Here is a 56,437-nt window from a genome sequence, read left to right as displayed (position 1 = left end):
GAGTCGTATGCGGAAGACGTCGCGCTGGCCAGGAAAAGCAGCCGTCCCGCCGCGGAGGTCTATCGCGATGTGCGCGCCGCCGCGGAGAGCGGATGGGACTTCAGCAGCCGCTGGTTCGCCGACGGCAAGACGCTGGCCACCATCGAGACCACCGCGGTCGTGCCCGTCGACCTGAACAGCCTGCTGTACGGCATGGAGAACGCGATCCGCCTGGGCTGCGAGCGCGTGCAGGACACCGCGTGCACCACCGATTTCACGCAACGCGCCGAACGCCGCCGTGCGGCCGTGCAGAAGTACCTGTGGAACGAAGCCGATGGTTATTACGAGGATTACCAGTGGATCAGGCAGCAGCCGACCGGCCGTCCGGGCGCCGCCACGCTGTACCCGCTGTTCGTCGGCCTTGCGGAGCCGGCGCAGGCAGCGCGCGTGGCCGATTGGACAAGCAAGCAACTGGTGAAGCCCTATGGGTTGGTGACGACGCCGATTCCTACCGACCAGCAATGGGATGCGCCCAATGGCTGGGCGCCTTTGCAATGGGTCGCGGTAGACGGTCTCCGGCGCTATGGGCAGCATGCGCTCGCGCGTGACATCGCGACGCGCTGGATGGGCAAGGTGCAACAGGTCTACGGCAGCAGCGGCAAGCTGGTCGAGAAATACAACGTGATCGACAACAGCGGCGAGGCCGGCGGCGGCGAATACGTGTTGCAGGACGGCTTTGGCTGGACCAACGGCGTGGCCATGCAGTTGATGGCGATCTATCCGGAATTGAAGCGGCCTTGACCGAACCCCGAAGACGCCCCTGGGGCCGGATTGCCGCTGCACTCGTGCTCGCGGCGCTGGCGGTGTGGGGTTTTGTCGTCGAGCCGCGCTGGGTCGCGGCGCGCGTCGAGCCGTTGGGCTCGGCCCAGTGGCAGCCGCCGGCCGGCCTCAAGGTTGCGATGGCGGGCGACTGGCACCTCACCACGCGCTCGGCATGGCGCGTCACCAGCGCGGAGCGCGCCGCGCGCATCGTCGACGAGATCAACGCGGCGCGGCCCGACGTGATCCTGCTGCCCGGCGACTTCCTCGCGGGCTCGGGCGACGACGAGGCGTTTTCCATCGAGAACATGGCCGCCGTGCTCGGCCGCTTGAAGGCGCCGCAGGGCGTGTACGCGGTGCTAGGCAACCACGACTGGTGGCACGACGGCGAACGCACGGCCAAGGCCCTGTCTGCGCAGGGCATCCGCGTGCTGGAGAACGCCTCGGTGCGCCTGCCGGGCCATGACATCTGGGTGGTCGGCATCGGCGACGACTCGACCGGCCATTCGGAGGCGGACAAGGCGCTGGCCGGCGTGCCCAAGGGTGCGGCCACGCTGGTCATGATGCACGACCCCTTCAGCTTCGCGACCATGCCGCGCACGCAGGGACTGGTGGTCGCTTCGCACACGCATGGCGGGCAGATCAGCGTGCCGGGCTACGGCGCGCTGGTGGTGCCGGGCCGCGCGCCACGCGAGTGGGCCTACGGCTGGGTCACGCACAAGGGCCATCGCATGTACGTGACGAGCGGGCTGGGCGTGAGCATCCTGCCGGTGCGGTTCAACATGCGGCCCGAGTGGGTGATGTTCCAGTAGCGCCTTCCGTCCGTGTCATCGGTTTCGATGACAGACAGGAACACGCCGGCGGCGCAGCATGGCGACCTCTTCGTCGGAGGTCTTCGCCATGTCCATTTCCAAACCCGTTTCCCTCGCCGTGGCCCTGACACGGGCGGCTCGGTGCGCATTCCGTGCGCGTTCAACGGCTGTGCGTCATTGCGTCCGAGCATGGGTCGCTATTCGCAGCAGGGCATCGCGCCGATCTCGCACACCCGCGACACCGCGGGCCCGATGGCGCAGTCGATGGCCGACGTCGCGCTGCTCGACCGCGTGATCGCGGGCGGCGCAGCGATCAAGCCTGCAGATCTCAAGCGCGTGCGGCTGGGCGTGGTGCCGGCCTTCCACGCGAACCTCGATGCCGACACACGCGCTGCCACCGATGCCGCGCGTGGCATTGGCCGCTGCACCCGAAGCCAGCAGCCCCGAGAACTTCGGCGCACTGATCCAGAACACCGACCCCGGCAGCAATGCCGGCATTCCGGGTGTGCAGTTGCCCTCGGGCCTCGGCGCGACCAGCGGGCTGCCCATCGGGTTGGAACTCGACGGACCTGCCGGCAGCGACCGCAAGCTGCTCGCCGTGGGCATGGCTGTAGAAGGCGTGCTGGGACGCCTGCCCGCACCCAAGGCTAAGTAGGACGAGGGCGGCCCGGCCTTTCAGCGCGTGGCGAGCCCGGCCAGCGCCGACCGGCGCTCGATGCCGAGCTTGTCGAAGATGCGCCGCAGGTAGGTGCGCACCGTCGGCAAGGGTGGATGTCCCGGTGCGGTCACGGGGAGCGCGCAGAATCGCGGGCTGCACGCCCATGTCTTCGAGTCCGCCTCCTTTCCCTTCGCCTTCGCCCGAGACGCCCCTGTCCGCCTCCCTTTGGCAGCGGCTGCGCGGCTACTGGGTCGAGGCACCCAATCCCAACCCGTTGGTCGACCAGAGCCTCGCGCGCGCCTACATCGTCGACACGCGCGACACGCCGCTTTCGGCGGCCATGACCGCCGCGGTGTTCTGGGGCCTGTTCCTCGTGCTGACCGGCGACCGCGGCACGCTGGTGTGGGCCGTGCTGGTGCATGCGATGCAATGGAACATGCACCGCCACCTGCACCGCGTGGACCCGCAGGCGATCGATGCCGCCTCGGCCGCCCGCACGCGCCGCCGGCTCGAGTTGCGCATGCTGTTCCCGGGGCTGGTGTGGGCGCTGGCGCCGTGGCTCTTCTTTCCGCACGGCGACCTTGCGTACATCCTCCTGATGTATTTCTTCGTGAGCGGCACCACCGGCGTGATCATCGCCGCGCTCGCGCAGTGGTGGCTCGCCGCGATGTGCTTCGGCGTGCCGGTGTTCCTGAGCCTGGCGCTGCGGCTGGTGCTGGAGCCGGGCAGCGTGCCGGTGATCATGGGGTGCCTGGCGGTGTCGCAGCTGCTGGCCTCGCTGCACTACGCGCGCAAGCAGAACCGGCTGATCGTGCGCTCCATCGAGAACGGCTTCGAGAACGCGCGCCTGGCCGAGGCCCTGTCGAGCCAGCTCGACCATGTGGCGCGGATGGCCGCGCAGCGCGCACGCATCTTCGCGGCCGCCAACCACGACCTGCGCCAGCCGATGCATGCGCTGGCGATTTTTGTAGATGCACTCGACACGCGCAGCGCGCCCAGTGCGGACAACCTGCGCTTCATGCGCGACAGCGTCGATGCGCTGCGCGGTTCCATCGACGCGCTGCTGGACATCGCGCAGCTCGATGGCGGCGTGGCGCCGGTGCGGCTGGAGCCCCTGCGTCTGGATGCATTGTTCCAGTCGCTCGACGGGCGTTTTGCGGCGCTGGCCGACGCCAAGGGCCTGGCGCTGCGCATCCGCCCGACCGAGGCGGTGGTGCGGGCCGATGCGCGCATGCTCGCACGCGTGCTGGGCAACCTGGTCGACAACGCCATCAAGTACACGCCCGAAGGCACGGTCTTCGTGCTCGCGCGGCGGGTTCAGCGCCCGGCGAACGGCGTGCCCGCCTGGCGCATCGAGGTGCGCGATTCGGGCGTGGGCATCGAGGCGCATCACCGGGAGCATGTGTTCGAGGAGTTCTTCCAGGTCGACAACCCGGGCCGCGATCGCAGCCGCGGCCTCGGGCTGGGCCTGTCGCTGGTGGCTGGCATGGCGCAGGTGATGGGCTCGCGCATCGAAGTGCGCTCCGCACCGGCGCGCGGCAGCACCTTTTCGCTGGTGCTGGAAGAGGCATCCGCGCCGCAGGCGGCGCCGGAGACCGAGGAGTTGGCCGGGCCCGCCGGGTCGGGTTCCGACCCGACGACCTCCGCGATCCGCATCCTGGTGCTCGACGACGAGCAGCCGGTGCGCGAGGCGATGCGATCGCTGCTCGCCGGCTGGGGCCACGAGGTGGCGCTGGCCGCCAATCCGCGCGAGGCACTGCAGCACGGCGGGGTGTTCGACCTGATGTTGAGCGACCTGCGGCTGGGCAGCGGCCTCTCGGGGCTGGCGGCCGCACAGGCGCTGCAGGCGGTCGGCAAGGCGCGCAACGTGGTCATCCTGACGGGTGAAACTGCGCATGCCAACCGGGTGGAAGTCGAGCGCGCGGGCTATGCGCTCATCTACAAGCCGGCCGATGCGCGGGCGCTGCAGGGCGCGATCGCTGCGAGCCGGTCTGGATAGCTCCGGGGTTGCCCCATCGGAGGGTTCGCCGCAAGGTGTTCCAATAGCGGTCTTCATGAGCGCCATCGATCCCACCACCGGACCTTGCCCCTGCGGCCGCACCGACCGCCGCGACAAGCCCATCGGCTACGCCCTGTGCTGTGGCCGCTATCTCGACGATTTCGAGAACACGCCCGCCCCCGACGCCGAATCGCTGATGCGCTCGCGCTATTCGGCCTTCGTGCTGCAGCGCGCCGAGTACCTGCTGGCCACCTGGCATGTGTCGAAGCGGCCCGCATCGATCGAGTTCGAGCCGGGCGTCAAATGGCTCGGGCTCGACATTCGCTCGCGCTCGGTGCTCGATGCGGACCATGCCGAGGTCGAGTTCGTCGCGCGCCAGCGCAGCAGCACGGGCACCGCGGCCCGCCTGCACGAGCGCAGCCGTTTCGTCCGCGAAGACGACCGCTGGTACTACCTCGACGGGGATCTGCAACAGCCCCTGGCTTGACAGGTGGGTTGACGCGCCGGGCCGGGGCTCGCACAATCGGCCCCGCTCCGGGGTGCACACACGTGGTGTGCTGAGATGGCAAAGCTGCCGACCCGCGAACTTGATCCGGGTCATACCGGCGTAAGAAGAGCTGCACTCCCTGACCGAGGTCCCGTCACCCACCTTCCGTGACGGCCCCAAGTCCACCGAGCGATTGCGGAGCACCCTTTCCCTCAACAAGGAGTGCCCCGCATGAATGCCCCCGACAAGTTCACCTCTTTGCTCTCGCTCACGCGCGAGCCCTTTCCCGCATCGCACAAGTGCCTGATCCCGGGCAGCCGGCCCGATCTGAACGTGCCGGTGCGCGACGTGCTGCTGACCAACGGCGAGACCGTCTCGCTCTACGACACCTCGGGTCCGTACACCGATGCCAAGGTCGACATCGACGTGCGCCGCGGCCTGCCCGGCGTGCGCGACGCGTGGATCGCCGAGCGCAACGACACCGAAAGCTATGAAGGCCGCTCGCACCAGGCGCTCGACGAGGGCCTGAAGCACGCGCACGACCACGACGCCCAGCGCCTGGCCGAACTGCGCGCCGGCGCCTCGGCGCTGCAACGCACGCCGCGCCGCGCGAAGTCGGGTGCCAACGTCACGCAGATGCACTACGCGCGCCGCGGCATCGTCACACCCGAGATGGAGTACGTGGCGCTGCGCGAGAACGGCAAGCGCGAATGGATGGCCGAATACCTCGCCAACGAGGAGCGCGCCAAGCGCGTGGCCGGCAACCCGATGGGCGCGAGCATTCCGCGCATCATCACGCCCGAGTTCGTGCGCGACGAAGTGGCGCGTGGTCGCGCGATCATCCCCGCCAACATCAATCATCCTGAAGTCGAGCCGATGGCCATCGGCCGCAACTTCAAGGTGAAGATCAACGCCAACATCGGCAACTCGGCCGTCACCTCCAGCATCGAGGAAGAGGTCGAGAAGCTGGTGTGGGCAATCCGCTGGGGCGCCGACAACGTGATGGACCTGTCCACCGGCAAGAACATCCACACCACGCGGGACTGGATCGTGCGCAACTCGCCGGTGCCGATCGGTACGGTGCCGATCTATCAGGCGCTGGAGAAGGTGGGTGGGGTGGCCGAGGACCTGACCTGGGAGATCTTCCGCGACACGCTGATCGAGCAGGCCGAGCAGGGCATCGACTACTTCACCATCCATGCGGGCGTGCGGCTGCCGTTCATCCACCTCACGGCGGACCGCATGACGGGCATCGTCTCGCGCGGCGGCTCGATCATGGCCAAGTGGTGCATCGCGCACCACAAGGAGAGCTTTCTGTACGAGCGCTTCGAGGACATCTGCGACATCATGAAGGCGTACGACGTGAGCTTCTCGCTGGGCGATGGCCTGCGTCCGGGCTCGGGCGCCGATGCCAACGACGAGGCGCAGTTCGCCGAGCTTCGCACGCTGGGCGAGCTCACGCAGATCGCGTGGAAACACGATGTGCAGACCATGATCGAGGGCCCGGGCCATGTGCCGATGCACATGATCCAGGCCAACATGGACGAGCAGCTCAAGCACTGCCACGAAGCGCCGTTCTATACGCTCGGGCCGCTGACCATCGACATCGCACCGGGCTACGACCACATCTCCAGCGCCATCGGCGCCGCGATGATCGGCTGGGCCGGCACCGCGATGCTGTGCTACGTGACGCCCAAGGAACACCTGGGCCTGCCCGACCGCGACGACGTGAAGCAGGGGATCATTGCTTACAAGATCGCCGCACATGCGGCCGACGTTGCCAAGGGCCACCCGGGCGCGCGCTCGCGGGACGATGCACTCAGCAAGGCGCGCTTCGAGTTTCGTTGGCAGGACCAGTTCAACCTCGGTCTCGATCCCGATACCGCGCGCGAATTCCATGACGAGACGCTGCCCAAGGACTCGAGCAAGGTGGCGCACTTCTGCTCGATGTGCGGGCCGAAGTTCTGCTCGATGAAGATCACGCAGGAAGTGCGGGAGTACGCGGCGAAGAAGGGGGTTGCTGAGGCCGAAGCCATGGCTGAAGGGATGGAGGAGAAGTCGAAGGAGTTCATGGCGGGTGGCGGGGAGATCTACATACCTATTCGGGCTGTGTCTTAAGGTTTGTTTTCCGAGGCCGGGTCTCGCCCCGGCGGGCGACTCACTTTCTTTTGCTTCGCCAAAAGAAAGTAAGCAAAGAAAAGGCGACCCCGCTGTCTGCGACCCCTTCGCGTTGCTACGGGGCAACCTGCGGTGCTCGCGTTTCGCGGGGTCTCGCAGAACTCGCTTCGCTCAAACAGCTGCGAGCCCTGATCCGCGAAACGCTGCGCTCCTCGGCGCAGCCAGAGGGGAGGGGAAACCAAACGGGCCTTTGCTTCGCTCGGCCCGAAGGGCGGACACGCGGGGCGTGTCCGCCTTGAATTGGCTGTGGTGACCCGCCGGATGCAATTGGGTGTGCTGTTCCGGGCCGAGCAAAGCGACGGCCCGTGATGTCTTGAACGCCGAGCGCAGCGATGGCGCGTCGGTCTCCAAGCCCTTCTGTATGCGCCGAGGAGCGGAGCGTTTCGCGGATCAGGGCTCGCCCTTGTTTGAGCGAAGCGAGTTTGGGCGAGACCCCGCGGAACGTGAGCACCGCAGGTTGCCCGCAGCGAAGCGGAGGGACGCAGACAGCAGGGTCGCCTTTTCTTTGCTTACGTTCTTTTGGCGAAGCAAAAGAAAGTAAGTCGGCCGCCGGGCCGAGACCCGGCCTCGGGAAAAAGAACCCCCCAATTGCTACCATCGTCCCAAGCCATCAGACGAAGAACCCCTCAATGACCCCATTCCCCTTCGCCGCAGTCCTCTTCGACTGCGACGGCGTCCTAGTCGACTCCGAACCCATCACCAACCGCGTGCTCGCCGAAATGCTTGGCGAGCTCGGCTGGCACATCACCACCGAGGAATCGATGAACACCTTCACCGGCAAGGCAGTGAAGGACGAAGCCGCGTTGATCGAATCGAAGACCGGTTTCGCCATCACCCCCGAGTGGCTGAAGACCTTCAGGGCCCGCCGCAACGAAGCACTCGAACGCGACCTCACCGCGATCCCCGGCGCCCCCGCGGCCATCCGCCAGATCCACGCAATGCTCAAGGGGCGCATCGCCTGCGCTTCGGGCGCGGACCGCCACAAGGTCGAGCTGCAACTGGCCAAGGTCGGCCTGCTCGACTGCTTCGAAGGGCGCATCTTCAGCGGCCACGAAATGCCGCGCTCCAAGCCTCACCCCGATGTCTACCTCGCCGCGGCAGAAGCGCTGGGCGTCGACCCCAAACGCTGCGCCGTCGTCGAGGACACGGTCACCGGCGCGATGGCCGGCGTGGCCGCGGGCGCGACGGTGTTCGGCTACAGCACGGGCGAATCGGGCCACAGCGGCCCGGGGCCGTTGCTGAGCGTGGGTGCGGTGCGGGTGTTCAGCGACATGGCCGAATTGCCGGCGCTGTTATCGGGCTTTGGCCTGCAGGCGGCCTGAGTTTCTGGTGGAATGGTCGCCGCCGTTTCCTCTCCCGTTTTCCCTCCATTCGCAGGAACGAAGGAACCCCAGCCCATGACCTCCGAATACAAGACAGAACAACCCGACCGTGCCGAGATCGACGCACGTTCGGGTCCCGCCGTGGTCGAGTTCGGCACCAACTGGTGCGGCATCTGCAAGGCCGCGCAACCGAACATCGCCGAGGCCTTCGCGCAATACCCCGACATCCCGCGCATCAAGGTCGAGGACGGCAGTGGCCGACCGCTCGGCCGCTCGTTCAACGTGCGGCTCTGGCCCACGCTGGTGTTCATGCGCGATGGCAAGGAAGTCGCAAAGCTGGTGCGTCCGGAAGACAGCCAGTCGATTGCGGACGCGCTTGCGAAGATCGCCGTGGCCCCCGCCGCCTGACGAAAGAAGGGAATGAACGCCGAACTCCGGCGTCTTGCCAAGGCTGCCGATCTCGAGGCCGAAGCCCATTCGCTGCTGCGGCTGCGCTTTGGCTTCGCATGCGTGCAGCGCGTGCGGCACCTGCTCGAATCTCCGGAGGCCATCGATTGCCTGGACACCCTCGGCGCCTTCCTCGAAGGCCGGTGCGATGCCGAGGCATTGGCGTCGGCGCGGCAACGCGCGGCAGCAACGGCCGGCAGCCATCCGGGGTCGGCCTCCATCGACGGGGCGGCGCATGCAGCGGTGTCTGCCACCTACGCGGTGGCCAGGGCATTGGCCGGACAGGCGCTCGAAGCCGCCGACTACGCCGCGTATGCCACGGTCTATGCCTATGGCGCTTATGCGCTCAAGGACCCCGACGCCTTCGCGGAGGAGTACGCATGGCAGGCCGCGCAGTTCCAGTCAATGGTCGCAGCATCCGCCTGACGGCTCGCCGCGAGCACGGACCTCGGCCGTTCACGAAGAAGGCCCCTGCTGACGGAAATCCCTCGGTGCGTACCCCGTCCACTGCAGGAACGCGCGCGAAAAACTCTTCTCGTTGCGAAAGCCCACCGCCAGCGCCACCTGCTTGATCGGGCGGTTGGTGCGGCGCAACTGCTCCACCGCCAGTTCGTGGCGCACCTCGTTTTTCAGTGTCTGCAGCGAGGTGCCTTCCTCGTGCAGTTGTCGGTGCAGCGTGCGGCTCGACACGTTCAGCAGACCGGCCAGCGCGTCCGCGGTGGTGGCTTCGGCGGCGCGCGAGCGCAATAACTCGCGCACGCGCTGACCCAGCAGCCGATCGCGGCGGTATTGCAGGATGGTGAGCGGCAGCGCGCGCTTGAGCATGGTGCGCAGCGCCCGCTCGTCGCGCTGCAGCGGCAGGGCGAGGTAGCGCTCGTCGAAGCTAATGGTGGCCTGCGGCGCGTCGAAGCGCACCTCGGGCGTGAACATCGGCGCATAGGCGTCGCGGTGCGGTGGCGCCGCGAACGGAAAGGTGGCGCTGCGCAGCGAGATGCGCGAGTCGATGGCCCAGCACATGTAGCCGTGCATGAAGCGCAGGCTGGTCACCAGGCAGAACTCGCGGAAGGCCTCGTCCAGCGGGCGGTTCTCGGTGATGCGCAGCGTGGCCACGCCACCCGCTACTTCGAGCGCGAGACCGATGTCTTCGGTCAGCAGGCGGTGATGGCGGCACCAGCGCTTGATGGCCACGCCCAGGTCGGGCGAGGTCAGCGAGGCGCGGCACAGCATGCCGTAGCTGCCCCAGGGCAGGCGCCGCGAGAACCAGCCGAGGGCTTCGTCATCCAGTTCCTGCATGGCATGTTCCGAGAGCGCCTCGAACTGCGCCGCCGTGACCCGTGCGCCGGGTCGGGCCAATTCGCGCGGCGTGATCTGTGCCGACTTCAGGGCCTCGGCGGGGTCCATGCCGTAGCGCTCGTAGCCCTTCACGATGGCTCTCACGAAGGCCATGGGGGTGACGGCGCGGGCGGGCTTCAGGAAGGCGGGCGAGGTCATGGTCGTCGGGGAAAGGCGTGGCGCAATTTGCAACCATTGTGGCGCCAATTGCGGCGCGGCGAGGCGTAAGCTGCGATTCTTCCAAGCGCCAATCCGCGTGGGCAGCCCTGCGCGCCGACCCCTCAGAGGAGACAAGACACATGCACGATCCCGGCCTGAACTTCGACCTGGGCGACACCATCGACTCGCTGCGCAGCGCGATCCAGGACTTCGCCGCGAATGAAATCGCCCCGCGCGCCGCCGACATCGACCGCGACAACCTGTTCCCGCACGATCTCTGGCAGAAGCTGGGCGAGCTCGGCCTGCACGGCATGACGGTGAAGGAAGAGTTCGGCGGCACCGAGCTGGGCTACCTGGCGCACATCGTGGCCATGGAAGAAGTCTCGCGCGCCTCGGCCTCGGTGGGGCTGTCGTACGGCGCGCACTCCAACCTGTGCGTGAACCAGATCCATCGCAACGGCAGCGACGCACAGAAGAAGAAATACCTGCCCAAGCTGGTGAGCGGCGAGCATGTCGGCGCGCTGGCCATGAGCGAGCCCAACGCCGGCTCCGATGTGGTGAGCATGAAGCTCAAGGCCGAGAAGAAGAACGGCTACTACGTGCTCAACGGCGGCAAGATGTGGATCACCAACGGCGGCGACGCCGACACGCTGGTCATCTACGCCAAGACCGAGCCCGAGATGGGCGCGCGCGGCATGACGGCCTTCATCGTGGAAAAGAATTTCAAAGGTTTTTCGGCTGGCACCAAGCTCGACAAGCTCGGCATGCGCGGCTCCAACACCTTCCCGCTGTTCTTCGACAACTGCGAAGTGCCCGAAGAAAACGTGCTCGGCGGCGAAGGCCAGGGCGCCAAGGTGCTGATGAGCGGCCTCGACTACGAACGCGCAGTGCTCTCGGGCGGCCCGCTGGGCATCATGGCCGCGTGCATGGACGCGGTGCTGCCTTTCATTCACGAGCGCAAGCAGTTCGGCCAGAGCATCGGCGAGTTCCAGCTCATGCAGGGCAAGCTCGCGGACATGTACTCGACATGGCAGGCCACGCGCGCCTACGTGTACGCCGTGGGCAAGGCCTGCGACCGCAACGACCATGCGCGCACCTTCCGCAAGGACGCGGCCGGCGCGATTCTCTATTCGGCCGAGAAGGCGACGTGGATGGCCGGCGAGGCGATCCAGGCGCTGGGCGGCGTGGGCTACACCAAGGACTTTCCGGTCGAGCGGCTGTGGCGCGATGCCAAGCTGTACGAGATCGGCGCCGGCACGAGCGAAATCCGCCGCATGCTGATCGGCCGGGAACTCTTCTCCGAAACCGCCTGAGAGGACGCATCGCCATGGCGCTCTTGACCCAAAGCGTGGCGCAAGGCGCCACCGATGTCCCGCTGATCGAGCAGACGATCGGCGACTTCTTCGACGAGATGGTCGCGAGGCAACCCGACCGCGAAGCACTCGTCAGCCGCCACGAAGGCCAGCGCTTCACCTACCGCGAGCTGCAGGCCGAATCCAACCGCCTCGCGAGCGCGCTGCTGAACCTGGGCCTCGTGGCCGGCGACCGCGTCGGTATCTGGTCGCACAACAACGCACCCTGGGTGCTGATGCAGATCGCCACCGCCAAGGTGGGCCTGATCCTCGTCAACATCAACCCGGCCTACCGCACCTCGGAGCTCGAATACGCGCTCAACAAGGTCGGCTGCAAGGTGCTGGTGACGATGGCGCAGTTCAAGACCAGCGACTACCTCGGCATGCTGCGCGAGCTGGGCCCCAAGCGCCTGCCGCAGCTGCAGCACACCTTCTGGATCGACGGCAAGACCGCAGCCGATGTGGAAGAGCCCGGCATGCGGCGCTTCAGCCAGCTGCTCGCGAGCGGCGACGCCGCCGACCCGCGCGTGGCACGGGTCCAGAAGACGCTGAAGGCCTCCGACCCGATCAACATCCAGTTCACCAGCGGCACCACGGGCTTCCCCAAGGGCGCGACGCTCACGCATCGCAACATCCTGAACAACGGCTTCTTCATCGGCGAGTGCATGAAGCTCTCGCCGGTCGACAAGCTCTGCATTCCGGTGCCGCTGTACCACTGCTTCGGCATGGTGCTGGGCAACCTCGCGTGCCTCACGCACGGCTCGGCCATCGTGTACCCGAACGACGGCTTCGATCCGCTCACTGTGCTGGAGACGGTGCAGGCCGAAAAATGCACCGGCCTGCATGGCGTGCCCACGATGTTCATCGCCGAGCTCGACCATCCGCGCTTCAAGGAGTTCGACCTTTCGACGCTGCGCACCGGCATCATGGCCGGCTCGCCATGCCCTATCGAGGTGATGAAGCGCGTGGTGAGCGAGATGCACCTGGGCGAGATCACCATCGCCTACGGCATGACCGAGACCAGCCCGGTGAGCTGCCAGAGCAGCACCGACACGCCGCTGGACAAGCGCGTGTCCACCGTCGGCACGGTGCAGCCGCACCTGGAGGTGAAGATCGTCGATCCCGAGACCGGCGCGATCGTGCCGACGGGCAAGTCGGGCGAGCTTTGCACGCGCGGCTATTCGGTGATGCACGGCTACTGGGAAGACGAGCCGAAGACCCGCGAAGCCATCGACGTCGAGCACTGGATGCACACCGGCGATCTCGCCACCATGGACGCCGAGGGCTACGTCAACATCGTCGGCCGTATCAAGGACCTGGTGATTCGCGGCGGCGAGAACATCTACCCGCGCGAGATCGAGGAGTTCCTGTACCGCCATCCGAAGGTGCAGGACGTGCAGGTGGTGGGCCTGCCCGACAGGAAGTACGGCGAGGAGCTGTGCGCCTGGATCATCGTCAAGCCGGGCCAGACCGCGACCGACACCGAGATCCGCGACTTCTGCAAGGGCCAGATCGCGCACTACAAGGTGCCCAAGTACATCCAGTTCGTTACCGAGTTCCCGATGACGGTGACCGGGAAGATCCAGAAATTCAAGATTCGCGATGCCATGACCGAGCAGCTCGGCCTCACGCAAGAAAAGACAGCATGAGCAAACTCGAAACCAAACTGAATGCGCGCTCGGCCGATTTTCAGGCCAACGCCGCTGCGATGCGTGCATTGGTCGACGACCTGCACGCGCAGTTCGCGAAAGTGGAGCAGGGCGGCGGCGAGGCCGCGCGTGCCAAGCACACCGCGCGCGGCAAGCTGTTGCCGCGCGACCGCGTGGCCGAGCTGCTCGACCCGGGCACGCCGTTCCTCGAGATTGCGCCGCTGGCCGCGCATGCGATGTACCTCGATGCCAAGGGTGCCGAGTCGGCGCCCGGCGCCGGCATCATCGCGGGCATTGGCCGCGTGAACGGCGTGGACTGCATGATCGTCTGCAACGACGCGACGGTGAAGGGCGGCACCTACTACCCGATGACGGTGAAGAAGCACCTGCGCGCGCAGGAGATCGCCGAGCAGAACCGCCTGCCCTGCATCTACCTCGTCGATTCGGGCGGCGCCAACCTGCCGAACCAGGACGAGGTGTTCCCCGACCGCGACCACTTCGGCCGCATCTTCTACAACCAGGCCAACATGAGCGCCCAGGGCATTCCGCAGATCGCGGTGGTCATGGGCTCGTGCACGGCGGGCGGCGCGTATGTGCCGGCGATGAGCGACGAATCGATCATCGTGAAGAACCAGGGCACGATTTTCCTGGGCGGCCCGCCGCTCGTGAAGGCGGCCACCGGCGAAGTCGTCACCGCCGAAGACCTCGGCGGCGGCGACGTGCACACGCGGCTGTCTGGCGTGGTCGATCACCTCGCGCAGAACGACCTGCATGCGCTGGCGCTTGCGCGTTCGGCGGTGGCGAACCTCAATGCGAAGACCGCGGCGCAGCCAGCGACAGAAACAAGCGCGGCACGCCCGCCTGAGTTCCCGCGCGAAGAGCTCTACGGCGTGATCCCCACCGACACCCGCAAGCCTTTCGACGTGCGCGAGATCATCGCGCGCATCGTCGACGGCAGCGAGTTCCACGAGTTCAAGGCGCGCTTCGGCGCCACGCTGGTGTGCGGCTTCGCCGAGATCGAGGGCATGCCCGTGGGCATCATTGCCAACAACGGCATCCTGTTCAGCGAGTCGGCCCAGAAGGGCGCGCACTTCATCGAGCTGTGCTGCCACCGCAAGATCCCGCTGGTGTTCCTGCAGAACATCACCGGCTTCATGGTGGGCCGCAAGTACGAGAACGAAGGCATCGCGCGCCACGGCGCCAAGATGGTGACGGCCGTGGCCACCGCCAACGTGCCCAAGTTCACCATCATCATCGGCGGCAGCTTCGGCGCCGGCAACTACGGCATGTGCGGCCGCGCATACAGCCCGCGCTTCCTCTGGATGTGGCCCAACGCGCGCATCAGCGTGATGGGCGGCGAGCAGGCCGCGAGTGTGCTGGCCACGGTGAAGCGCGACGGTATCGAACTCAAGGGCGGCAGCTGGAGCAAGGACGAGGAAGAAGCCTTCAAGGCCCCGATCCGCCAGCAGTACGAAGACCAGGGCCACCCCTACTACGCGACCGCGCGCCTGTGGGACGACGGCATCATCGACCCGGCCGATACACGCCGCGTGCTCGCGCTGGGCCTTGCGGCCTCGCGCAATGCGCCGATTCCCGAGCCGAAGTTCGGCATCTTCCGCATGTAAGAAGGAGCACCGCATGAGCCGCACCTTCACCAAGCTGAACCTCGCCATCGACGGCGCCGTCGCCCGCATCTGGCTCGACCAGCCCGATGCGCGCAACGCCTTCGACGACATCGTCATCGCCGAGCTGACGCAGGCCTTCACCGAGGCCGGTGCCGCGCCGCAGGTGAAAGCCATCGTGCTCGGCGCGAGGGGCCCGGCCTTCTGCGCGGGCGCGAACCTCAACTGGATGCGCCGCATGGCCGACTACACGCGGGGCGAGAACATCGCCGACGCGGGCAAGCTCGCAGAAATGCTGCGCACCATCGCCGAGTGCCCCAAGCCCACCATCGCGCGCGTGCAGGGCGATGTGTATGCGGGCGGCATGGGGCTGGTCGCGGCCTGCGACATGGCCGTGAGCGTGGACACGGCCTGGTATTGCCTCAGCGAAGTCAAGATCGGCCTCGTGCCCGCGACCATCAGCCCCTACGTGCTGCGCGCGATGGGCACGCGCGCCTCGCAGCGCTACTTCCTCACGGCTGAGCGCTTCACCGCCGCCGAGGCGCACCGCATCGGCTTCGTGCATGAAGTGGTGGCCGCCGATGCGCTCGATGCCAAAGTCGATGAACTCTTGAAGGCGCTGACCGGCGCGAGCCCGGCCGCCGTGCGCGCCTGCAAGCAACTGATCGCCGACGTGGACGGCCGCGAGGTTGACGACGCGCTCATCGCCAGGACCGTCGAAGGCATCGCGGACATCCGCGCGAGCGACGAAGGCCGCGAGGGCGTGCAGGCATTCCTGCAGAAGCGCAAGCCGTCGTGGCTCGAAGTCAAGGCCGACAAAAAAGCCTGATGCACATGCCGCACCGCGCCCTCATCGAACGCATGGCCGCCTGGCTGGCCGCGAACCGCGCGGACTACCACGCGGTGCTCCAGCCCGGCGTGAGCGATGCAGCGCTCGATGCGTTCGAGGCAAGGTTCTCACTGAAGCTGCCCGAGGCCTTTCGCGCGCTCTACCGCTGGCGCAACGGCCAGCCGAACAGCAGCTTCGACAGCCTGCAGGACAACCGCATGTTCAGCGCGCTCGAGGACATCGCCGATACGAAGGAGATGCTGGACGACATGATCGGCACCGACTTCGAAGACCCCACCACCTGGCGGCGCGGCTGGGTGCCGTTCCTGTCGAACGGCGGCGGGAGCTACCTGTGCGTGGACATCGACGCGGAAGGCGGCGGACAGCCCGGGCAGCTCATCGCCTTCTGGAAGGCGGACGAAGACCGTCCGGTCGAACACGCCAGCGTCGAAGCATGGCTCGGCGACCTCGTGGCTTCCATGGAAGCCGGCACGATCGAATTCGACTGAAGAGGGCCGCACCATGAACACCAGCCTCGACATGCCCCAGCTGCTCGCACTGGCCGCCGCCATCGGCTGGGCCAGCGGCGTGCGCCTGTACCTCGTCGTGCTGTTGACCGGCGTGGTCGGCTACTTCGGCTGGGTGCCGCTGCCGGGCGGGCTGCAACTGCTGGCGCACCCGGTGGTCATCGCGGCCAGCGGCTTCATGGTGTTCATCGAGTTCTTCGCCGACAAGATTCCGGGGCTCGATTCGCTCTGGGACGTGGTGCACACCGCCATTCGCATTCCCGCCGGTGCGGCGCTCGCGGCCAGCGTCTTCGGTGCGGACCACGGCGTGATGGCCATCGCTGCCGCGCTGGTCGGCGGCGGCTTCGCGGCCACGGCGCATGCGGCCAAGGCCACGACGCGCGCGGCCATCAACACCTCGCCCGAGCCGTTCTCCAACGTGGGCGCCTCGCTGGTCGAAGACACGATGGTGCCGGCCGGACTGTGGCTCGCCGTCGCACATCCCTTCGTCTTTCTTGCGCTGTTCGTCGTCGTGCTGGTGCTCAGCGTGTGGCTCATCCGCAAGAGCTGGCGCTTCCTGCGCGCGCTGTTCAGCCGCGTGGCCCGCATCTTCAGCGGCCGATCCGATCCGGGCGTCGTGCCTGCGTTTCAACTGAAAAAGAATCCTCCGGGAGACACTCCGAATGTTTAAGAAGATCCTGATCGCCAATCGCGGTGAAATCGCCTGCCGTGTGGCGGCAACTGCACGCCGCATGGCCATCCGCACGGTCGCCGTGTATTCCGATGCCGACGCGCATGCCAACCACGTGCGCGCCTGCGACGAGTCGGTGCACATCGGCGGCAGCGCACCCAAGGAAAGCTACCTGCGTTGGGAGCGGATCCTCGAAGCCGCCAAGGCCACGGGCGCCGAAGCGGTGCACCCTGGCTACGGCTTCCTGAGCGAGAACGAGGAGTTCGCGCAGGCCTGCGCCGACGCAGGGCTGGTCTTCATCGGCCCGCCGCCCTCGGCGATCAAGGCGATGGGCCTGAAGGCCGAGTCGAAGCAGCTGATGGAAAAGGCCGGCGTACCGCTGGTGCCCGGCTACCACGGCCACGACCAGGACCCGGCGCTGCTGCAGCGCGAAGCCGACCGCATCGGTTACCCGGTGCTCATCAAGGCGAGCGCGGGCGGCGGCGGCAAGGGCATGCGCGCGGTCGACAAGGCCGCGGACTTCGAGGCGGCGTTGGCTTCGTGCAAGCGCGAGGCCATCAACAGCTTCGGCGACGACGCAGTGCTGATCGAGAAGTACGTGCAGCGCCCGCGCCACATCGAGATCCAGGTGTTCGGCGACACGCACGGCAACTATGTCTACCTGTTCGAGCGTGACTGCTCGGTGCAGCGCCGCCACCAGAAGGTGCTGGAAGAAGCGCCCGCGCCCGGCATGACCGAGGCGATGCGAAAGCAGATGGGCGATGCCGCAGTGGCTGCCGCGCGTGCAGTGAACTACGTGGGTGCGGGCACGGTCGAGTTCATCGTCGAGCAGCGCGAAGGCGGTGAGATGAACTTCTTCTTCATGGAGATGAACACCCGCCTGCAGGTGGAGCACCCGGTGACCGAAGCCATCACCGGCCTCGACCTGGTGGAGTGGCAACTGCGCGTGGCCTCGGGCGAGACGCTGCCGGCGAAGCAGGCGGACCTGCAGATCCACGGCCACGCGATCGAGGCGCGCATCTGCGCCGAGAACCCCGACAACAACTTCCTCCCCGCCACCGGCACGCTGCGCTTGTACCGCAAGCCCCAGGCGACTGCGTTTCAGCGCAGCCGCGTGCGCATCGACGACGGTGTGCGCGAGGGCGGCGAGATCTCGCCGTTCTACGACTCGATGATCGCTAAGCTGATCGTGCACGGCAGCACGCGCGCCGAGGCGCTGGCCCGGCTCGACGCGGCGCTCGCGCAGGTGCAGATCGTGGGCGTGGCGACGAACGTGCAGTTCCTGCGCGGCATTTTGGCGACCGACTCGTTCTCGAAGGCCAACCTGGACACCGCGCTGATCGAGCGCGAGCGCGCGGTGCTGTTCGACCGCGAGGCGCTGGGCCTTCCGCTGGCCGCCGCAGCCGCGATCACGCGCACGTTGATCACCGAGTGGCCCGCGAAGATGCCCGATCCCTTTGCCCGCCGTGACGGCTGGCGCGCATTGGGCGAATACCGCCGCCACTTCGACTTCGAGTTCCGCGGTGCGGAGCAGACCGCCGTGCTGACCTACAAGCGCGACGGCGGCCTCTGGCTCGAAGCCGGCGGCACGGCCGGGCCGCTGGTCATCGGCCAGTTCCCGACGGGCGAGTTCGAGGTCGAGTTCGGCGGATCGCGCCAGACGCTCGATGTGCACCTGGACGGCGCCACGGCGCACGTGTTCGCCTCCAAGGGCGCCACGAAGATCACCGCCATCGACCGCCTGGCCCACGCGGGCGACACGCAGTCCGAAGGCGGCCGGCTCACCGCGCCGATGCCCGGGAAGGTCGTGTCCTTTGCGGTCAAGGCCGGCGACAAGGTCAGCCGCGGCCAACCGCTGGCGGTGATGGAGGCGATGAAAATGGAACACACCATCGCAGCGCCCGCCGATGGCACGGTCGAAGAACTGATGTTCTCGCCCGGCGAGCAGGTGGCCGAGGGCGACGAATTGTTGCGAATGGCCACGGCAACGGTTTAACCCCGTTGCGGGGTCTCGCCCGTATCAGCTGCGGTAGTCATCACTTCAAGGGATCTTTCATGACGCATCGCACGCTCTTCGTTTCGCCCCGTCTCGCCCGTCGCCGTACGGGCGTTGCCATGCTGGCCCTGGCGGCCGCGCTCGCGCTGGCCGGTTGCCAGCGCGCTGAGGTTGCTTCGCTCGACGCCGCTCCGCCACCTGCCCCCATGTCGGCGCCTTCGGGCTTTGCGGGTGGCATGGCGATGAAGAGGGAGCAGTCGCGCGCCGCGCCGCAAGTCGAACAGGCCGCCGCCGATGCGGGCCAGTCCGAGCAGTCGCCGCTGCAGCGTTATCTCGCGGTACGGCAAGACCTGAACGTCGAGGTACCGCCCGAGCAGCTCGCCGATGCCTGGGGCAAGGTGCGCGACCTCTGCGGCACGCTGCAGTGCGAGCTGTTGTCGTCCTCGCTGCTGCGCGAGACACCGCAGCAACCCGGCAACGCGATGCTCGAGATGCGCGTGGTGCCGGCCGATGTCGACAAGCTGCTCAGCGGCCTCGCGGGCGTGGCCAAGGTGGTGTCGCAAAACACCACGAGCGAAGACAAGACCGCCGAGGTGATCGACGTCGAGGCGCGCATCAAGAACCGCGTCGAGTTCCGCGACAGCCTGCGGCTGATGCTGCGCGACACGGTCACCAAGCGCACCATGGCCGACCTGCTGGCCATTCAGCGCACGCTGTCGGACACGCAGGCCGAACTCGACGCCATCGCCACCCAGCGCAAGGTGCTGGAGCAGCAGACGAGCAAGCAGCACATCCAGATCCAGTTCACGCCGACGCGCACGCTGTCGCAGGGCGGCCAGAGCTACAACCCGATGATGCGTGCGCTGCGCGAAGCCGGTTCGGTGCTGGCGGAGAGCGTGGGCGTGCTCATCACTTTCGTGGCGGCGGTGTTGCCGTGGCTGTTGCTGGTGGGCTTGCCGCTGGGGTGGCTGGTGCGGGTGCTGTGGCGCCGTCGGCGCGGGGCCAGGACGGCGTGAAGCGTGGGCGTGAAGAGAGCGGGGCGGGCGTTCAGCCCACCACCACCTCGCTGAACTGCATCACGGGCGCGATGTCGGTGTAGTTCTTCACGTCGTCCCTGACCTCCTTCGCATGCGGGCCGAAAGCCTTCTGGAAGGATTCGAGCGACTCGGCGAAGACGTGGCACATGGCGACGTAGACGGGCGGCGAATCGGGGGCGCCGCCGCCCAGGCCCTTGTCGATGGTGTACGAGATGCAGGCATCGCCCATGCGCGCCTTCAGCAGCGGCATGTGCTTCTCGCGGTAGTAGGTGTGGTCGAAGCGGGCGTCGGGCGCATAGGGGTACATCACGCTGAACTTGATCATGGGGGTCTCCGGATGGATTGAGGTGCGAGTGGGATCGAGCATAGCCATCCGTGCGCGCCCCGTCAGCGGCCTCTAGGGTCCGTTAACGCTATTTCCGGCGTCGCGAAGGTATGCCAAGGCGGGCCAATCAAGGCGCGCGACGCCGCGTGTGCATGCGCACACGCAAGGAGCGCAACGCCGAGTGGCCCGCCTTGGCATACCTTCCCGAAGGGTTGGCAGTCCAAGGGGCCGTCTGCGGCGTTGCCCGCGCTTGCAAGGCCAATGCCTTGCTGCGCTTGGGCGCCTTGCAGCCAGCCCCTTGGACTGCCAACGCGACGCCGGAAATAGCGCTAACAGACCCTAAGATTCGTCCCCATGCGAATCACCGTCTACCTCACCGACAACCGCCCAGACCCCTGGATCGAAGGCCTGCAGGCCGAACTCCCCGATGCCGTCATCGAAGCCTGGAAGCCCGGCGCGCCGCAGGCCGACCATGCCGTGGTGTGGGCGCCGCCGCAGGAATTCATCGACCAGCAGCCGCAACTGCGCGGCATCTTCAACATCGGCGCGGGCGTCGACGCCCTGCTCAAGCTCAAGGTGCCCGCGCACACGCGCATCGTGCGGCTCGACGACGCGGGCATGTCGGTGCAGATGGCCGAATACGTGTGCCACACGCTCATCCGCCATTTCCGCGAATTCGACATCTACGAAGCGGATGCGCGCGAAGGCAAGTGGAGCTACCGCAAGCCGAAGCTCAGGCGCGATTTTCCGGTCGGGATCATGGGGCTCGGCGTGCTGGGCGAACGCGTGGCCAAGGCCGTCGCGCAGTTCGAGTTCCCGGTGCTGGGCTGGAGCCGCTCGCCCAAGGCCATCGACGGCGTGCAGGTGTTCAGCGGCGAGGCGCAGTTCGACGAGTTCCTTTCGTCCACGCGCGTGCTGGTCAACCTCTTGCCGCTGACCGAAGCCACGCGCGGCATCCTGAACCGCAAGACGCTGGGCAAGCTGAAGCCCGAGGGCTATCTCATCAGCATCGCGCGCGGCGGGCATCTGGTCGAAGACGACCTGATCCCGATGCTGGATGCCGGTGAACTCGCGGGCGCGACGCTCGATGTGTTCCAGGTCGAGCCGCTGCCGGCCGACCACGCGTTCTGGCGCCACCCGAAGATCACCGTGACGCCGCACGGCTCGGCGCGCACGCTGCGCGAGGAATCCATTACCCAGATCGCCGCGAAGATCCGCGCGATGGAAGAGGGGCTGCCGATCAACGGCATCGTCGATCCCGTCCGCGGCTACTGACCGATGCACACGCACGATCTCGCTGAAAGGAGGCGATCAAAGGGGAAACCCTGACACGTTTGTTTTTCACATACGCGAAAATTTATTCATGGTTGTGAAAACAGCGTTTCGCGTGATCGAGATCGTCGAGCTCTTCGCCCGGGAGAAGCAGCCGCTGGCGCTGTCCGAGATGGCGCGCCTCCTCGACATGCCGGTGTCCAGCTGCCTTGGGCTCATCCGCACGCTCGAAGAGCAGGGCTACATGTACGAGACCGGCCGTCGCCAGGGCTACTACCCGACGGGCCGGCTGCTCGCGATGGCGCAGGTCATCGCCGCGCACGATCCGGTGCTCGACCGGGTGAAGGCCACGCTCGAGGAACTGCGCGACGCCGCCCGCGAGACCGTGGTGTTCGGCAAGTTCCGCGATGCGGGGCACGTCGTCTACCTCGACGTGCTGAGCGCGCCGCAGCGCATCCGCTACACGGCCGAGTCGGGCGAAACGCGCCCGGCGTATGCCAATTCGCTGGGCCGCGCGCTGCTCTCCACGCTCGCGCCCGAGGCGCGCCGCAAGCTCCTGGACAGCACCGCGCTCCTGCCGCTCACCGACGCCACCCTCACCACCGCCGACGCCATCGAAGCCGAGCTCCAGCGCTCCGCCGCGCGCGGCTGGTACGGCAACCTCGGTGAAAGCATTCCCGACCTGATCGGCCTGGCCTGGCCGCTGCGCATCGGCGGCGAGGCCTACGCGATCTCGGTGGCCGGCCCGCGCTACCGCGTGGAGCCGCGCATCGAGGACATCGCCGCGATGCTGCGTTCGGCCTGCCTCGCGATCGAACCCAAGACAGAAAACCCCCGATGACCACGACCAACGCCCCTCGCTACTTCATCCGCGAAGCCGACATCGCCGGCTACCACCCTGCCAACCACACCGGCACGCTGAACAAGCGGCTGATCGGCCCCGAGACTGTGGGCGCGAAGCAGCTCGAGGTGCTGGTGGGTCACATCCAGAAGGGCAAGGGGGCGCTCCCGCATGCGCATCCGGGCATCGAGCAGGTCTGCTACATGCTCGAGGGCCGCGCGGTCGCCGAGGTGGGCGGCCAGCGGCAGGAGCTGCACCCCGGCGACAGCTGCTTTTTTCCGGCCGACGCGATGCACACCTTCACGGTGGTGAGCGACGAGCCGGTGCGCGTGCTGGTGATCTACAGCCCGCCGTACGAGGAACTGCCGGAGCGCGTGATCCGGCCCTGAACGACAACCACCCGGAGACAAAAACCATGCAGACGAAGAACGCGACAGAAACAGTCGCGGTGGAAAGCCGCCGCCGTTTCATTTCCATCGGCGCCGCGGCGGGCCTCGCGGGCGCCGCGCCCTGGGCCTTCGCGCAGGACGGCGGCTACCCGAAGCAGCCGATCCGCCTGGTCGTGCCTTTCGCGGCCGGCAGCGGCACCGACGCGGTGGCGCGCATCACCGGGCAGATGCTGGGCGAGGCGCTGAAGGGCTCGGTCATCGTCGACAACAAGGCGGGCGCCAACGGCGTGATCGGCGCGGAGGCGGTGGCCAAGGCGGCGCCCGACGGCTACACGCTCTTCATGACCACCAACACCACGCACTCGGCCAACCCGAGCTTGATGAAGCACCTGCCCTACGACCCGGTGAAGGACTTCGCGCCGGTGAGCCGCATGGGCAATCTGCCGTTCATGCTGGTGGTCAACAACGACCTGCCGGTGAAGACCGTGGCCGAACTGCTGGCCTGGGGCCGCGCCAACCCCGGCAAGCTGACCTATGCGAGCGGCAACAGCACCGGCATCGTGAGCGGCGCCACGCTCTCGCGCATGAGCGGCGTGCCGATGCTGCACGTGCCCTACAAGAGCACGCCGCCTGCCATTGCCGACCTGATCGGCGGGCAGGTGTCGATGATGGTGGTCGACCTCGCCGCGGGGCTCGCTACGGTGAAAGCCGGCAAGATGCGCGCGATCGCGGTCACCACGCAGGAGCGTACCAAGCTCTTTCCCGAACTGCCGCCGCTGGCCGACACGCCCGAGCTCAAGGGCTTCGACATCACGTCATGGAACGGCGTGTTCGCGCCCGCCGGCACGCCGCGCGACATCGTGCTGAAGCTCAACAAGGCGCTGTCGGACATGGCGAACGGCGCGGTGTTCCGCGAGCGGGTGAGCAAGCTGGGCTTCGATGCCTTCGGCAGCACGCCGGAAGAGCTGGGTGCGTTCACCGTGTCCGAACTTGCGAAGTGGAAGAAGCTGATCCAGGCCGCGGGCATTCAACCCGAATGAGTTCGCACGACACCTCCGCCGCCGGCCCGCTGCAGGGCATCCGCATCCTCGACCTCACGGCCGTGGTGATGGGGCCCTATGCCACGCAGACGCTCGGCGACCTCGGTGCCGACGTCATCAAGGTCGAGCCGCCTTCGGGCGACAACCTGCGCGCGGTCGGGCCGATGCGCCACGCGGGCATGGGCGCGATGGCGATGCACCTGAACCGCAACAAGCGCTCGATCGTGCTCGACCTGAAGCAACCCGAGGGCCGCGAAGCGTGCCTCCGGCTCGCGGCGGGTTGCGATGCGCTCATCTACAACACGCGGCCGCAGGCGATGGCGCGGCTCGGGCTCGGCTACGAAGCCGTGGCGGCGGTCAACCCGAAGATCGTCTACCTCGGCGCGTTCGGCTACGGCGAAGAAGGCCCGTACGCCGGCAAGCCCGCGTACGACGACCTGATCCAGGGCGCGGCCGGCGTCGCCTCGCTCTTCGCGCAGCAGAGCGGCGATGCGCCGCGCTACGCGCCCGTCACGCTCGCCGATCGCGCCGTGGGGCTGCAGGCCGCGATCGCGCTGCTCGCCGCGGTGCTGAGCGCACAGCGCACCGGCAAGGGCCAGGCGGTGGAAGTGCCGATGTTCGAGGCGCTCTCGCAGTTCGTGATGGGCGACCACCTCGGCGGCCACAGCTTCGAGCCGCCGCTCGGCCCCACCGGCTACGCGCGCCTGCTCGCGCCGCACCGCAAGCCCTACGCCACGGCGGACGGCCACCTCAGCGTGCTCATCTACAACGACAAGCACTGGCAGGCCTTCTTCGAGGTGATCGGCCGGCCCGAACTGCGTACCTCGCCGATGTTCGGCACGCACACGGCGCGCGCCGCGAACATCGGTGCGGTCTACGCGTTCGTTGCCGAGGTGATGGCCACGCGCCGCAGCGACGAATGGATGGCGGTGCTGGAGGCGGCCGACATCCCGGTCGCGCGCCTGCACACAACCGACAGCCTGCTCGACGACCCGCACCTGCGTGCGGTCGATTTCTTCCCCGAGTTCGATCACCCGAGCGAAGGCCGCATGCGCACGCTCGCGCCGGTCGGGCGCTACAGCGCCACGCCCGCATCGATCCGCCGGCCCGCACCGCGCATCGGTGAGCAGAGCGTGGAGCTGCTGCGCGAAGCGGGCTATGCGGACGAAGACATCGACCGCATGCTCGCGCGCGGCGTCACGCTGCAGCCGGAAATCACGAAAGACAACAGCGAATGAATTTCTCCCTGAACGAAGACCAGCGCTCGCTGGTCGCGGCCATCGAGCGCCTCTGCGAAGACTTCCCCATCGACTACTGGCGCGACCACGACGAACGCGCCGCGTTCCCGCACCAGTTCCACCGCGCCGTGGCTGAAAGCGGCTGGCTCGGCATCGCGATGCCCGAGGCGCAGGGCGGTGCGGGGCTGGGCATCACCGAGGCGGCGCTGATGATGCGCGCCATCAGCGCATCGGGCGCGGGCATGTCGGGTGCATCGTCTGTGCACATGAACATCTTCGGGCTCAATCCTGTGGTGGTGTTCGGCAGCGAGGCGCAGCGCCAGCGTTTTTTGCCGCCGCTGATCGCGGGCACCGAGAAGGCCTGCTTCGCCGTGACCGAACCCGACGCGGGGCTCGACACCACCAGCCTCAAGACGCAGGCGGTTCGCCAGCCGAATGGCAGCTACCTGCTGCACGGCCGCAAGATCTGGATATCGACCGCGCAGGTGGCCGACCGCATGCTGATCCTCACGCGCACCACGCCCATCGACCAGGTGAAGAAGCCCACGCAGGGCCTCACGCTGTTCTACACGGCGCTGGACCGCAGCAAGGTCGAGGTGCGCGAGATCCACAAGCTCGGGCGCGCGGCGGTCGACTCGAACATGCTCTTCATTGACGGCCTCGAAGTGCCCGAGGAAGACCGCATCGGCGAGGAAGGGCGCGGGTTCGAATACATCCTGCACGGCCTCAATCCCGAGCGCATATTGATCGCGGCCGAAGCCATCGGCATCGGCCGCGCCGCGCTGCGCATCGCCTCGCAGTACGCGCAGGAGCGCGTGGTGTTCGGCCGGCCCATCGGCCAGAACCAGGGCGTGGCGCATCCGCTCGCGCGCGCCTGGGCCAACCTGGAGGCGGCCGATCTCATGATGCTCAAGGCCGCGACGCTGTACGACGCGAACGAGCCTTGCGGTATCGAGGCCAACGCCGCCAAGTACCTCGCGGCCGAAGCGGCGCACGACGCCTGCCAGAACGCGATCCTCACGCTTGGCGGCATGGGCTATGCAAAGGAATACCACGTCGAGCGGCTGCTGCGTGAGAGCTACATTCCGCGTATTGCACCGGTGAGCCCGCAGATGATCCTGAACTTCATCGCCGAGAAGGCGCTCGGGTTGCCCAAGTCGTACTGACCACCGCGAAACCATCTAGCGCATCGCTTCAATCCACCCGGATGTTCTTCGCCTTCACGATGCGGCTGTAGATCTCCGCATCGCGCCGCAACGCCGCGGCCATCTCGGCCTGCGTGAGTCCCAGCGGCTCGCTGTTCAGGTCGCGGATGCGCTTGGCGAGCTCCGGGTCCTTGCTGGCCTCGATCATCACGGCGTTGAAGCGCTGCTGTATCGCGACCGGCGTGGCGGCCGGCGCCCAGAGGCCATGCCACGAAGTCATCACGAGGCCGGGCACCACTTCGGAGAGCGTGGGCACGTCGGGCATCGCAGGGTGGCGGCTCGGGCCCGAATAGGCGAGCGCCTGCACGCGGCCGCTGCTGATCAACTGGTAGCCCGTGGCGATCGGCTCCATCACCGTGTCGACCTGTCCGCCCACCACGTCGGCCACGGGGCTCGCGCGGTAGGGCACGTGCAGCATGTCGGTGCCGGTCTCGTCCTTGAACCATTCCACGATCAGGTGCGAGGGGCTGCCGGCGCCGTAGGAAGCATGCGAGATCGTGCCCGGCTTCGCCTTCGCGGCGGCCACCAGTTCCTTGACCGACTTCGCCGGGAATTTCGGGCTCGCGATCAGCACCAGCCCCTGCCGCATCGTGGTGGCGACCGGCACCAGGTCCTTCTGCGGATCGAAGGGCAGCTTGGCGTAGATGTAGGGATTGATCGTGAACGCCGTCGACAGGTTGTAGAGGTAGGTGTAGCCGTCGGGCGGCGCCTTCGCCACCGCATCGGAGGCCAGGTTGCCGGCGGTGCCGGGCTTGTTGTCGATCACCACCGGCACGCCGAGCTGGCGCGCCATGTACTCGCCGTACAGCCGCGCGAAGATGTCCGGCGGCGTGCCGGGCGCGAAGCCCACCACGATGCGGATCGGCTTGCTGGGCCAGGCCGCGCCCTGCGCGAAGGCGAAGCTGCTCGCAAGGCCGAGGAACAGGCCGAGGAAGGTGCCGGCCAGCCATTTGAATGTCGAACGCATGAATGTCTCCTGTCGCGGGTCGTGCCCGCTCCTGTTTGCTTGAATCGGCTCTGCGGCCTTGCTCTTCTTCTCCGCCCTGCTGGTCTGTCGAGGGCCTGGACTCCTTTGCGCTTGCGGGCTCGCGCCGTGCGTGCCCGTCAGTCGATCTGCGCGCCCGAGCGCCGCACGGCCTCGCCCCACTTGGCGATCTCCGTGCGTGCGAAGGCGTCGAGTTGGTCGGTGTTCATCTCGGCGTGCTCGATGCCCTGCTGCGCGAGCTTCTCGCGCACCTCGGGCTGGGCCAGCACCTGGCGCGTGGCCTCGCGCAGACGGTCGCGCTGCGCGGCGGGCATGCTGCTCGGCGCATACAACATGAACCACGCGACGAGGTCGAAGTCCTTCACGCCTTGCTCCATCAGCGTGGGCACATCGGGCGCAGCGGCGCTGCGCTTCGCGCCCGACGCGCCGAGCGCGCGCAGCTTGCCCGCGCGCACCTGCGGCAGCACCGCGGCCGGGTGATAGAACATGAACTGCACGTTGCCGGCCATGAGTTCGGTCATGGCCTGCGCGCCGTCGCGGTAGGGCACGTGCATGAAGCTTTTCGCCAGGCGCACGTTGAGCAGCTCGCCCGCGAGGTGGCCCGAGGTGCCGTTGCCGGCCGAAGCGAAGTTCACGTTGCCGGTTGCCGCGCCCAGGTCGGCCACGCGCTTCCACGGCGAGCTGGCGGGCACCACCAGCAGCGTGGGCGTGGCGCCCACGAAGCCCAGCGGCACGAAGTCGCGCAGCGGCTGGTAGGACAGGCGCTTGTAGAGCGACGGGTTGATCGCATGCGTGCCGACGGTGCCCATCAAGAGCGTCTGGCCATCGTTGGCGCGTGCGACCTGCTCGCTGCCGATCGAGCCGCCCGCGCCGGGTTTGTTCTCCACGATCGCGGCCACGCCGAGCTGGCGGCCCAGCGCATCGGCCAGGATGCGGCCGACGATGTCGGTGGAGGTGCCGGCGCCGAAGGGCACCACGATCTTCAGCGGACGCGGCGAACCTTGCGCCAGCGCGGCGCTCGCGGCCAGCAGCGTGCTGGCGAGCAGCAGGCGGCGCTTCATGCCGCGCTCCCGAAGCCCGCGGGCACCTGGCCGTCGTACTGCAGTTCGCGCGTGGCCTGGTAGGAGAGGGCGAAGCCGCTCGGCGTCTCGGCCTCCTCGGCCAGGTGCGCGATCAGCCCGGCGGTGCGCGCAAGGATCGGCACGCCGCGCAGCGATGCCACCGGAAAGCCCACGCCCAGCAGCACGGCCGGGATGGCGGCCGAGACGTTCATGCGCAGCTCGCGGCCGACGATGTCCGGGATCACGCGTTCCAGCGCCTGCGCGATGCGCACGTAGCGCAGGTCGGCGCCGGCTTCGGCGGCCACTTCGATGAGGCGGTCCACGCGCGGGTCGTTGGCCTTGTGCAGCGGATGGCCGTAGCCGGGGATGGCCTGGCGGCTTTCTTTCAACGAGCGGATCGTGGCGGCGGCCACCTCGTCGAGCGCTGCCCCTGCATCCACGCGCGCCGCCACGTCGGCGAAGAGGCGCCCTGCGGTTTCCGACGCGCCGAGGATCACCGAGCCGCAGCCCAGGATGCCCGCGGCGACAGCGCCCTGCAACGCGTCGGGCGCGGCGGCGAAGGTCATGCGGCTGGCCTGCACGCTGGGCACGAGGCCGTGCTCGGCGATGGCCACCAGCGTGGCGTTGAGCACCGTGCTGCAGGCCGCGTCGGGCTGCTTGCCGGTGAGCAGCAGGAAGAAGTAGTCCGCGAAGGAGAGCTTGCCGATGAGGTCGCGGCACAGGTCCTGGCCGCGAACGACGATGGTGTGTTCGTCCGACGTGCAGATGGCGGTGCGCGGGACAGTGGATTTGCCGATTTTCATGAGGGCGTACGAAGTGGATCGGGGTGGATTTCGGCTCAAGCGGCCTCGGGTTGGAGATGGAAGTCGTAGTGCGCGGACCAGTACGGCCGCTCGACCGCGCGGCCGTCGGGCGCCTTGCCGGGCGGGTGCGATTCGAAGTCGACGACGAGGCTGGGCCGCACGCCGAACACCGCATCCGAATCGATGTAGGGGCTGCCCGCCACGAAGAGATGCGTGGTCACCGGCACGTGCCCCTCGGCCGCCACCTTCATGTGGATGTGGCCGGGCCGGTTGGGATGGCGGCCCATGCCCGCGAGCATGCGGCCCACCGGGCCATCGACCGGCACCGGGTAGTACGAGGGCTTGATCGACCAGAACCAGTAGCGGCCCTCGGCGTCGGTGCGGATGCGCGCACGCGCCGCCATGCCCGCGCCTTCGACCTGCATGTCGTACACGCCCTCGCCGTCGCCCGACCAGATGTCGAGCAGTGCATTCGCGAGCGGCTGGCCGCGGGTGTCGGTGACGCGGCCGCTGTAGAACGCGGGCTCGCCGCGCACGCCGGGCGCGATGTCGGCGCCCAGCGGCAGGTCGGGCGCGCCGTCCCAGTAGTAGGGGCCCTGCACCGTCGCCTCGGTGGTTTCCGTCGCGTGCAGCGTCTTGCCGGCCTGGCCTGCGCGCGCGGCCGCTCGCAACTGGTCGAGCATCACCACCATCATCGAGGCGCCGAGCGTGTCCGACAGCAGGATGAACTCCTGGCGCTTGTCGTCGCACGCCTGGCCCACGGCGGTGAGGAACTCGATGCCGGCCATCCATTCGCCGGGCTGCAGGTCGACCTCGCGGATGAAGGCGTGCAGGTGCGTGATGAGCGAGCGCATCACCTGCGCGAAGCGCGGGTCGGCGGCGCCTTCCAGGCGCTGCAGCGCGGCCTGGGTGAGCTCGTCTGCGTTCGATGGGGTCATGGGCTTGTCTCCTTTTCTTGTGGCGATGGGATGGCGTCAGGCGGCAGCTTGCAGGCGCCGCCGTATCGGCCCGACGATGGCGTCGTTGTCCGCGCCCAATAGCGGCGGCGCAGTCACCGCGAGCGGCCGCTCGCCGTCGAAGCTCACGGGCGAACGGATGGTCCGCCACTCGCCGCCTTCGGGGTGCGGCGCGCTCACCTCCAGCTGCAGGTGACGGGCCTGCGGGTCCTGCATCGCTTCGCGGGTGTCGTACATGGGGGCGTGGGGCACGTCTTCGGCTTCCAGCCGCGCGCACCAGTCGGCGCGGGTGCGTGCGCGAAAGAGGCCATCGAGCAAGGCGATCAGGTCGTTCTGGTGCGCGATGCGGCCTTCGCGCGTGGCGAAGCGCGGGTCCTGGAACAGGTCGGGCCGCTCGATCGCGTTGGCCAGGCCCTGCCAGAACTTCTCGGGCGAGGACATGTGCAGCGCGATCCACAGGCCGTCCGCGCACTCCAGCACGTACGACTGCGAGACGCTCGGCCGGCTGAACGGACCCATGATCTCGTTCTCGGAAAAATAGTGCGTGAAGGCATCGAGGTTGAAGTGGCACATGGCCTCGAGCATCGACACCTCCACCTTGCGGCCATGGCCGGTGCGCCCGCGTTCCACCAGCGCGCCCATCACGCCGTAGGCCGCGTAGAAGCCGGTCATGGCGTCGGCCACGGCCGGGCCCACCACGCGCGGGTTGGCCGGGTTCACCAGCAACTTGAGGAAGGCGCTGGCCGCCTGCGCCACCGTGTCGTAGGCGGGGCGGTTGGCGGCCGGGCCGGTCTGGCCGAAGCCGCTGATGGCGCAATACACCAGCCGCGGGTTGAGCGCGCGCAGCCGCGCCTCGCCCGCGCCCAGCCGCTCGGCCGCGCCGGGGCGGAAGTTCTGGATGTAGACGTCCGATTCCTTCACCAGCTCGTCGAACACCGCCGCGTCTTCCGCGAGCTTGGGGTTGAGCGTGATGCTGCGCTTGTTGCGGTTGTAGGTCTGGAAGTGCGGGCTGTAGAGGCCGCCGCGGAACGAGCGGAACGGATCGCCGCTGCCGGGCTGCTCGAGCTTCACCACCTCGGCGCCCAGGTCGGCCAGGAACATGCCCGCCGCCGGCCCGGTGATGAACGTGCCTTGCTCCAGCACCTTGATGCCGCTGAGGACTTTGTGCACCGCGTTGTCTCCTGTGTGTTCGTGACTGGGTGCGAACTCTATGCAGGCGCGACGATTTTTAACAATGATGGATTCGCATGGATACCATCGATGGCATCGATCGTTCGAAGGACCGGGGATCTCCATGGAATTGCGTCACCTGCGCTACTTCAGCGCGCTGGCCGGCTCGCTCAACTTCACCCGCGCGGCCGAGCGCCTGCATGTGACGCAGTCGACGCTGTCGCACCAGATCAAGCAGCTGGAAGAGGAGCTGGGCACGCTGCTCTTCGACCGAATCGGCAAGCGCGTGGCGCTGACGGAGGCCGGCGAGGCCTTCCTGCACCACGCGACCCGCGCGCTCCAGGAGATCGACCGCGGCCTCGGCGCGCTGCGCGAAGACCCCGAAGCGGCGGCCGGCGAGCTGCGCATCGGCTCGACCCACACCTTCAACCTCGGCTTCATTCCGGACTGCATCGCGGGTTTCCAGCAGCGCTATCCGCGGGTGCGCGTGAGGGTCGAAGAGCTTGCGGCCGACCTGATCGCCGAGCGGCTGCAGGAGGGCACGCTCGACCTGGGCATCGCCTACCGGCCGGGCGTGCCCGGGACGCTGCAGTTCGAGCCGCTCTACAACGAGGAGATGGTGCTGGTGGTGGCCGAAAACCATCCGCTCGCGCGCCGCAAGCGGGTGCGCATGGTGGAGCTGCATCGCCTGCCGATGGTGCTGCTGCCCGCGAGCTTCGCGACGCGGCAGATGCTCGACGAGTGCTTCCGCTCCTGCGGTGCCGAGCCGCAGGTGGTGGCCGAGATCAACACGCTTGCGCCGATCATGGGGCTGGTCGCCAAGACGCAGCTGGCGGCCATCGTCTCGGCCAATGCGGTGCAGCCGAACTCGGGCCTGGCCACGGTGCGGCTGGAGAGCCCGACGCCGGTGCGAACGCCCGGCATGCTGTGGTCGCAGAAGGCGCGCGAGTCGGCGCCCACGCGCGCCTTCGCCGCGATCGTGCGCAAGGTGGCGTTTCGCACCAGCATGCTGGAGCGGGCGGACGGCTGAGCCGGGCTGGCACCATTTGCAACCGCTCTGGCGCGCATTGCTACCTTCCGCGAGGTCTGTACCAGGCAGGGCCTTCCCAGGTGTCCGACAATCGACGACGGCTTTTTCATCCTCCCGCGACACAAGAGACATCCCATGAAACTCCCCACCCGCGTCAAGCTCGTCGACGTCGGCCCGCGCGACGGCCTGCAGAACGAAAAGCAGCCCGTCTCGGCCGAGATCAAGATCGGCCTCGTGCACCGTCTGCAGGATGCGGGGCTCAAGGAAATCGAGGTCACCAGCTTCGTCTCGCCCAAGTGGGTGCCGCAGATGGCCGACAACGCCGAGGTGATGCACGGCATCAAGCGAAAGCCCGGTGTCCTCTACTCGGTGCTCACGCCCAACATGAAGGGCTTCGAGGCGGCCATCGCCGCGCCGCGCGAAGAGTGGCCCGACGAGATCGTGGTGTTCGGCGCCGCGAGCGAGGCCTTCAGCCAGAAGAACATCAACTGCTCGATCGCCGAGAGCATCGAGCGCTTCGCGCCCGTGGTGGCGGCGGCGCTGGAGAAGGGCATCCATGTGCGCGGCGCGATGTCGTGCACGGTCGGCTGCCCCTACGAAGGCGAGATCGCACCGGCCAAGGTCGGCTACCTCGCGCAACTGATGAAGGGCATCGGCGTGCAGCGCGTGGACGTGGCCGACACCATCGGCGTGGGCACGCCGCGCAAGGTGCAGGCGGCCATGGAGGCCACGCTGGCGCACTTCGGTGTCGATGCCATCTCCGGCCACTTCCACGACACCTACGGGCAGGCGCTGGTCAACACGCTGGCTGCGCTCGAATTGGGCGTGTGGAACTTCCAGTCGTCCTCGGCGGGCCTCGGCGGTTGCCCATATGCCAAGGGCGCGACGGGCAATGTCGCGACCGAGGACGTGGTCTACATGCTGCACGGCATGGGCATCGAGACCGGCATCGACCTGGACAAGCTGATCGACGCGGGCGTCTACATCAGCGAAGCGCTGGGGCGCGAGCCGAACTCGCGCGCATCGAAGGCCATCCGCACCAAGCGGGCCGGCTGAGATCGCAACACAACACACACGCACAGGAGTTTTCGTGGACCTGCATGTCTGGCTTGCATTTCTGGTGGCCAGTTGCGTCATCGCGGTGTCGCCCGGTTCGGGCGCGGTGCTCAGCATGAGCCATGGCCTCAGCTACGGCGTGCGGCGCACCACGGCGACCATCGTCGGCCTGCAGCTTGGGCTGGCGGTGATCCTGCTGGTGGCGGGGCTCGGCGTGGGCGCGGTGCTCACCGCCTCGGCCACCGCGTTCACGGTGATCAAGGTGGTCGGCGCTTGCTACCTGCTGTGGCTGGGCTGGCGCCAGTGGCGCGCGCCGGTCGCGAAGGTCGGCGGCGACGCTGCGGAATCCGCCGGCGAGCCCGACCTCACGGCGCGGCAACGCGTGCTGCGCGGCTTCCTCACCAACGTGACGAACCCCAAGGGCATCGTCTTCATGGCGGCGGTGCTGCCGCAGTTCATCCAGCCGACGCGTCCGCTGTGGCTGCAGCTGCTGGTGCTGCTGGCCACGACGGTGATGGTCGACGTGACCGTGATGCACGGCTACGCCTGGCTCGCCGCGCGGCTGCAGGGCGTGCTGCGCTCGGTGCGCGCGCGCCGTGCGCAGAACCGCGTCTTCGGCGGCGTGCTGATGGCGATGGGCGCGTTCCTGTTCATGTTCAAGCGCAGCGCCTGATAGATTCGAATCCATGTGCGGCTCTGAACTCCACTCCCTCCCCGAAGGCGTGCAGCGCGTCTCCCGCGTGCTGCAGGACGCCGGCCATCCCCATTCCCCACGCATGCTGGACGACGCCTGCCGCACCGCGCAGCAGGCGGCCGATGCGCTCGGCATCTCGGTCGGGCAGATCGCCAAGAGCATCATCTTCCGCCGCAAGAGCGACGACGTGGCGGTGCTGGTCATCACCTCGGGCGACAAGCGCGTGGACGAGAAAAAAGTCGATGCGCTCATCGGCAAGACCGGCCGCGCCGACGCCGAGTTCGTGAAGGCGCGCACCGGCTTCACCATCGGCGGTGTCTCGCCCGTGGGACACGCGACGAAGCCCGTGGTGCTGATCGACCGCGAGCTCTTCCGCTTCGAGGAGATCTGGGCCGCGGCAGGCCATCCGCATGCGGTGTTCCAGCTGCGGCCGCAGGACCTCGAAACCCTCACCGGCGCGCCGGTGGCGGACGTGGTTTGAACTTCGCCGAGGCCGAGACCCTGGCCGCGCGCGCGGCCGCCGTGCGCGACCTGCCCGAAGACGTTCCCTCGCCCTGCACCTCGGTCTGCCGCATGGACCGCCTGAGCGGCTTCTGCGAAGGGTGCCTGCGCACCATCCCCGAGATCGCGGGCTGGAGCAAGATGGAAGACGACGCACGCCGCGGCGTGTGGCGCGCGATAGAGTTGCGGGCCCGGGCGGGCATCTGGCGCGTCCCGGAAACCTCCGGAGACCACGACGCATGAAGCACATCGACTTCTATCTCGACTTCATCTCGCCCTACGCGCACCTCGCGTTCGAGCACCTGCCAGAGGCGCTCGAAGGGCTGAGCTACAGCGTGGCCTACAAGCCGGTGCTGCTCGGCGCGCTGCTGAAGGAACACGGCCAGCTCGGGCCGGCCGAGATTCCGTCGAAACGCAGCTGGACCTACCGCCATGTGCTGTGGCTCGGACATGCGAACGGCATCCAGATCGAGATGCCGGCCTCGCATCCCTACAACCCGCTCGCGCACCTGCGGCTTGCGGTTTCCACATCGGACGACGGCAGCATCAGCCGCTTCGTGGCCGAAACCATCTTCCGCCACGTGTGGCGCGGCGGCGAAGAAGCCGGCGATGCCGCACGGCTCGCCGCGCTCACTGCGCAGCTGCAACCGAAGCGCGAAGCAGGCAGCGACGAGAGCAAGGCGCTCCTGAAGCGCAACACCGACGAGGCGCTCGCGCTCGGCGTGTTCGGAACGCCCGCCTATGTGGTCGACGGCCGCCTCTTCTGGGGCTTCGACGGCCTCGCGATGCTGCGTTCGTACCTCGCCGGCGATGCGTGGTTCGACGGCCCCGCATGGACCGGCGCCGACCAGCGCCCCTCTTTGCTGCGCAGCAGCAAGGCCTGAAAGGCCCCTGAGGACAAACCCGAGCAGGGTTGCGATTTCTTACAGGCTGAAACGCGCCCCGCGGGTTTCACCTTAATCCGTAAGCATCGGTTCAGTTTCGCGCAAGTCTCGGGTCAGTCACGGCTCCAAGAATGCCTCACGGCCCCGGATACCGGGTGCCGCATGAACGCAAACACACAGGAGACGACGCAATGGCCGCCACACTAGATTCACGGGGAGTGCCGCATCCGGCCCCCCGGCCCATGTCCTCGGAGGAGAAGAAAGTCATCTTCGCCTCCTCGCTCGGCACCGTGTTCGAGTGGTACGACTTCTATCTCTACGGTTCGCTCGCGGCGATCATCGCCAAGCAGTTCTTCAGCGGGCTGGATGCGGGCGCTGCCTTCATCTTCGCGTTGCTGGCGTTTGCGGCCGGCTTCCTGGTGCGTCCGTTCGGCGCCATCGTGTTCGGCCGCCTGGGCGACATGATCGGGCGCAAGTACACCTTCCTGGTGACGATCCTGATCATGGGCCTGTCGACGTTCATCGTCGGCCTGTTGCCCAGCTACGCGACCATCGGCGTCGCGGCGCCGGTGATCCTGATCGCGCTGCGCATGCTGCAGGGCCTCGCGCTCGGCGGCGAGTACGGCGGAGCCGCGACCTACGTGGCCGAGCACTCCCCGCACGGCAAGCGCGGTGCGTACACCTCGTGGATCCAGACCACGGCCACGCTGGGCCTGTTTCTGAGCCTGATCGTGATCCTGGGCGTGCGCGAGTTCCTGGGCGAAGCGGTCTTCAACGACTGGGGCTGGCGCATTCCGTTCCTGGTGTCGATCCTGCTCCTGGCCATCTCGGTGTGGATCCGCCTGACGCTGTCGGAGTCGCCCGCCTTCCAGAAGATGAAGGCCGAGGGCAAGACCTCCAAGGCACCGCTGGCCGAATCCTTCGGCCAATGGAAGAACCTCAAGATCGTGATCCTGGCGCTGGTCGGCCTCACGGCTGGCCAGGCGGTGGTCTGGTACTCGGGCCAGTTCTATGCGCTCTTCTTCCTCACGGCACAGCTGAAGGTCGATGCGACCACGGCCAACCTGATGATCGCCGCCGCGCTGCTGCTGGGCACGCCGTTCTTCGTGGTGTTCGGCACGCTGTCGGACAAGATCGGCCGCAAGCCGATCATCATGGCCGGCTGCCTCCTGGCCGTGGTCACCTACTTCCCGGTCTTCAAGATGCTGACCGAAGCCGCCAACCCCGACCTGGCCCGCGCACAGGCCACGGCCGGCGTGACCGTCACGGCCGACCCCGCGACCTGCTCGTTCCAGGGCAACCCGGTGGCCCGCGAGATCGACTTCAGAAGCTCGTGCGACATCGCCAAGCGCTACCTCGTGCAGAACTCGGTGAGCTATGAGAACGTGGCCGGCGCGCCGGGCTCCCCGGCGATCGTGAAGATCGGCAACAAGGCCATCGAGGCGCCCACCGGCGTGGTCGTGAACTCCAAGTTCGACGAGAACACCGCCAAGGCCATCGCCGCCTTCAAGAAGGGCGTGGCCGAAGACCTGAAGGTCGCGGGCTACCCGGCCAAGGCCGATCCGGCCAAGATCAACAAGGTGCTGACGATCGTGCTCCTGTTCTGGCTGGTGCTGCTGGTGACGATGGTCTACGGCCCGATCGCCGCGATGCTGGTCGAGCTGTTCCCCACGCGCATCCGCTACACCTCGATGAGCCTGCCGTATCACATCGGCAACGGCTGGTTCGGCGGCTTGCTGCCGACCACCGCCTTCGCCATCGTGGCATCGACCGGCAACATGTACAACGGCCTCTGGTACCCGATCATCATCGCGGGCATCACGCTGGTGATCGGCACGCTCTTCATCCGCGAGACGAAGGACGTGGACATCTACGCGAACGACTGACCGATCGCGAACGCGCATCGCACACGCGAAAGGAGGGCTGCGGGAGCGGCCCTCCGTTCAACAAAAGGGCTTCATGCCATCCCACGGCATGAGGCCCTTTTCTTGAACCCTCCTCACCATCCAACCCTCTTCAGGAGACAGCACCCATGTGGAAAATCGTCGTCGGCTTCGTCATCTTTGCCGCCATTTCCCTGTACGTGATTTCGAAGGCCGGCGACAAGGTCGACATGTCGGGCGAAAAGCACGGCGGGGACACCACGCACGCGCCTGCGCCCGCGGCACCGGCTGCGCAAAAGTAGACACAGCCTGGGGACGAGCCACCGATCGAGCTACCTCTTGAAGCGCCCCTCGCTGATGATGGACAGATCGACATAGTCGATGCCCGAGTGGTCCGTCGGCGAGTAGTTCACATCGAGCCCGCCGCCCACGTCGTACTGGAAGCTGTTGAGCGTGGCGAGCAGTCGGGCGCGCGTGGGCTTGGGGCCTGTGCGGCGCAGCGCCTCCACCAGCACCTTGGTGGCGACGAAGCCTTCGAGCAGTGCGGGCGACAACTCGTTCTGCCCCTTGGCCTTTGCGAGCGCCATCGCTTCCTTGATGAGCGGATGACCGAAGGAGCGCTCGTAGGGCAGCACCTGCGTGACGATCACGCCACCGCTGGACGAACCCAGCTCCTTGATGAAGCCCGATGCGGCGTTGTTCGACAGCGTGATCACCTGCGCCGCCGAGCCCGCCGCGCGCAGCGCCTTCACGCCTTCGGTGACGGCCGTGCCCGAGCCGATCCACAGCACGGCCTGCACGTTCGCCTGCGTCAACGGCGGAACGATGGTGCCGTAGTCGGGCTTGCGGCGGTCTGCCGGCACCAGCACCGCAGGCTTGATCTTCGCGCTCTCGAAGCCCTTGTTCGCGCCCACCATCGCGTCGGTCGCGAAAGCGGAGTCCTGCTCCTGCACCACGCCGATGCGCTGTATGCCGATGGTGTGCAGGTGCTGCACGGCCTTCTCGGCCTCGCGCTGGTAGGTCGAGCGCACGTTGAAGATGTACTTCTGCAGCGGCGTGTGCAGCACCATCGCGCCGGAAGAAGGGCCCACCAGCGGCACGCCGTGCTTCTCGAGCAGCGGAATCACGGCCGTCGCGTTGGGTGTCCCGCGGTTGAGCAGCAGCGCAAGCACCTTCTTGTCCTCGATCAGCGCGCGCGAGTTCTCCACGGTGCGCTTGGGGTCGAAGCCGTCGTCCATGCGGATCACCTCGATCCGCTCGCCGTTGATGCCGCCCTGGGTATTGACCTGGTCGATGAGCAGCTGCGAGCCCAGGATCGCCTCCTTGACGCTGGCGGAGACAAGTCCGGAAAGATCGGCCGACTGGCCGATCACGATCTGGGCCGACGCGCCTTGGGTGATCGTCGCCAGCAGCAATGCGGCAGTGCAGGACTTCAACATCTTCTTCATCGGGCGAGGTCTTTCACGAATTGTTCGTTAATGTCAAAAGATGTGTAGTTTGTTTCTGCAAGTGACATTTCTGTGTTTGTGGAAACCCTGCGGACCGTTGTTTTCAACCGCCCAAAAGAAACGGCCCGCCGGGTGCGCCGGCGGGCCGTGTGACGGAGGACGCGCGGCTGCGGTCAGCGCTTGAAGCGGCCTTCGCTCACGATCGACAGGTCGACGTAGTCGATGCCCGTGTGATCCGTCGGCGAGTAGTTCACCTCGATGCCGCCGCCCACGTCGTACTGGAAGCTGTTGAGCGTGGCGATGAGCTTCGCGCGCGTGGGCTTGGGGCCTGTGCGGCGCAGCGCCTCCACCAGCACCTTGGTGGCGACGAAGCCTTCGAGCAGCGCCGGCGACAGCTCGTTCTGCCCCTTGGCTTTCGCGAGCGCCATCGCTTCCTTGATCATCGGATGGCCGAACGAGCGCTCGTAGGGCAGCACCTGCGTGATGATCACGCCCGCGCTCGCCGAGCCCAGTTCCTTGATGAAGCCCGATGCAGCGTTGTTCGACAGCGTGATGATCTGCGCCGCCGAGCCCGCGGCCCGCAGCGCCTTCACGCCTTCGGTCACCGCGGTGCCCGAGCCGATCCACAGCACGGCCTGCGCATTGGCCTTGGTGATCTGCGGCACGATCGCCGAGTAGTCGGGCTTGGCGCGGTCGGCCAGCGCCACCACCGCCGGCTTCAGGTTCGCCTTCTCGAAACCCTTGCTCGCACCTTCCATCGCGTCCTTGCCGAAGGAATCGTCGGCCTGGACCACGGCGATGCGCTGGATGCCGGTGGTCTGCAAGTGCTGCACCGCCTTCTCGGCTTCGCGCTGGTAGGTCGAGCGCACGTTGAAGATGTTCTTCTGCAGGGGCTTGTGCAACACCATCGCCCCCGTCGAGGGGCCGACCAGCGCCACGCCGTATTTGTCGAGCAGCGGGATCACGGCGATCGTGTTGGGCGTGCCGCGGTTCAAGAGCAGCGCAACGACCTTCTTGTCCTCGATCAAGATGCGGGTGTTTTCCAGCGAGCGCTTGGCGTCGAGGCCGTCGTCCAGCCGGATCACCTCGACCTGTTCGCCGTTGATGCCGCCCTGGGCGTTGACCTGATCGATCACCAGCTGCGAACCGAGGATCGTCTCCTTCACGCTGGCCGACACCGGGCCCGAGAGGTCGGCCGACTGGCCGATCAGGATCTGGGCCGCCGCCCCAGGAGCCAACACTGCCATGCACAGTGCAACCGCGCAGGACGCAAACATCGTCTTCATTGAACAAAGCCTTTCCACGAGGCGAGCTTGCCCCTGTCAGAAGATGTGTAATGTGTTGCTACTAGTGACATTAGTTTGCTCGTGGAAACCCTGTCAAACCATTGTTTGCAGACCCAAAAAACAGCGGCCCGCCGGGAGCCGGCGGGCCGCAACAGATGAATGAAGAGGTCGGAGGAACTCGGAGCGTCAGCGCTTGAACCGCCCCTCGCTGATGATCGCCAGGTCTGCGAAGTCGATGCCGCTGTGGTCCTGCGGCGTGTAGCTCACCTCCAGCCCGCCGCCCAGGTCGTAGCTGCGGATGCTTTCCAGCGCGGCCAGCACCTTGGCGCGCGTGGGTTTCGGGCCCGCGCGGCGCAGCGCCTCGACCAGCACCTTGGCCGATGCAAAGCCTTCGAGCGCAGCGGGCGAAAGCTCCGCCTGCCCCTTCGCCTTGGCCAGCGTGAGCGCCTCCTTCACCATCGGCTGGCCGAGCGAGCGCTCGTTCGGAAACACCTGCGTCACGATCACGCCGCGGCTGGCATCGCCCAGTTGCTTGATGAAGCCCGACGAGGCGTTGTTCGACAGCGTGACCACCTGTGCCGCCGACCCCGAGGCGCGCAGCGCCTTGATGCCGTCGACCACCGCGACGCCCGAGCCGATCCACAGCACGGCCTGCGCGTTGGCATCCTTGATGGCCGGCACGATGGCCGCGTAGTCGGGCTTGTCGCGGTCGGCGGGAATGGTCACCGTCGGCGTGGCCTTGCCCTTGGTGAAGCCGGTCATCGCACCTTCGAGCGCGTCCTTGCCGAACGAGTCGGTCACGTACACCACGGCGATGCGCGTGAGGCCGATGGTCAGCAGGTGCTGCACCGCCTTCTCGGCTTCGCGCTGGTAGGTGGCGCGCACGTTGAACACATGCTTTTGCAGCGGCTTGTGCAGCACCATCGCGCCGGTGGAAGGGCCGATCAGCGCCACCTCGTTCTTGTCGAGCCACGGAATGATCGCCTGCGAGTGCGGCGTGCCGCGGCTCATGAAGAGCGCCACCACCTTCTTGTCCTCGATCAGCGCGCGGGCGTTGTCGCTGGCGCGCTTCACGTCGAAACCGTCGTCCATGCGGATCACCTCGATCTTCTCGCCGTGGATGCCGCCCTGGGCATTGGCCGCGTCGATCACCAGCTGGGCGCCGCCGATGGTCTCGTTCACGCTCGCGGCGACTGAGCCGGTCATGCCGGCGGTCTGGCCGATGAGGATCTGGGCCGAGGCGCCCATCGCCGTCAACGCCAGCAGGGCGGCGACGCAAATCGTGCGCATCTTCGTCATAGGAAGCCTTTCGGGTGTCTCTCGTTTAAATGAAAACAAACGTGCTATTTGTTTCCGAAAGTGTCTTCCAGATGAATACGGACAAACCCCTGCGCGAGCGCAGACCTTGTGACGCAGTGCACGGATGCGTCACGGACCACTCCCTAGAATGTTTGCCCCACCCCCCAAGGCACTCATGACACAGGGCTCCATCCGGATTCGCGGCGCGCGCCAGCACAACCTCCAGAACCTCGACCTCGACATCCGCACAGGCGAGATGACCGTGGTCACCGGGCCCAGCGGCTCGGGCAAATCGAGCCTCGTGTTCGACACCCTCTACGCCGAAGGCCAGCGGCGTTATGTGGAAACCTTCTCCGCCTACGCGCGCCAGTTCCTGGACCGCATGGACAAGCCGGCTGTCGACAAGGTAGAGGGCGTGCCGCCCGCCATTGCCATCGACCAGACCAACCCGGTGCGTTCCTCGCGCTCCACGGTCGGCACGATGACCGAGCTGAACGACCACCTGAAGCTGCTCTACGCCCGCGCGGCGCAGCTCTTCGACCGCGAGACCGCGCTGCCGGTGCGCCACGATTCGCCCGACAGCATCTATGCGCAGATCGCCGAGCGCGCGGCTGCGGCGGGCGATCCGCGGCTGGTGGTCACCTTTCCGGTCGAGCTGCCCGCGGGCACGTCGGCGGAAGAAGTGACGCAGTGGCTCTCGGCCAGCGGCTTCACCCGGGTGCAGTCCGAGCGCGAGGTGGCCACGCCCACGGGTCCGCGCAAGGTGCTCGACGTGGTGGCCGACCGCTTCCGCATCTCCAGCGCCGAGCGTTCGCGCGTGGTAGAGGCGATCGAAGTGGCGCTCAAGCGCGGCAGCGGGCGCGTCACCGTGCACGCAACCGGCGCCGAAGAAAACGCGCCGACGGACGTCTGGAAGTTCTCCACCGGCCTGCACTGCCCCGAAAGCGACATCCGCTATACCGACCCGATCCCGTCGATGTTCTCGTTCAACTCCGCCGTCGGCGCCTGCGACACCTGCCGCGGCTTCGGCCGCGTCATCGGCGTCGACCTCGGCCTCGTGATCCCGAACGACAAGCTCACGCTGCGCGCGGGCGCGATCAAGACCATCCAGACCCCCGCGTGGAAAGAGGCGCAGGACGACCTCATGCGCCACGCCGAGGCGGCCGGCGTCCCGCGCGACACGCCCTGGAACAAGCTCACCGACGAGCAGAAGCATTGGGTGATCGAGGGCACGCCCAACTACAAGGAAGGCAACTGGAACAAGCAGTGGTATGGCGTGCGGCGCTTCTTCGGCTACCTGGAGAGCAAGGCCTACAAGATGCACATCCGCGTGCTCTTGTCCAAATACCGCAGCTACACGCCGTGCCCCGTCTGCAGCGGCGCGCGCCTGAAGCTCGACAGCCTGCTCTGGCGCATCGGCAGCAAGGAAGACGCCGACGCGGTGCTGCCGCCCGAAAAGCGCTTCATGCCGACCGGCGTGAAGTGGTCGCGCGCGCAGCTCGAAGCGCTGCCGGGCCTCTGCCTGCACGACCTGATGCTCCTGCCCATCGAGCGGCTGCGCCGCTTCTTCGACCGCGTCGAGCATCACGGCAACGGCAGCCCCGCGAGCGAAGGCGAGGCGCAGGCGCTGAAGCTGCTGTTCGAGGAAATCACCACGCGCCTGCGCTACCTGCACGACGTGGGCATCGGCTACCTCACGCTCGACCGCCAGAGCCGCACGCTCTCGGGCGGCGAAGTGCAACGCATCAATCTCACGACGGCGCTGGGCACCTCGCTGGTCAACACGCTCTTCGTGCTCGACGAGCCCAGCATCGGCCTGCATCCGCGCGACATGAACCGCATCACCGAGGCCATGCTGCGCCTGCGCGATGCGGGCAACACGCTGGTGGTGGTCGAGCACGACCCGGCCGTGATGCTCGCGGCCGACCGTGTGATCGACATGGGCCCCGGCCCCGGCATCCGCGGCGGGCAGATCGTCTTCGACGGCACGACGGACCAACTGCGCGACGCCGACACGCTCACCGGCCAGTACCTCGGTGGCCGCAAGAAGATCGGCATGGGCTTCAAGCGGCTCGTGAGCGAGAACACGCACCGGCTCATCCTCGAAGGCGCACGCGAGCACAACCTGCAGAACGTGACGGTCGAGTTCCCGCTCGCGCGGCTGGTGTGTGTCACCGGCGTGAGCGGCTCGGGCAAGTCGACGCTGATCCAGGACGTGCTGGCGCCCGCGCTCATGCGCCACTTCGGCAAGGCGACCGAAACGCCCGGCGCGCACGACCGCCTGCTGGGCGCTGATCACCTGGGCGACGTGGTCTTCGTCGACCAGTCGCCCATCGGCAAGACCGCGCGCTCGAACCCCGCGAGCTATGTGGGCGCGTGGGACGCGATCCGCGAAATCTTCGCCACTGCTGCGCTCTCACGCCAGCGCGGCTACACCGCGAGCAAGTTCAGCTTCAACTCCGGCGACGGGCGCTGCCCGACCTGCGGCGGCTCGGGCTTCGAGCACGTCGAGATGCAGTTCCTCTCTGATGTGTACCTGCGCTGCCCCGACTGCGACGGCAAGCGTTACCGCCCTGAAATCCTCGAAGTGAAGATCGAACGCAAGGGCAAGAACTACAACGTGGCCGACGTGCTCGACCTCACCGTGGCCGAAGCGGCCGCCGTGTTCGAGGCCGACCGCGACGTGCTGCGCGTGCTGCAGCCGATTTCCGACGTGGGCCTGGATTACGTCAAGCTCGGCCAGCCCGTGCCCACGCTGTCGGGCGGCGAGGCGCAGCGCCTGAAGCTCGCGGGCTTCCTCGCCGAAGCGGCGAAGAACGCGACCGCGAGCAAGCAGTCGGTGGCGCGCAGGGGCACGCTGTTCCTGTTCGACGAGCCGACCACCGGCCTGCACTTCGACGACATCGCGCGCCTGATGCGCGCGCTGCGCAAGCTGCTCGATGCCGGCCATTCGCTGATCGTCATCGAGCACAACCTCGACGTGATCCGCGCGAGCGACTGGTGCATCGACCTCGGCCCCGAAGGCGGCGAGGGCGGCGGCCTGGTGGTGGCCGAGGGCACGCCCGAGCAGCTGCGCGAGAACCGAGCCTCGCTCACCGGCGCGGCGCTGGCCGACTACGAACTGGCCATCGGCCCCGAGGCCTACAAGGTGGCCGAGCGCGCGGCGCGCCGCTACATCGCGAACGCAAAGACGGCGCCCGGCAGCAACGCCATCGAGATCGTGAATGCGCGCGAGCACAACCTGAAGAACCTCAGCGTGGACATTCCGCGCGGCAAGTTCAGCGTGGTGACGGGTGTCAGCGGCTCGGGCAAGTCGACGCTGGCGTTCGACATTCTTTTCAACGAAGGGCAGCGCCGATACCTCGAATCGCTCAACGCGTATGCGCGCAGCATCGTGCAGCCAGCGGGCCGGCCCGAGGTGGATGCGGTCTACGGCATTCCGCCGACCGTGGCCATCGAGCAGCGCCTCTCGCGCGGCGGCCGCAAGAGCACGGTGGGCACCACCACCGAGGTGTGGCACTTCCTGCGCCTGCTGTATGTGAAGCTCGGCATCCAGCACTGCATCCACGACGGCGCGGCCGTGCAGCCGCAGACGCCCGACAGCATCGCCGCGCAGCTCATGCGCAACTTCAAGGGCCAGCACATCGGCCTGCTCGCGCCGCTGGTGAGCAACCGCAAGGGCGTGTACACCGAGCTGGCCGACTGGGCGCGGCCGCGCGGCTTCACGCACCTGCGCGTCGATGGCGACTTCCTGCCGACGACGGGCTTCCCGCGCATCGACCGCTTCAAGGAGCACAGCATCGAGCTGCCCGTGGCGAGCCTCGACGTGCTGCCTGCGAAGGAGAACGAATTGCGCGAGGCACTCACCAAGGCGCTCGAACACGGCAAGGGCGTGGTGCATGTGCTGAGCCAGCTCGACGGCCTCAAGGCCGCGATGATGGCCGGCGTCTCGGCCGCCGGCATCGGCCGCATCAACGTGTTCTCCACGCTGCGCGCCTGTCCGGTCTGCAGCACCAGCTATGCCGAACTGGACCCGCGCCTCTTCAGCTACAACAGCAAGCACGGTTGGTGCCCCGACTGCGTGGGCACGGGCGTCAAGCTCAGCAAGGACCAGCGCAAGGTCTTCGACGATTCGATCCGGGACGACGACAACAAGGGCCGCGAGCAGACCTTCGCCGAGCCCGAAATCGAGGACCTGGCCGACACCGCCTGCCCGACCTGCGAAGGCACGCGGCTCAATGCCACGGCGCGCGCGGTGAGCTTCGGCGCCTCGCTGGCCGACGGCACGGGCGGCATCGGCATCACCGAGCTCGCGCGAATGAGCGTGACCGAGGTGCGGCAGTGGTTCGAAGGGCTGGCGCTCACCGGCCGCGAAGCCGAGATCGCCCGCGACCTCGTGCCCGAGATCAAGAGCCGCCTCGAATTCCTCGAAGAGGTGGGCCTGGGGTATCTCACGCTCGACCGCGGCGCGCCCACGCTCTCCGGTGGCGAGGCGCAGCGCATCCGCCTGGCGGCGCAGCTCGGCAGCAACCTGCAGGGCGTGTGCTACGTGCTCGACGAGCCGACCATCGGCCTGCATGCGCGCGACAACCAGATCCTGCTGAACGCGCTGCACAAGCTCGGCGAAAAGGGCAACACGCTGGTGGTGGTGGAGCACGACGAGGACACCATTCGCCGCGCCGACCACATCATCGACATCGGCCCGAGCGCCGGCAAGCGCGGCGGCCGTCTCGTGGCCGAAGGTTCGGTGGCCGACATCGAGGCCGCGGGCGACTCGCAGACCGGCCGCTACCTGCGCGACGCCATCAAGCATCCGCTGCAGGCCCGTCGCCTGATTCCCTCGCCCGATCCGAAGGCCGAAGACAGCGGCAACTGGCTCACCGTGCACGGCGCCGACCTACACAACCTGCAGGACGTGACCGCCACGCTGCCGCTGCATCGCCTCGTGGTGGTGACAGGCGTCAGCGGCTCGGGCAAGTCGACGCTCGCGCGCGACGTGCTGCTGGCCAGCGTGCAAGGCATCGTGGTGCAGCGCATGACCAAGGCCGGCCGCGACGCCGACGCCGCGGGCAAGCGCGCGGCCTGGTCGGGCTGCAGCAAGGTCGAGGGCTACGAGACCATCGACCGCGTGCTCGAGGTCGACCAGACCCCCATCGGCAAGACGCCGCGCAGCTGCCCGGCCACCTACATCGGCTTCTGGGACACCATCCGCAAGCTCTTCGCCGACACGCTCGAAGCCAAGGCGCGCGGCTACGGCCCGGCGCGCTTCAGCTTCAACACCGGCGAAGGCCGCTGCCCGGGCTGCGAAGGCGCGGGCGTGCGCACCATCGAGATGAGTTTCCTGCCCGACGTGAAGGTGCCCTGCGAGGTGTGCCACGGCGCGCGCTTCAACCCCGAGACGCTGGCCGTGAGCTGGCGCGGCAAGAGCATCGGCGACGTGCTGAAGATGGAAGTGGACGAGGCGGTGGAGTTCTTCGCGGCCATGCCCAACATCAGCCATCCGCTACAGCTGCTGAAAGACGTGGGGCTGGGCTACCTCACGCTGGGGCAGCCCTCGCCCACGCTCTCGGGCGGCGAGGCGCAGCGCATCAAGCTGGTGACCGAACTGAGCAAGGTGCGCGACGACATCACCCGCCGCGGCCAGAAGGCGCCGCACACGCTGTACGTGCTCGACGAGCCGACCGTGGGCCTGCACATGGCCGACGTCGAGAAGCTGATCCACGTGCTGCACCGGCTGGTGAACGGTGGGCACAGCGTGGTGGTGATCGAGCACGACCTCGACCTGATCGCCGAAGCCGACTGGATCATCGACCTCGGACCCGAGGGCGGAAACGCCGGCGGCCGCATCGTCGCTGCGGCACCACCGGAAGAGGTAGTGCGTTTGGGTACCCATACGGGTGCGGCATTGGCACCGGTACTGGCGCGATAGAGCTCGCCCCCAGCCTTCGCGCACTTCGTGTCGCTTCGCCAACCCCCTACCGGGGGCAACACCTGCGGCCCGGCAAAGCCGGTTCCGCGGTGTTCCGCGAAGGGACTCGCAATGAACTGAAAGCGAGCGCAGAATAGTTGAACCCTTGGCGCAGGCGCATCCTGAATCAGCCATGGTGGAGTAAACATGTGAGGGGATGAAGCGCCGCGGCGGGGCTACGCAAGGAGCCATGTCATGACCCGCTTCATCGATGTTCACAGCCTGGTTCGCCTGGTGGATGAAACCGGCGTTCCGCAATTCCTCCAGGCGCTGGCCGACGCGCTGCGCGACGACTTCTTGCGCTGGCGCGAGTTCGACAAGAAGGCGCGCGTCGCGAGCCACTCGCACCTCGGCGTGATCGAGCTGATGCCGGTGGCCGATGACGGCGCCTACGCCTTCAAGTACGTCAACGGTCATCCGCACAACACCTCGGTCGGGCTGCCGACCGTCATGGCCTTCGGCGTGCTGGCGGAGGTCGACACCGGCTATCCGGTGCTGTTGTCCGAGCTCACCCTCACCACCGCGCTGCGCACGGCCGCCACCTCGGCGATGGCGGCAAAGGCCTTGGCGCGGCCCGATTCACGCAGCCTCGCATTGATCGGCAACGGCTCGCAGAGCGAGTTCCAGGCGCTGGCTTTCCATGCGCTCCTGGGCATCGAGGAAGTGCGCGTGTTCGACACCGACCCGCACGCCACCGACAAGCTGGTGCGGCATCTCTCGGCCTGCACGCCGCTGGAGATCGTGCGCGCGCGCTCCGTCGCCGAGGCGGTGCGCGGCGCGGACATCGTCACCACCGTCACCGCCTACCAGGGCCGCGCGACCGTGCTCACGCCCGAGATGATCGAGCCCGGTATGCACATCAACGCGGTCGGCGGCGATTCGCCCGGCAAGACCGAGCTGCACCCCGATGTGTTGCGCCGCGCGCGCGTGTTCGTCGAGTACGAGGCGCAGACCCGCGTCGAGGGCGAGATCCAGCAGCTCGGCGCGGACTTTCCGGTGCACGAACTCTGGAAGGTGCTGCTCGGCGAAGTGCCGGGGCGCGAGACCGCCCAGCAGGTCACGGTGTTCGATTCGGTCGGCTTCGCGCTGGAGGACTACACCGCACTGCGCTACATCCACCAGCTGGCCATCGAGCGCGGCATCGGCCAGAAGATCGCGCTGGTGCCGGAGCTGGACGATCCGAAGGACCTGTTCGGGCTCACCGCGTCCGGCAGGCGCCGGGCGGTGCTGCGGCGTGCGGCATGATCGGCGGCATCCGCAACGCCGATCCTGCTTTTCTTCTTTTTCATGCGCACCATCTACAACGACCAGCACGCACTGCACCAGGGCAAAGTCGAAATGTTCCGTGGCGAGCTGGTGCCTTGTTTCGAGGTGCCGGCCCGCGTCGACCATGTGAAGCATGAACTGGAGCGCCGCGGCCTCGGCCCGCTGCAGGCGCCCGATGCGATCGACGATGCGTTGCTCGCGAAGGTGCATGCGCCGCGCTACCTGGACTTCATCGCCGGCGCGTGGGACGAGTGGGTGGCGCTCGATCCGGCGAACGCATCGCGCGACGCGCTCCCGTCGTACTGGCCCACGCGCGGCATGCGCACCGATGTGCTGCCGCAGAGCTTTCCGGCGCGCATGGGGTTGTTCTCGTTCGATGCCGGCACGCCGCTCACGGCCGGCAGCTGGGCCGCGGCGCGGCAGGGTGCGGCGTGTGCGTGGACCGCGACGCAGCGCGTCCTCGGCGGCGAGCGCTCGGCCTTCGCGCTGACGCGGCCGCCGGGCCACCATGCGGGCCTCGATTTCTTCGGCGGCTACTGCTTCATCAACAACGCCGCGGTGGCTGCACAGGCGCTGCGCGATGCGGGCGTCGAACGCGTGGCCGTGCTCGATGTCGACTACCACCACGGCAACGGCACGCAGGCCATCTTCTATGAGCGCAGCGATGTGCACTTCGCCAGCCTGCACGGCGATCCGTTCACCGACTACCCGTACTACCTCGGCCACGCCGACGAGCGCGGCGCAGGGCAGGGCGAGGGCTTCAACCACAACCTGCCGTTGCCGCGCGGCACCGGCTTCACCGCATGGCGCGCGGCGCTGAAGACGGCGCTCGACGGCATCGTGAAAGTGAAAGCCGGCGCGCTCGTGGTCTCGCTCGGCGTCGACACCTTCGAGGGCGACCCGATCTCCGGCTTCAAGTTGAAGAGCGACGACTACCTGCGCATGGGAGAAGACCTCGCGCGCGCAGGGTTACCCACGGTGTTCGTGTTCGAAGGCGGTTATGCGGTGGCCGAAGTGGGCGTCAACACGGTGAACGTGCTCGAAGGTTTCGGCCAAGCCGCAGGCTGAGCAACCTCGGCGACAGCAGTCGGGTGAGCCCCGATTGCCGCATCGGGCGGGGCAGGGCCCAATCCGCGGTTCTTCAAGTTTCAGGAGCCTCCGCCATGTCCCGCCGTTCCCTTCTCTGTGCCGCCACGTTCGCCGCGTGCGGCCTTGCCTTCCCGCTGGCGGCGCTTGCCCAGGCTTTCCCCAGCAAGCCGATCAAGCTGGTCATCGCCTTCCCCGCGGGCGGCCCGACCGACATCACGATGCGCCAGCTCGCCGACAACGCGAGCAAGATCCTCGGCCAGCCGGTCATCGTCGACAACAAGCCCGGCGCCGGCGGCACGCTGCCCGCGCAGGCGCTGCAGACCGCGCAGCCCGATGGCTACACCGTCGCGCAGATTCCGCTCGGCGTGTTCCGCCTGGGCTACACCACCAAGATCAACTGGGACCCGCTCAAGGACATCTCCTATGTCCTGAACGTCACCGGCTATGCCTTCGGCATCGTGGTGCCGGCCAACAGCCCGTTCAAGACCTGGGCCGACTTCGTCGCCTACGCCAAGGCCAACCCCGGCAAGCTCACCTACGGCTCGACCGGCACGCTGACCAGCCCGCACCTGACGACCGAGATCGTTGCGCAGAAAGCCGGCATCGAACTGCAGCACGTGCCCTACAAGGGCAGCGCCGACCTGATGCTCGCGGTGGTCAGCGGCCAGCTGATGGCTGCCGCCGACAGCACCGGCTTCGCGCCGCAGGTGGAGGCCGGCAAGCTGCGTGTGCTCAACACCTGGGGCGAGAAGCGCCTGGCCAAGTTCCCCGATGCGCCGACGCTAAAGGAACTGGGCTACGACGTGGTGCAGAACTCGCCCTTCGGCATCGGCGCGCCCAAGGGCACCTCGCCCGAGGTGGTGAAGAAGCTGCACGACGCGTTCAAGCAGGCGATGGAAGAGCCGAGCTACGTGGCCGCACTGGGCCGCTACGACATGCTGCCGGACTACATGAGCTCGGCGCAGTACACCAAGTTCGCGCAGGACACGGTGGTGAAGGAGAAGGCGGTTATCGAGAAGCTGGGGCTGGCGAAGGAAAAGTAACGCGCTCTAGCGAGTGCCCTGAAGAATGGGTGTGAGGGCGACGTTGATATAGAAATTACCGCGCCCGATCTTCTGTTTCTGCAGAAAACCTCCTTCGACCAGCGCCTCCAGGTACTTGGTTGCCGTGAGGCGCGAGACCTGCAAATCGCGCTGCACGAATTCGATCTTCGTGTAGGGATGGGTGAACAGGTTGTTGATCAGGTCCTGGCTGTAGAACTTGTAGCCCGCCCGAATTCGATGCTTGTAGTCGAACAGGGCCGCCTTGATTGCGTTGATGGTTGCAATGGTCTGGCCTGCGGTCTGCTCCACGGCCTCCAGAAGGTACAGCACCCATTCTTCCCAGGCGTCATCGTCGCGCACGGTCTGCAGGAGGCGGTAGTAGTCGGCTTTGGTTCGCACGATGTGGCTGCTCAGGTAGAGCACGGGGATGTCGAGCAACCGCTCCTTCACGAGATAGAGCACGTTGAGGATGCGGCCGGTCCTGCCATTGCCGTCGTAGAAAGGATGGATGCTCTCGAATTGATGGTGAATGAGCGCCATCTTGATCAGCGGATCGGCTGTGAATAAATCCGGTTCGTTGATGAAGCGCTCCAGCCCGCGCATCAGCGCCACGATCTCTTCGGGGTCTTGCGGAGGCGTGTAGACGGTGCGCCCCGCGCCGTCCTTCAGTGCGGTCCCGGGCAACTTTCGGAAGCCCGCGTGATTGCGCTCGAGCTCCGACTGGATTGTGACGATGTGATTGGTGGTGACAAGACCGCTTGCGCGCACCTGCTCGAACCCGACCCGCAAGGCTTGTCTGTAGCGCAGCACTTCCTTAGCGGAGGGATTGGCAAAGGCCTCGGGGAGCACGTCGTCCTTGAACAGCTCGTCGTGCGTGGTGATGATGTTCTCGATCTCCGAGCTGTCCTTGGCTTCCTGCAGGCCCAGTGTGTTGATCAGGATGCCTTGATTGGGGATGGCTGCGGCGATCCCCTTGAGTTCCGCCAACTGCCGGCTTGCGCTGGCGAGCTTTTTCAGAATGGCAGGCGTATCGAAACGCGTGGAGTCGAGGTGGTCGAGGGGCTGAAGGGAGTGCATAGGAGTCTCGGATTCCTATACATGTTAGGCCTGATATGTATAGAAAATCGAATTTTCTATACATGATGGCCGCTGCGGTTCAAGAAGCCTTTAAGAAGCGAGCAAAACTAGCGGCCCGCTGCCGCAATCGCGAACAGCTCGCCCACCAGCCGATCCGCCAGCTCCGGCTTCACCGGATCGGCACCGAACACCAGACGGAACACGATCGGCGCAATCAGGTGATCGATCACCTGTTGCGCTTCGGGCGCATGCTCGCCGCGGGCCTGTGCCTGCTCGACCAGCGTCAACGCCTCCCTGCGGCGGTTGCGCAGGCAGTCGGTGTCCGCATCGCCGTTAGCCAGGGCGGCCGCGGCTTTCAACAAGGACTTGCTGCAGGGCTGCGCGAGATGCGTGATGAGCTCCTGCGCCCACGCGGTCAGGTCCTCGCGCAGCGCGCCGGTGTTCGGCAGCGGCCGGTTCGGGTCCAGCCGGCGGGTGGCCGTTTCGGCCAGAAGACCCGACAGATCGCCCCAGCGCCGGTAGATGCTGGAGGCGCTCACCCCCGCGCGCTCGGCCACGGCCGGCACCGTCACACGCTCGCGCCCTTGCTCGGCCACCAGTTGTTCGAGGGCGGTGCGCACCAGCGCCTGCACCTGGGCGCTGCGGCCGCCGGGACGCTTGTTGGGAAGGACGACATCGTTCATGGGAAGACTTTAACGCAAAGTTATTTGCTTTAGTGAATCTGCAGGTCTAGAATCGCAAAAGCTAAAAAAGTTGCGTTAAGGATCAGACATGCCTTCCTCCTGCCCTGAACTCGCCGTTGCCACCGCCGACGTCGCCGCCCGTTCCAAGCCCTGGCGCCTGCCGGCGGCGGTTGGTTTTCCGCTCCTGGCCGCGGTGCTTTTTGCCTTTTTCTTCGCGGCGGCCGCGCCCACGCCGCTGTTCGTCGTGTTCCAGCACGCCTGGGGCTTCTCAGCGTCGATGCTCACGGTGGCGTTCGCGATCTACGCGATTGCGTTGCTGATCGCGCTGCTGGTGGCCGGCTCGCTGTCGGACCACATCGGCCGCCGCCCGGTGGTGCTGGCGGCGCTGGTGCTGCAGGCGGTGGCGATGGGGCTTTTCGTGCTGGCAGAGAACATCGGGGGGCTGATCGTCGCGCGCGTCGTGCAGGGCGTGGCCACGGGCGTTGCGAGCGGCGCGTTGAGCGCGGCGGTGGTCGAGGCGGCGCCGGCATCGCGCAAGCGCCTGGGCGCGATGATCACCAGCGTGTCGCCCCTCGCGGGGCTCGCGGTGGGCGCGCTGTTGACCGGCATGGCGGTCAAGTTCACCGTCCAGCCCGTGATGCTGGTGTTCGGCGTGCTGGCCGTGGTGTTCGCGGTCGGCGCGGCCGTGGTGGTGTGGATGCCCGAGACGGTCACGCCGCGCGCCGGTGCGCTGGCCTCGCTGGTGCCGCGCGTGTCGATTCCCGTGCGGGCCAGGGCCGACTTCGTGCGCGGGCTGCCGGTGTTCATTGCGGTGTGGGCGCTGGGCGGCCTTTACCTGTCGCTCGCACCATCGCTCATGCTGCATGTGTTCCACATCGACAACGGCGTGGTCAATGGCCTCACGGTCGCGGTGCTCTCGGGCTTCGGCGCGCTCGCCCCCACGCTGCTTGGCCGCTTCCCCGCACCGCGCACCGTGGTCTTCGGTGCGGCCAGCATCGCGGTCGGCCTGGTGCTGCTGCTGGCGTCGCTGGCGACGAAGTCGCTCGCGCTGTTCTTCATCGGCACCGCGATTGCGGGCCTGGGCTTCGGCGGTGCGTTCTCGGCGCTGGTGCAGACGCTGGCGCCGCTCGCCGATTCGCACGAGCGCGGAGAACTCTTCGCCGCCATCTTCGTGGTCTGCTACCTCGCGTTCAGCCTGCCGGCGATGCTCGCGGGCTTCCTGGTGAAGCCGCTCGGCCTGCTCAACACGGTGGAAGGCTATGCAGCCGTGCTGCTGGCAATCGCAGCCTTCGGCATCTGGCGGCAGTGGGCGGCGCTGCGCGGCAATGCGCGCAGCCTGCCGGTCAGTGAGTAGCAGCGCCGCGCACTGAGAGCATTGCGCGCGCCGCCTCGGCAAAGCCCACGCCGCGTTCGCCTTGCGTCACGTAGCGCGGCAGGTGCTCCAGCTGCGGCACGAAGCGCGCCACGTTCGCCACGCCGATGCTGTTCGCGAAGGTGCGGAACATCAACTGGTCGTTGGTGGAATCGCCCACGTAGGCCCAGCGGTCGAGCTCGTCGTCGAGCGTGCGGCCCCAGAGTTCGCGCACGATCCAGCGGGCGCCTTCCAGCTTGTCGTTGTCGCCGTACCAGCCGTTGATGTGGATGCTGCTCACCGTGGCGTGCATGCCTTCGCTGCGCATCAGTGCGACGACGTGCGCGATGGTCTCTTCGCTCAACTGCACGAACTCGCTGTGGTCGATGGCGATGTCGGTCTCGCGCCCCGCCGAGTCGGTGGCGCGCTGCGCGCCCGGAATCTCGCGCTCGATGCGCGCGAGCACCGCCTGCATGCGCGCGAAGTTGGCGGCGCGCGTGGGCGCGTCCTGCTGGTAGCGTTTTTCGATCTGACCATCGGCCGTGGGCAGCAGCGCCACCGCGCCGTTCTCCGCCACGATGGCATCGACCGGCCAGGTGTTGACGAAAGGCAGGCTCCAGCCCACCGGCCGGCCCGTGATCGCCACGATGGCGAAGCCGGCCGCCTTCAGGTCGCCGAGCGCCTGCAGCGCATCGGCCGTGATCGCGCCGTCGGTGGTGAGGGTGTCGTCGATGTCCGTGAACACGCCGATGAGCGCGCTGCGTGCCGGCGCCGCCCAGCGGTCGAGCGGCAGCAGATGGGTGGGCGAGGCGGGCAGGGGTGGTGAGGACGACATGGCGATGAATCTCTGGAGAGCCCGAGATCGTACCGGCGCTTTCGTGTAGCATCCCGCCCCCGCCGCGCCTTCCAGGCCGGCGCGGCACTCTCCCATGCCTCACATCCTCGTCGACCACCTCCTCAAGACCTACCGGATTTCCGAGCGCGACCCGGGCGTGATGGGCGCGCTGCGCGGCCTGGTGCAGCGCCGGCACCGCACGGTGGAGGCGCTGTCGGGCGTGTCCTTCGAATTGCAGCGCGGCGAGCTGCTCGGCTTCATCGGGCCGAACGGCGCGGGCAAGTCGACCACCATCAAGATCCTCGCGGGCATCCTGCGGCCCGACGGCGGGCGTGTGGAGATCGACGGCCGCGATCCTTTCGCGGACCGCGAGCGGCACGTCGGGCGCATCGGCGTGGTTTTCGGCCAGCGCACGCAGCTGTGGTGGGATCTGCCCGTGGGCGACGGCTTCGACCTGCTGCGCGACATCTACCGTGTCGACCCGCAGCGCTACCGGCGCACGCGCGACGAACTGGTCGCGCTGCTGCACCTGGAGCGCGTGCTCGACCAGCCGGTGCGCCAGCTCTCGCTGGGCCAGCGCATGCGCGCCGAGATCGCCGCCGCGCTGCTGCACGAGCCCGACATCCTGTTCCTCGACGAGCCGACCATCGGCCTCGACGCGCCCTCCAAGCTCGCGGTGCGCGACTTCGTGCGCCGCGCCAACCGCGAGCGCGGCACCACGGTGCTGCTCACCACGCACGACATGCACGACATCGAGGCACTGGCCCAGCGCGTGATCGTCATCGGTCATGGCCGCGTGCTGGCCGACAGTCCGGTCGAGGCGTTGCGCGCACAGGTGATGGCCGAGCGACGGCTGGTGGTCGACTTCGCACAGGGCGCCGCGCTGCCCGCGCAGGTGCCCGGCGCCACGGTGCGCGCCCGTGACGGGCAGACACTGGTGCTCGACTTCGATCCTTCGGTGACCACTGCGCCGGCCTTGATCGCGCGCATCGCGGCCGAGCATGCGGTGGAAGACATCCGACTCGAAGGCATGGCGATCGAGGCGGTGATCGCGCGCTTCTACGCCATGCACGGAGCGGCCGAGGCGTGACGATGAAGTTGCGGACCCTCGCGCGCCCCTACATCGCGGCCTTCACCTCACGCTTTCTGCAGATGCTGCAGTACCGCACGGCCGCGCTCGCGGGCTTCGCGACGCAATGCTGGTGGGGCGGCATCAAGGTGATGGTGTTTGCTGCCTTCTACGGCGGTACGGCCATCGCGGGCGCGAGTGCGCCGATGTCGCTTGCGGATGCCATCACCTACACGTGGCTGGCGCAGGGGCTGCTCGTGCTGATGCCCTGGCTCAGCGACCCGGAAGTGGCGCAGGCCGTGCGCACCGGCGCGGTCGCTTACGACCGGCTGCGCCCGGTGGATGCCTACGCGCTGTGGTTCGCGCGCAGCGCCGGATGGGTCGCCGCGCGCGTGCTGCCGCGGGTGGCGCTGATGGCTGCGTTCGCTGCGGTTGCCCTGCCGCTGGTGGGGTTGGGCGAGTGGGCTTGGCAGCTGCCGGCGAGCGCAATTGCGGGGCTCGCATTCCTCGCGTCCACGGTGTTGGCGTTGCTGCTGTCGGCATCGATGGTGATGCTGCTCAACGTGGCGGCCACCGCCGCGCTCAACGAGCGCGGCATCAGCGCGGTGGCAACGCCCGTGGTCATCGTGCTGTCGGGCAACCTGCTGCCGCTCGCGCTGTTGCCGGACGCCTGGCAGACCGTACTGCTGATCCAGCCGCTGGCCGGGCTGATGGACATTCCCGCGCGGCTGTACTTCGGGCAACTGGGCGGCTGGCATGCGGTGGCCGCGCTGGGACTGCAGTGCTTCTGGATCGCCGTGCTGGTCGCGGCGGGGC

51 protein-coding genes, 1 pseudogene and 1 riboswitch (2 of these 53 only partly in view) are annotated in these 56,437 nt (G+C 67.5%); of the genes and pseudogenes, 39 read left to right on the top strand and 13 right to left on the bottom strand.

The features are described from left to right. From treF to J2W23_RS14290, 10 genes and pseudogenes are all read left to right on the top strand, one after another. A protein-coding gene (treF, locus tag J2W23_RS14335; RefSeq protein ID WP_307649200.1) for an alpha,alpha-trehalase TreF crosses the window boundary here: on the top strand, positions 1-780 show its 3' end. 882 nt of this gene lie to the left of the window's left edge; only the last 780 of its 1,662 coding nucleotides appear in the window; the start codon falls outside the window, past its left edge; its stop codon occupies positions 778-780. Continuing rightward, the gene (locus J2W23_RS14330) at positions 777-1,610 is read left to right on the top strand and encodes a metallophosphoesterase (protein WP_307649199.1); all 834 of its coding nucleotides are present in this window, start codon (positions 777-779) and stop codon (positions 1,608-1,610) included. The genes treF and J2W23_RS14330 overlap by 4 nt, the downstream gene beginning before the upstream one ends. A gap of 27 nt (positions 1,611-1,637) precedes the next feature. Continuing rightward, positions 1,638-1,877: pseudogene (locus J2W23_RS14325) on the top strand (amidase family protein); the annotation flags it as partial. Positions 1,878-1,986: 109 nt separating this feature from the next. Continuing rightward, positions 1,987-2,265, top strand: a complete 279-nt coding sequence (locus J2W23_RS14320; RefSeq protein ID WP_307649239.1) for a hypothetical protein — start codon at positions 1,987-1,989, stop codon at positions 2,263-2,265. 166 nt (positions 2,266-2,431) lie between these two features. Next, the gene (locus J2W23_RS14315; RefSeq protein ID WP_307649198.1) at positions 2,432-4,267 is read left to right on the top strand and encodes an ATP-binding response regulator; all 1,836 of its coding nucleotides are present in this window, start codon (positions 2,432-2,434) and stop codon (positions 4,265-4,267) included. A 55-nt stretch (positions 4,268-4,322) separates the two neighbouring features. After that, entirely contained in the window at positions 4,323-4,754 is a 432-nt protein-coding gene (locus J2W23_RS14310) for a YchJ family protein (RefSeq protein WP_176661591.1), read from the top strand. 38 nt (positions 4,755-4,792) lie between these two features. Next, positions 4,793-4,898, top strand: a riboswitch (TPP riboswitch). A gap of 87 nt (positions 4,899-4,985) precedes the next feature. Next, positions 4,986-6,872: a phosphomethylpyrimidine synthase ThiC gene (gene thiC, locus J2W23_RS14305; RefSeq protein ID WP_307649197.1), complete on the top strand. Its 1,887-nt coding sequence runs from the start codon at positions 4,986-4,988 to the stop codon at positions 6,870-6,872. 689 nt (positions 6,873-7,561) lie between these two features. After that, complete coding sequence (locus J2W23_RS14300; protein WP_307649196.1) at positions 7,562-8,254, top strand: HAD family hydrolase; 693 nt, start codon at positions 7,562-7,564, stop codon at positions 8,252-8,254. Between the two features lie 75 nt (positions 8,255-8,329). Then, positions 8,330-8,662 (top strand): thioredoxin family protein, encoded by a 333-nt coding sequence (locus J2W23_RS14295; protein WP_176661594.1) that lies wholly within the window; start codon positions 8,330-8,332, stop codon positions 8,660-8,662. A gap of 12 nt (positions 8,663-8,674) precedes the next feature. Further along, positions 8,675-9,127 (top strand): hypothetical protein, encoded by a 453-nt coding sequence (locus J2W23_RS14290; protein WP_307649195.1) that lies wholly within the window; start codon positions 8,675-8,677, stop codon positions 9,125-9,127. Between the two features lie 30 nt (positions 9,128-9,157). On the opposite strand, the gene J2W23_RS14285 is transcribed toward J2W23_RS14290, so the two are convergent. Next, positions 9,158-10,192 carry an AraC family transcriptional regulator gene (locus J2W23_RS14285; RefSeq protein ID WP_176661596.1) on the bottom strand — a complete coding sequence of 345 codons (1,035 nt, stop codon included), beginning with the start codon at positions 10,190-10,192 and terminating at the stop codon, positions 9,158-9,160. A 140-nt stretch (positions 10,193-10,332) separates the two neighbouring features. On the opposite strand from J2W23_RS14285, the gene J2W23_RS14280 reads away from it, so the two are divergent. The 8 genes from J2W23_RS14280 to J2W23_RS14245 are packed head-to-tail and all read left to right on the top strand — an operon-like array spanning position 10,333 to position 19,853. After that, the gene (locus J2W23_RS14280; protein ID WP_176661597.1) at positions 10,333-11,505 is read left to right on the top strand and encodes an isovaleryl-CoA dehydrogenase; all 1,173 of its coding nucleotides are present in this window, start codon (positions 10,333-10,335) and stop codon (positions 11,503-11,505) included. Between the two features lie 14 nt (positions 11,506-11,519). Continuing rightward, entirely contained in the window at positions 11,520-13,193 is a 1,674-nt protein-coding gene (locus tag J2W23_RS14275; protein WP_176661598.1) for an AMP-binding protein, read from the top strand. Then, the gene (locus J2W23_RS14270) at positions 13,190-14,818 is read left to right on the top strand and encodes a carboxyl transferase domain-containing protein (RefSeq protein ID WP_307649194.1); all 1,629 of its coding nucleotides are present in this window, start codon (positions 13,190-13,192) and stop codon (positions 14,816-14,818) included. The genes J2W23_RS14275 and J2W23_RS14270 overlap by 4 nt, the downstream gene beginning before the upstream one ends. 13 nt (positions 14,819-14,831) lie before the next feature. Further along, complete coding sequence (locus J2W23_RS14265) at positions 14,832-15,644, top strand: enoyl-CoA hydratase/isomerase family protein (protein ID WP_307649193.1); 813 nt, start codon at positions 14,832-14,834, stop codon at positions 15,642-15,644. After that, positions 15,644-16,153 (top strand): SMI1/KNR4 family protein, encoded by a 510-nt coding sequence (locus J2W23_RS14260; RefSeq protein WP_307649192.1) that lies wholly within the window; start codon positions 15,644-15,646, stop codon positions 16,151-16,153. The genes J2W23_RS14265 and J2W23_RS14260 overlap by 1 nt, the downstream gene beginning before the upstream one ends. 13 nt (positions 16,154-16,166) lie before the next feature. Continuing rightward, positions 16,167-16,841 (top strand): DUF4126 domain-containing protein, encoded by a 675-nt coding sequence (locus tag J2W23_RS14255; protein ID WP_307649191.1) that lies wholly within the window; start codon positions 16,167-16,169, stop codon positions 16,839-16,841. After that, positions 16,834-18,837: an acetyl-CoA carboxylase biotin carboxylase subunit gene (locus J2W23_RS14250; RefSeq protein WP_307649190.1), complete on the top strand. Its 2,004-nt coding sequence runs from the start codon at positions 16,834-16,836 to the stop codon at positions 18,835-18,837. The genes J2W23_RS14255 and J2W23_RS14250 overlap by 8 nt, the downstream gene beginning before the upstream one ends. A gap of 59 nt (positions 18,838-18,896) precedes the next feature. Further along, a complete protein-coding gene (locus tag J2W23_RS14245) occupies positions 18,897-19,853 on the top strand; it encodes a DUF4349 domain-containing protein (RefSeq protein ID WP_307649189.1) in 957 nt (318 codons plus the stop codon). A 31-nt stretch (positions 19,854-19,884) separates the two neighbouring features. Here J2W23_RS14245 and J2W23_RS14240 read toward each other — a convergent pair whose 3' ends face one another. Beyond that, the gene (locus J2W23_RS14240; protein WP_176661604.1) at positions 19,885-20,199 is read right to left on the bottom strand and encodes an EthD family reductase; all 315 of its coding nucleotides are present in this window, start codon (positions 20,197-20,199) and stop codon (positions 19,885-19,887) included. A 354-nt stretch (positions 20,200-20,553) separates the two neighbouring features. Between J2W23_RS14240 and J2W23_RS14235 the strand changes: the two genes are divergently transcribed. The 6 genes from J2W23_RS14235 to J2W23_RS14210 all read left to right on the top strand — a co-directional run bounded on the left by J2W23_RS14235 (position 20,554) and on the right by J2W23_RS14210 (position 26,145). After that, positions 20,554-21,474, top strand: a complete 921-nt coding sequence (locus tag J2W23_RS14235; RefSeq protein WP_307649188.1) for a 2-hydroxyacid dehydrogenase — start codon at positions 20,554-20,556, stop codon at positions 21,472-21,474. An 88-nt stretch (positions 21,475-21,562) separates the two neighbouring features. Next, positions 21,563-22,312, top strand: a complete 750-nt coding sequence (locus tag J2W23_RS14230) for an IclR family transcriptional regulator (RefSeq protein WP_176661606.1) — start codon at positions 21,563-21,565, stop codon at positions 22,310-22,312. Next, positions 22,309-22,701 (top strand): cupin domain-containing protein, encoded by a 393-nt coding sequence (locus tag J2W23_RS14225; RefSeq protein ID WP_307649187.1) that lies wholly within the window; start codon positions 22,309-22,311, stop codon positions 22,699-22,701. The genes J2W23_RS14230 and J2W23_RS14225 overlap by 4 nt, the downstream gene beginning before the upstream one ends. Positions 22,702-22,727: 26 nt before the next feature. Continuing rightward, positions 22,728-23,741, top strand: a complete 1,014-nt coding sequence (locus tag J2W23_RS14220) for a Bug family tripartite tricarboxylate transporter substrate binding protein (RefSeq protein WP_176661608.1) — start codon at positions 22,728-22,730, stop codon at positions 23,739-23,741. Next, positions 23,738-24,979: a CaiB/BaiF CoA transferase family protein gene (locus tag J2W23_RS14215; RefSeq protein WP_307649186.1), complete on the top strand. Its 1,242-nt coding sequence runs from the start codon at positions 23,738-23,740 to the stop codon at positions 24,977-24,979. Before J2W23_RS14220 ends, J2W23_RS14215 begins: the two co-directional genes overlap by 4 nt. Next, positions 24,976-26,145, top strand: coding sequence for an acyl-CoA dehydrogenase family protein (locus J2W23_RS14210; protein WP_307649185.1), 1,170 nt, complete (start codon positions 24,976-24,978; stop codon positions 26,143-26,145). The genes J2W23_RS14215 and J2W23_RS14210 overlap by 4 nt, the downstream gene beginning before the upstream one ends. 28 nt (positions 26,146-26,173) lie before the next feature. Here the strand turns inward: J2W23_RS14210 and J2W23_RS14205 are convergent, their stop codons facing one another. The 5 genes from J2W23_RS14205 to J2W23_RS14185 all read right to left on the bottom strand — a co-directional run bounded on the left by J2W23_RS14205 (position 26,174) and on the right by J2W23_RS14185 (position 31,159). Continuing rightward, positions 26,174-27,151: a Bug family tripartite tricarboxylate transporter substrate binding protein gene (locus J2W23_RS14205; RefSeq protein WP_307649184.1), complete on the bottom strand. Its 978-nt coding sequence runs from the start codon at positions 27,149-27,151 to the stop codon at positions 26,174-26,176. Positions 27,152-27,288: 137 nt separating this feature from the next. Then, positions 27,289-28,230, bottom strand: a complete 942-nt coding sequence (locus J2W23_RS14200) for a Bug family tripartite tricarboxylate transporter substrate binding protein (RefSeq protein WP_307649183.1) — start codon at positions 28,228-28,230, stop codon at positions 27,289-27,291. Then, positions 28,227-29,033, bottom strand: a complete 807-nt coding sequence (locus J2W23_RS14195; protein ID WP_176661613.1) for a citryl-CoA lyase — start codon at positions 29,031-29,033, stop codon at positions 28,227-28,229. Before J2W23_RS14195 ends, J2W23_RS14200 begins: the two co-directional genes overlap by 4 nt. Positions 29,034-29,068: 35 nt before the next feature. Further along, the gene (locus J2W23_RS14190; protein ID WP_176661614.1) at positions 29,069-29,971 is read right to left on the bottom strand and encodes a dioxygenase family protein; all 903 of its coding nucleotides are present in this window, start codon (positions 29,969-29,971) and stop codon (positions 29,069-29,071) included. 36 nt (positions 29,972-30,007) lie between these two features. Further along, complete coding sequence (locus tag J2W23_RS14185) at positions 30,008-31,159, bottom strand: CaiB/BaiF CoA transferase family protein (RefSeq protein ID WP_176661615.1); 1,152 nt, start codon at positions 31,157-31,159, stop codon at positions 30,008-30,010. 124 nt (positions 31,160-31,283) lie between these two features. On the opposite strand from J2W23_RS14185, the gene J2W23_RS14180 reads away from it, so the two are divergent. From J2W23_RS14180 to J2W23_RS14145, 8 genes are all read left to right on the top strand, one after another. Further along, entirely contained in the window at positions 31,284-32,189 is a 906-nt protein-coding gene (locus J2W23_RS14180) for a LysR substrate-binding domain-containing protein (protein WP_307649182.1), read from the top strand. A gap of 135 nt (positions 32,190-32,324) precedes the next feature. Next, on the top strand, positions 32,325-33,245 hold the full coding sequence (locus J2W23_RS14175) for a hydroxymethylglutaryl-CoA lyase (protein ID WP_176661617.1): 921 nt from the start codon (positions 32,325-32,327) through the stop codon (positions 33,243-33,245). Positions 33,246-33,279: 34 nt separating this feature from the next. Beyond that, entirely contained in the window at positions 33,280-33,918 is a 639-nt protein-coding gene (gene rhtB / locus J2W23_RS14170; protein ID WP_307649181.1) for a homoserine/homoserine lactone efflux protein, read from the top strand. A gap of 13 nt (positions 33,919-33,931) precedes the next feature. Continuing rightward, the gene (locus J2W23_RS14165; protein ID WP_176661619.1) at positions 33,932-34,420 is read left to right on the top strand and encodes a YbaK/EbsC family protein; all 489 of its coding nucleotides are present in this window, start codon (positions 33,932-33,934) and stop codon (positions 34,418-34,420) included. Further along, positions 34,417-34,683: a DUF1289 domain-containing protein gene (locus J2W23_RS14160; protein ID WP_176661620.1), complete on the top strand. Its 267-nt coding sequence runs from the start codon at positions 34,417-34,419 to the stop codon at positions 34,681-34,683. The genes J2W23_RS14165 and J2W23_RS14160 overlap by 4 nt, the downstream gene beginning before the upstream one ends. Continuing rightward, a complete protein-coding gene (locus J2W23_RS14155) occupies positions 34,680-35,324 on the top strand; it encodes a 2-hydroxychromene-2-carboxylate isomerase (RefSeq protein ID WP_307649180.1) in 645 nt (214 codons plus the stop codon). Before J2W23_RS14160 ends, J2W23_RS14155 begins: the two co-directional genes overlap by 4 nt. A 191-nt stretch (positions 35,325-35,515) precedes the next feature. Continuing rightward, entirely contained in the window at positions 35,516-37,210 is a 1,695-nt protein-coding gene (locus tag J2W23_RS14150; RefSeq protein ID WP_176661622.1) for an MFS transporter, read from the top strand. A 146-nt stretch (positions 37,211-37,356) separates the two neighbouring features. After that, complete coding sequence (locus tag J2W23_RS14145) at positions 37,357-37,509, top strand: hypothetical protein (RefSeq protein WP_176661623.1); 153 nt, start codon at positions 37,357-37,359, stop codon at positions 37,507-37,509. A 30-nt stretch (positions 37,510-37,539) separates the two neighbouring features. On the opposite strand, the gene J2W23_RS14140 is transcribed toward J2W23_RS14145, so the two are convergent. From J2W23_RS14140 to J2W23_RS14130, 3 genes are all read right to left on the bottom strand, one after another. Next, positions 37,540-38,655, bottom strand: a complete 1,116-nt coding sequence (locus J2W23_RS14140) for an ABC transporter substrate-binding protein (protein WP_307649179.1) — start codon at positions 38,653-38,655, stop codon at positions 37,540-37,542. A 173-nt stretch (positions 38,656-38,828) separates the two neighbouring features. After that, complete coding sequence (locus tag J2W23_RS14135; RefSeq protein ID WP_176661625.1) at positions 38,829-39,941, bottom strand: ABC transporter substrate-binding protein; 1,113 nt, start codon at positions 39,939-39,941, stop codon at positions 38,829-38,831. A gap of 186 nt (positions 39,942-40,127) precedes the next feature. Then, complete coding sequence (locus J2W23_RS14130; protein WP_176661626.1) at positions 40,128-41,240, bottom strand: ABC transporter substrate-binding protein; 1,113 nt, start codon at positions 41,238-41,240, stop codon at positions 40,128-40,130. A 175-nt stretch (positions 41,241-41,415) separates the two neighbouring features. Between J2W23_RS14130 and uvrA the strand changes: the two genes are divergently transcribed. From uvrA to J2W23_RS14110, 4 genes are all read left to right on the top strand, one after another. Then, positions 41,416-47,169: an excinuclease ABC subunit UvrA gene (uvrA, locus tag J2W23_RS14125; RefSeq protein ID WP_307649178.1), complete on the top strand. Its 5,754-nt coding sequence runs from the start codon at positions 41,416-41,418 to the stop codon at positions 47,167-47,169. 234 nt (positions 47,170-47,403) lie between these two features. Next, positions 47,404-48,453: an ornithine cyclodeaminase gene (locus tag J2W23_RS14120; protein ID WP_176661628.1), complete on the top strand. Its 1,050-nt coding sequence runs from the start codon at positions 47,404-47,406 to the stop codon at positions 48,451-48,453. 42 nt (positions 48,454-48,495) lie between these two features. Continuing rightward, positions 48,496-49,542, top strand: a complete 1,047-nt coding sequence (locus J2W23_RS14115) for a histone deacetylase family protein (RefSeq protein WP_307649177.1) — start codon at positions 48,496-48,498, stop codon at positions 49,540-49,542. A 95-nt stretch (positions 49,543-49,637) separates the two neighbouring features. After that, complete coding sequence (locus J2W23_RS14110) at positions 49,638-50,606, top strand: Bug family tripartite tricarboxylate transporter substrate binding protein (RefSeq protein WP_307649176.1); 969 nt, start codon at positions 49,638-49,640, stop codon at positions 50,604-50,606. Positions 50,607-50,612: 6 nt separating this feature from the next. On the opposite strand, the gene J2W23_RS14105 is transcribed toward J2W23_RS14110, so the two are convergent. Further along, positions 50,613-51,683, bottom strand: a complete 1,071-nt coding sequence (locus tag J2W23_RS14105; protein ID WP_176661631.1) for a Fic family protein — start codon at positions 51,681-51,683, stop codon at positions 50,613-50,615. A 107-nt stretch (positions 51,684-51,790) separates the two neighbouring features. Continuing rightward, positions 51,791-52,366, bottom strand: a complete 576-nt coding sequence (locus J2W23_RS14100) for a TetR/AcrR family transcriptional regulator (protein WP_307649175.1) — start codon at positions 52,364-52,366, stop codon at positions 51,791-51,793. A gap of 88 nt (positions 52,367-52,454) precedes the next feature. Here J2W23_RS14100 and J2W23_RS14095 point away from each other — a divergent pair, with 88 nt between their 5' ends. After that, entirely contained in the window at positions 52,455-53,720 is a 1,266-nt protein-coding gene (locus J2W23_RS14095) for an MFS transporter (RefSeq protein ID WP_307649174.1), read from the top strand. On the opposite strand, the gene J2W23_RS14090 is transcribed toward J2W23_RS14095, so the two are convergent. Then, entirely contained in the window at positions 53,710-54,552 is an 843-nt protein-coding gene (locus tag J2W23_RS14090; RefSeq protein WP_307649173.1) for an HAD-IIB family hydrolase, read from the bottom strand. The genes J2W23_RS14095 and J2W23_RS14090 overlap by 11 nt on opposite strands. A gap of 94 nt (positions 54,553-54,646) precedes the next feature. On the opposite strand from J2W23_RS14090, the gene J2W23_RS14085 reads away from it, so the two are divergent. Beyond that, on the top strand, positions 54,647-55,642 hold the full coding sequence (locus J2W23_RS14085; protein ID WP_307649172.1) for an ABC transporter ATP-binding protein: 996 nt from the start codon (positions 54,647-54,649) through the stop codon (positions 55,640-55,642). A 2-nt stretch (positions 55,643-55,644) separates the two neighbouring features. After that, positions 55,645-56,437: the 5' portion of an ABC transporter permease gene (locus tag J2W23_RS14080; RefSeq protein WP_307649171.1), read on the top strand. It continues 50 nt past the right edge of the window; only the first 793 of its 843 coding nucleotides appear in the window; its start codon is at positions 55,645-55,647; the stop codon falls past the right edge of the window.

Origin of the sequence: Variovorax boronicumulans, assembly GCF_030812215.1 — a bacterium.
Lineage (GTDB): Bacteria > Pseudomonadota > Gammaproteobacteria > Burkholderiales > Burkholderiaceae_C > Variovorax > Variovorax boronicumulans_C.
This window is presented reverse-complemented; position numbering and strand designations above follow the sequence as displayed.

Coding starts and splice junctions, on each gene's coding strand:
- J2W23_RS14320 (WP_307649239.1), top strand. CDS start 1,987: ATGCCGACACACGCGCTGCCACCGATGCCGCGCGTGGCATTGGCCGCT.
- J2W23_RS14315 (WP_307649198.1), top strand. CDS start 2,432: ATGTCTTCGAGTCCGCCTCCTTTCCCTTCGCCTTCGCCCGAGACGCCC.
- J2W23_RS14310 (WP_176661591.1), top strand. CDS start 4,323: ATGAGCGCCATCGATCCCACCACCGGACCTTGCCCCTGCGGCCGCACC.
- thiC (WP_307649197.1), top strand. CDS start 4,986: ATGAATGCCCCCGACAAGTTCACCTCTTTGCTCTCGCTCACGCGCGAG.
- J2W23_RS14300 (WP_307649196.1), top strand. CDS start 7,562: ATGACCCCATTCCCCTTCGCCGCAGTCCTCTTCGACTGCGACGGCGTC.
- J2W23_RS14295 (WP_176661594.1), top strand. CDS start 8,330: ATGACCTCCGAATACAAGACAGAACAACCCGACCGTGCCGAGATCGAC.
- J2W23_RS14290 (WP_307649195.1), top strand. CDS start 8,675: ATGAACGCCGAACTCCGGCGTCTTGCCAAGGCTGCCGATCTCGAGGCC.
- J2W23_RS14285 (WP_176661596.1), bottom strand. CDS start 10,192: ATGACCTCGCCCGCCTTCCTGAAGCCCGCCCGCGCCGTCACCCCCATG.
- J2W23_RS14280 (WP_176661597.1), top strand. CDS start 10,333: ATGCACGATCCCGGCCTGAACTTCGACCTGGGCGACACCATCGACTCG.
- J2W23_RS14275 (WP_176661598.1), top strand. CDS start 11,520: ATGGCGCTCTTGACCCAAAGCGTGGCGCAAGGCGCCACCGATGTCCCG.
- J2W23_RS14270 (WP_307649194.1), top strand. CDS start 13,190: ATGAGCAAACTCGAAACCAAACTGAATGCGCGCTCGGCCGATTTTCAG.
- J2W23_RS14265 (WP_307649193.1), top strand. CDS start 14,832: ATGAGCCGCACCTTCACCAAGCTGAACCTCGCCATCGACGGCGCCGTC.
- J2W23_RS14260 (WP_307649192.1), top strand. CDS start 15,644: ATGCACATGCCGCACCGCGCCCTCATCGAACGCATGGCCGCCTGGCTG.
- J2W23_RS14255 (WP_307649191.1), top strand. CDS start 16,167: ATGAACACCAGCCTCGACATGCCCCAGCTGCTCGCACTGGCCGCCGCC.
- J2W23_RS14250 (WP_307649190.1), top strand. CDS start 16,834: ATGTTTAAGAAGATCCTGATCGCCAATCGCGGTGAAATCGCCTGCCGT.
- J2W23_RS14245 (WP_307649189.1), top strand. CDS start 18,897: ATGACGCATCGCACGCTCTTCGTTTCGCCCCGTCTCGCCCGTCGCCGT.
- J2W23_RS14240 (WP_176661604.1), bottom strand. CDS start 20,199: ATGATCAAGTTCAGCGTGATGTACCCCTATGCGCCCGACGCCCGCTTC.
- J2W23_RS14235 (WP_307649188.1), top strand. CDS start 20,554: ATGCGAATCACCGTCTACCTCACCGACAACCGCCCAGACCCCTGGATC.
- J2W23_RS14230 (WP_176661606.1), top strand. CDS start 21,563: ATGGTTGTGAAAACAGCGTTTCGCGTGATCGAGATCGTCGAGCTCTTC.
- J2W23_RS14225 (WP_307649187.1), top strand. CDS start 22,309: ATGACCACGACCAACGCCCCTCGCTACTTCATCCGCGAAGCCGACATC.
- J2W23_RS14220 (WP_176661608.1), top strand. CDS start 22,728: ATGCAGACGAAGAACGCGACAGAAACAGTCGCGGTGGAAAGCCGCCGC.
- J2W23_RS14215 (WP_307649186.1), top strand. CDS start 23,738: ATGAGTTCGCACGACACCTCCGCCGCCGGCCCGCTGCAGGGCATCCGC.
- J2W23_RS14210 (WP_307649185.1), top strand. CDS start 24,976: ATGAATTTCTCCCTGAACGAAGACCAGCGCTCGCTGGTCGCGGCCATC.
- J2W23_RS14205 (WP_307649184.1), bottom strand. CDS start 27,151: ATGCGTTCGACATTCAAATGGCTGGCCGGCACCTTCCTCGGCCTGTTC.
- J2W23_RS14200 (WP_307649183.1), bottom strand. CDS start 28,230: ATGAAGCGCCGCCTGCTGCTCGCCAGCACGCTGCTGGCCGCGAGCGCC.
- J2W23_RS14195 (WP_176661613.1), bottom strand. CDS start 29,033: ATGAAAATCGGCAAATCCACTGTCCCGCGCACCGCCATCTGCACGTCG.
- J2W23_RS14190 (WP_176661614.1), bottom strand. CDS start 29,971: ATGACCCCATCGAACGCAGACGAGCTCACCCAGGCCGCGCTGCAGCGC.
- J2W23_RS14180 (WP_307649182.1), top strand. CDS start 31,284: ATGGAATTGCGTCACCTGCGCTACTTCAGCGCGCTGGCCGGCTCGCTC.
- J2W23_RS14175 (WP_176661617.1), top strand. CDS start 32,325: ATGAAACTCCCCACCCGCGTCAAGCTCGTCGACGTCGGCCCGCGCGAC.
- J2W23_RS14165 (WP_176661619.1), top strand. CDS start 33,932: ATGTGCGGCTCTGAACTCCACTCCCTCCCCGAAGGCGTGCAGCGCGTC.
- J2W23_RS14155 (WP_307649180.1), top strand. CDS start 34,680: ATGAAGCACATCGACTTCTATCTCGACTTCATCTCGCCCTACGCGCAC.
- J2W23_RS14150 (WP_176661622.1), top strand. CDS start 35,516: ATGGCCGCCACACTAGATTCACGGGGAGTGCCGCATCCGGCCCCCCGG.
- J2W23_RS14145 (WP_176661623.1), top strand. CDS start 37,357: ATGTGGAAAATCGTCGTCGGCTTCGTCATCTTTGCCGCCATTTCCCTG.
- J2W23_RS14140 (WP_307649179.1), bottom strand. CDS start 38,655: ATGAAGAAGATGTTGAAGTCCTGCACTGCCGCATTGCTGCTGGCGACG.
- J2W23_RS14135 (WP_176661625.1), bottom strand. CDS start 39,941: ATGAAGACGATGTTTGCGTCCTGCGCGGTTGCACTGTGCATGGCAGTG.
- J2W23_RS14130 (WP_176661626.1), bottom strand. CDS start 41,240: ATGACGAAGATGCGCACGATTTGCGTCGCCGCCCTGCTGGCGTTGACG.
- uvrA (WP_307649178.1), top strand. CDS start 41,416: ATGACACAGGGCTCCATCCGGATTCGCGGCGCGCGCCAGCACAACCTC.
- J2W23_RS14120 (WP_176661628.1), top strand. CDS start 47,404: ATGACCCGCTTCATCGATGTTCACAGCCTGGTTCGCCTGGTGGATGAA.
- J2W23_RS14115 (WP_307649177.1), top strand. CDS start 48,496: ATGCGCACCATCTACAACGACCAGCACGCACTGCACCAGGGCAAAGTC.
- J2W23_RS14110 (WP_307649176.1), top strand. CDS start 49,638: ATGTCCCGCCGTTCCCTTCTCTGTGCCGCCACGTTCGCCGCGTGCGGC.
- J2W23_RS14105 (WP_176661631.1), bottom strand. CDS start 51,683: ATGCACTCCCTTCAGCCCCTCGACCACCTCGACTCCACGCGTTTCGAT.
- J2W23_RS14100 (WP_307649175.1), bottom strand. CDS start 52,366: ATGAACGATGTCGTCCTTCCCAACAAGCGTCCCGGCGGCCGCAGCGCC.
- J2W23_RS14095 (WP_307649174.1), top strand. CDS start 52,455: ATGCCTTCCTCCTGCCCTGAACTCGCCGTTGCCACCGCCGACGTCGCC.
- J2W23_RS14090 (WP_307649173.1), bottom strand. CDS start 54,552: ATGTCGTCCTCACCACCCCTGCCCGCCTCGCCCACCCATCTGCTGCCG.
- J2W23_RS14085 (WP_307649172.1), top strand. CDS start 54,647: ATGCCTCACATCCTCGTCGACCACCTCCTCAAGACCTACCGGATTTCC.